Source organism: Rheinheimera sediminis, from assembly GCF_004005375.1.
Taxonomy (GTDB): Bacteria; Pseudomonadota; Gammaproteobacteria; order Enterobacterales; family Alteromonadaceae; genus Pararheinheimera.
The window spans coordinates 1-52861 of record NZ_RZUF01000025.1 but is presented as its reverse complement, the minus strand read 5'-3'; the positions used below and the strand labels follow the sequence as shown (position 1 = coordinate 52861).

Sequence of the window (52861 nt, the reverse complement as noted above, 5' to 3'; positions counted from 1 at the left end):
TAAGTAGTGACAACTATCCTGCCAGAGCGGGTAATGAAGCCATCATTTAACGATGTGATGTCACACCAGAGATTGCTTTTACTTTTGCTAGCAGCTCCCTCTGTATTGTTATATGCATTATCTGCGCAGGTTGTCCAAGCAAATGAATACATTTCTTTCTTTGCTGGTGTGGTTGGGTTTTTATTTGGTTTTTTGATAGGGGTTCGTGTTGAGAAGTTAGATTATATGAGGAAATGGTATGGTAAGCTGTGTTATTTTTTGCTTGGTTTATTTTTTCCATTAGTTTTTTTTGTAAGGATTCTATCTGCTGATACAGTCTTTCTATATATATTGTACGTATATGGCATATTTTTTCTTATTCTTCATTCATATATGGTAGAGAAAGGTTTAAGGGGCTGAGAAGCAACGGTGCTAAGTTTTAATTCTCGCCCATTGCCCGTTTTGTGGCTGATAGATTTGTTGGCTGTTTTCTATTTTTTTCTTTAAACGCAATGAATTTTAATCAATTATTTTTTTTTGGGTACATACCAAGGGCGTGCATCTGGCGGTGTTTTTTATTGCGCACTGAGGGAAATCTTCGGGGCAGGGATTTTAAAAACTGGCTTAAGAAGGAATAAATGTGCAGTATAAAAGTAATAGTTTCTCTTTGGTTGGTAAGACTGCCGTGACAACTGCGATTAAGAAAGTGATGTTTCTTCTTGTTGTGGCATTTATTTCATTTTTCTATTCATATTTTGTATTTAAGCTCGCTATATACTTTGATGTAGACATTGATACGCCAGTAAGAGCGTTGGATGGATACACTTGGATTTTTATTATTGGATTACAAATATTTTTTATTGTTCCTCTTTTATTTTTCATAGGCTTGAGGTTTTTACAGTATCTTTTCAATAAGTTTGATTTATAACCAATCAAATACCAAAGGTCGCGCTCGTAAAGGCTCCCTTAAAACCACTACTCCATCACCCAAGGCTGGGAATACCAGTAGAAATAGCCTTTTTTCGTTAATGAAGGTGCTGTGCAGTTATAGCGTTTATGGCTGGTTTTTAGCTTTTGGCCAGCCTGAGTGCTAAAGGTGTCTGGTTTTAACCAGCTGACTTTAATAGGCTCACCATTGCTAAAGCAGTTTAGCTGGCTGGTTTTAAAATCTGAACTGTCTATTTGCAGAGTTAAAGTAGGTGGATTCGGGCCTTTCACCGGATCGGCTGCTATATAGTTTTTGACTGGCAAAGCCAGAGTTTTTAACTTAGGTATAAAGTGTTTTAAGGCTGCATACTGACTGGAAGACGGATAACGCGGCAGGCGGGTCATCAGGCTGTTCAGGCCCACGGCGCCGGATTGTTGGCCTATGCCAATAAAGCCCAGCTCTTTGACCATCTGCTCCAGCTCAACACTAAATTCGCCATAAGGGTAAGCCAACCATTTATGCTTGATGCCTAATTGCTGCTCCAGCTGAGTTTGTGCCAGCAAAATATCGGTTTTCACCCTTTTCAGCCACTGCGCTTTGCTTTCGCCTTTATTCGGAGCTGCCAGATGGTCATGGTAGGAACTGTGGTTGGCAATAATAACACCGTCTTTTTGCAGCTGTTTGATTTGCTGCCAGCTCATCACTGGGCCTTCTTTGCGGTCTATTAAAGCCGGGCTTAAAAACACCGTATAAGGAAATTCAAATTCCTGCAAAATCGGGTGGGCCTGCAAATAGATATTATCAAAACCATCGTCAAAAGTGATCACTACGGCATTGTCGGCCGGCTCTTTGCCGTTTTGAAGCTGCTCTAACAAGGTATCCAGCCCAATCACCTGATAGTTGTGGTCTTTCAAATACTGCAAATGAGTGCGGAATTCTTGCGGTGTCACGCTGGTGGAGCGGGGAGTCTGAGTGCTGACATGGTGGTACTGCAAAATAATAGCTGCGTAGCTTGGGAAGCTCAGTAAAACCAACAAACAGGCCAGCAATTTCATTTGTGAACTCCTTTTGAATCAATACAATAAAGGCCACATCAAGTGGCCTCTGTATTTCATAGATAGCATAAATCAGTAATAAGAATGCTCACCGCGTTGGTGGTCAGTTACATCACGTACTGCAGTTAATTCACCGGCAAAACGTTGCAGCAGTTCTTTTTCGATACCTTCTTTTAAGGTTAAATCGACTTGAGAGCAACCATTACAACCACCGCCAAATTGCAGTACTGCAACACCATCGTCAGTCAGTTCTACCACTGAAACACGACCGCCATGGTTGGCTAATTGCGGGTTAATTTCCGCATCTATCACGTATTGCACTTTTTCCTTCAGCGAAGCGTCGTCGTTCACCTTACGCACCTTGGCGTTGGGCGCTTTTAATGTCAGCTGAGAACCCATCTGATCGGTAACAAAATCAATTTCAGCGTCGACTAAAAAAGGTTTGCTTTCGGCATCTACTATCGCCATAAAGCCTTCAAATGGCAGCTGTAAATCTGTGCTTTCTACCGCATCGGCAGGGCAGTAAGATACGCCACATTCCGCAGAAACAGTGCCCGGGTTGACCACAAAAACACGGATATGAGTACCGGCGGCCTGTTTGTCCAGCAGTTTACGAAAATGGCTCTGCGCCTGTTCAGAAATGGTAATCATCGGTAGTACCTGACTAAATTACTAGGTTAATGGCTATGATACTCTGACTTGCTGTGCCTTGCCAGCCCCCGCTTGTCGGGCCTGACTTTTTATTGTTAAGGTAGCGGCCAGAAAGGGAGACAAACAATGTACAAAATAACAACTATCATCAGTGCTTTAGTATTGGGATTGTGCAGCCAATTCTCAATGGCGGCCCCCCAAAGCCCGCAACAATTTTTTGGCTATCCTTTGGGCGAATGGCATTTGCGCCATGATCAAATTCAAATGTATTTCCAGCAACTGGCCACAGCGTCAGATAAAGCCCAACTGGAAGTTATAGGTTATACCCACGAACAGAAACCTGTATTGCAGCTTATTGTGTCGTCTGCTGAAAACTTAAAAAAGCTGGAACAAATCCGCCTACAGCATCTGGCTCAGTTATCTACAGGTACTGAACTGGCAAATGATTTGCCACTGATTGTCTGGCTGGGTTATGGCGTACATGGCAATGAATCCAGCGGCCCTAATGCTTCAGTGCAGCTTGCCCATCATTTACTGACAAGCACAGATGCCGAAGTACAAGACTGGCTGAAAAATACAGTGATCCTAATCCAGCCCAGCTTAAACCCGGATGGTTTAGATCGTTTTGCCCATTGGGCCAATATGCACAAAGGCAAAGCGCCTGTAGCCGATCCACAAAGCCGAGAGCATATAGAACCCTGGCCGAATGGCCGTCCTAATCATTATTGGTTTGATTTAAACCGGGATTGGTTGCCACTGGAGCACCCGGAAAGCCAGGCCCGCATCAGCCAGTTTTATAAATGGCGTCCGGCCGTGGTGGGCGATTTTCATGAGATGGGGCCTAACACCACCTTTTTCTTTCAACCCGGTATTCCGACCCGTACTTATCCTTTAACGCCAAAAGCCAATCAGCAATTGACCGCCAAAATTGCCGATTACCACGCCGCAGCTTTGGATAAAAAAGGCCGCTTGTACTACACCGAAGAAAGCTTTGATGATTTTTATGTAGGTAAAGGCTCTACGTACCCTGACGTCAATGCCAGTGTGGGGATTTTATTTGAACAGGCCAGTAGTCGTGGTCACCTGCAAGACAGTATCAATGGCCCTTTGGCTTTTAGTAAAACCATTGAAAATCAATATATTGTATCGCTATCGACCTTGCGCGGTGCAGTAGCACAAAAAAAGGCGCTGCAAAGCTATCAGAAAGCTTTCGTAGTAGAGTCAGAGCGCCTTGCTGCAGAAGAGTCTGTTGCGGGTTATGTGATTGCTGAGACTGACGACAAAACCAGATTAGCCAGTTTGTTAAACTTATTAAAACAGCACCAGATCAAAGCTTACCCCATCAATGAACGCTGGCAGCATAAAGGCCAGACCTACCAAAAAGGTCAGGCTTATTACATTCCGCTGCAACAGAGCCAGTATCTGTTATTAAAAGCGGCGTTTAGCACCCAAACTAACTTCCAGGACAATACTTTTTATGACGTTTCTGCCTGGACCTTACCTTATGCTTTTAATATTGAATTCAGTACCGTAGCGCGCAAACCTGCTGGTGTAGCAAATGAGCCATGGCTGCCTCAAGCTGAAATGGCGCTGATGCCATCCGCCGGTGCCTATGCTTACGCTTTTGACTGGAGCGATCAAAAGGCACCTCTGTTAACGCAAGCGCTGTTAGAGCAAGGCTTGGTTTTACGTGCAGCCAGTAAAGCCTTTTTCGCCAAAACTGCGGATGGTGAACAGGCTTTTAGTGCCGGAGCTATTGTCATTGCTGCTGGCTTGCAACAACACAACAACTGGTTTGAACGACTGGGTAAAGCCCAGCAGCGGGTGGGTTTAAGTATCACAGCTTTAACTTCTGGTTTAACGACTAAGGGGCAAGATTTAGGCAGCAATGGTTTTGTGCCTGTCACTAAGCCGAGTGTATTGTTGGTGGCCGGTCCTGATGTGAATTCTACCGAAGCCGGTGAAGTCTGGTTTAATCTGGAAAAACTGGCGGGCATTTCCCCTAGCCTGATTGAACCTCAGCGTTTAGGCCGGGTCGATTTATCCCGTTACACTCATATTATTTTGCCGGACGGCAGCTACAACAGCCTGCAGCAAAAAGAGCAACAACAGCTCAATCAGTGGGCGAAACAAGGTGGTGTATTGTGGGGACATAAAGGCGGAGCTGCTTTGTTGGTGCGCGCAGGTTTACTAAAAGCAAAAGCCTGGACGCCGGCTGATATGGCGATGCTGATTTCAGATCAACAATTAAGTTATGCCGATAAAGAGAGTCTGGCTGGTCAGCGCCGTATTGCCGGTGCTATTTACCAGACTGAACTGGATTTAACTCATCCTTTAACTTTTGGTATCAACCGCAAAGACTTAGCTGTGTTTAAAAATGGCACCTTTTTACTAGCTCCCAGTGAAGACCCATTTATCAATGTGGCTTTGTATACAGAGAAGCCTCAACTGGCTGGTTACACAGCGCCTGAATACGTTAGTCGTATTGCAGATGGTGCTGCATTAATGGCGCATAATCATGGCAATGGCCGGGTTATTGCGATGACAGATAATCCGGTGTTCCGTGGTTATTTTGTCGGCTCCAGCCGCTTATTAGTGAATGCTATGTATTTTGGCAAAATGTTCAGTGCTGAATCGTCCGATGGTGAAGGCGAAGAGGCCGACGAAGAAGCCCACTAAAGTACCCTGGTAATAGCTAGAGTCCAGACACTGACAGTCTGGACTCCTTTGGCTTTTAACAAAGCGCTCAGATAATCCAAAGTGGCTCCTGTGGTGATCACATCATCCACCAGTACGACGTGACTGGGTAATAGACCTTCCTTCAGTTGAATTTTTCCTTTTAAATTATCCAGTCGTTGTCTGCGGTTTAATCCTATTTGATGAGGCACTAAATCCGGACTTTGAAATAAGCTGACACAAGGCTTTTGCCAGGCTGTTGCCAATTGTTGCGCCAGTAATTTTGCCTGATTAAAGCCCCTTTCCCTTAACCGTTGAATTGAGACTGGTGTATAGCTGATGCAATCCGGCAAATCTCCACCTTGCTGTTGAAATAGCAGCGCATGTTGATAAAACAACTGACACAACAGTTCACCAGCGGCATGCTGTTGCTGAAACTTCCAACTGCTGATCCAGTGCCTGTAAGGCTGCTTGTACCAGCTCAGGCTATACAGTCTGTCAAACTTCACTCTGGGCAAACCTTTGGCAACATCAGGCAATAACAAAGCATTGTGATCCACCCAGCTTAAATCCAACTGGGGTAAATGGCTGTGGCAATAGTCACAAAGCTGAGTTTGTGGTTGCTGCACCTGCATCTGGCACCATAAACAACAATTAGGTGCCAAAAGATGCATCAGTTGCTGCATCAAAGTTGCTTGCATCTGCATCCCTGCTTTGCTAAAAGGCCAGACATAACAACAAGTATGGTCGGGCAGATGGGCGAGCAAATAAAATTTAATCAAAATCCAGTGGTGTTATTACATGGCTGGGGTTTAAACCACCAGGTGTGGTCTCAGCTGTTGCAGGCATTACCACAAGAGCTTGATATTTATACGCCAGATTTACCAGGCTTTGGTCTGTCACCTTGCCCTGCCTCTTATGATATCGACAGTGTTTTAGCTGTGTTGGCTGAGCAAATTCCGGATCAAAGTATGGTGATAGGTTGGTCTTTAGGCGGTTTACTGGCTATAGCCTTAGCCGGCAGATACCCGCATAAAGTGAGCGCACTGGGTTTAATTGCCAGTTCACCCTGTTTTATGGCCAAAGATAACTGGCCTGGTATGCAAAGCAAAGTGATGCAGCAGTTTGCCGGGCATTTACAGCAGGATCTGGCGTTGACAGTAGAGCGTTTTTTAGCCATTCAGGCGATGGGTAGCAGCACAGCCCGTCAGGATATTAAACTATTGAAGCAGGCTGTATTGAGCCTGCCCCTGCCTTCAGCTATGGCTTTACAAGGTGGCTTGGAATTATTAGCGAGTTTAGATTTGCGGCAGGAATTTGCCGCCTTAACTCAGTCTGTTTTTATTATTTTGGGCCGTTTAGACTCTTTGGTGCCTGTTGCTATAGCGCCTTTACTCCAAAGTTTGCGACCTGAACTGCGGGTAGAGATAGTGCAAAAAGCCTCGCACGCGCCTTTTATTTCTCACCAGGACGAGTTTATTTCCCTTTTATCTCGTTATTTATCCGTCTAATACCCCTTTAAATAAGCAAAAACTGTACTTTGGCGGCAAATATTTGCCGCCGAGCTTTCGTTTCTGCAAAAAATGGCTAATAATTACCCAGTTAAATAAGTCAGTTTAATTAGTCAATGAGGTCATGATGGAAATCAGTTCTGCCTTTGCGAGCGGTTTTCAGGGCTTTCAGCGTGCATCTAACGCTGTGACTGAAGCAACCGTTAACATAAACCAGCAAGCAGCTCAAAGCAGCAACCAACGGACACTAGAAACTCCGATTGAGCCAACTTTAGGCCCATCGATAGAGCAAAGTTTGGTGACCTTAGGTAATGAACAAATTAACGCTGAAGCCAATCTAAAGTCGGTAAAAACTGCTGACGAGATGTTGGGTTCCATTATTGATTTAAGGGTGTAAAAGGCTTCTATGTTACTCACTTCGAATTATCCAAATGTGCCATTGCACACTGGTAATCCGGCCATGGATATGGCGCGGCGAGATAACTTGCGCCGTGAAGTGATTGAACCTGTGGCCGCTATGGAGCGATCTGCAGCTGAAAAAGGCCTGATGGCTGATGAAAAAAGCCGCAACGGTAATAGTGTGGCGCCATCCACTTATGAAGATGTTAAAACTAAAGGTCTGGAATATCGCCAGGCTGTAGTAGAAAAAGATCCACAATCTGATTCGCAACAAGATCAACAAAGTGCCGCTGATCAGGAAAAAGACGACCCACAGCAGCAAAAAGACGATCAGGCTGAGCAAAAACGTATTGCTGAATTAAAAGCCCGAGATCGGGAAGTTAAAATTCATGAACAGGCGCATGCTGCTATTGGTGGGCAATTTGCCAGTGCGCCAAGTTACGAATACGAGACGGGGCCAGACGGCCAACAGTATGCAGTAGGGGGCGAGGTTCGGATCGATATCTCTGAAATTCCAAATGATCCACGGGCTACTATCCAAAAAATGCAGCAAGTGAAAGCTGCCGCTTTGGCACCTGCTGAACCTTCGGGTGCAGATCGCTCTGTTGCAGCACAAGCCAGCCGGACTTTAATGGAAGCTCAGGCTGAGTTGACCGCAGAGATTGCAGAAATGGTCAGAACCCGCTCAGAGCAGGGATCGCAAAGCTCAGTTCTATCAGATTCCGAATGGGAGCCGTTCGAAGCTTTGACGAACAATGAAGCCAATGATTTTGCTGTGCCTCAGTTTGAATCTTTGCAACGCGATGCGTTGATGACTTTAAGATCGGACGTGATTTCAGATTTTTATGCTAAAGCCACAAAGCCTGCTGAGCGGCCTTTATTGCAAATGGCCTAGTTTAAAGCTCAAACAAAAAAGGCCGGGAATTCCCGGCCTTATTTTTTTATTCAGAAAGGTAATTACTTTTTAAACTTGGCAAAAGCCTGAGCAAAAGCATCACCCATAGCTGCATTCGGCACTTCAGCTGTTTTAGCTGGCTTAGCAGCTTTAGATTGAGAAGAGCCAGAACGTGAGGCTTCTTTACCGGCACCACCAGCGCTTTTCACCGCAGGTTGTTCGTCCATTCGCATGGTTAGAGCTATACGTTTACGGTCCAGTTCTACTTCCAGTACTTTAACTTTGACAATATCACCTGCTTTAACCACTTGGTGCGGATCTGAAACAAACTTGTCGGTTAAAGAGGAAATATGCACTAAGCCATCCTGATGCACACCTATATCAACAAAAGCGCCAAAGTTAGTGACGTTGGTGACTACCCCTTCCAATAACATACCCGGCTTTAAATCCGCCATGGTTTCAACGCCTTCTTTAAACGCAGCTGTTTTAAACTCAGGGCGTGGGTCGCGGCCCGGCTTATCCAGTTCTTTAATGACGTCTTCTACTGTAGGTAAACCAAAGTGTTCATCGATAAATTCTGCCGGGTTCAGACCCTTTAAGAAAGCACTGTTGCCAAGCAATTGTTCGATCGGCTGGCCAAATTTCGCCAGAATTTTTTCTACCAAAGGATAAGCTTCAGGGTGAACAGAAGACGAATCCAGCGGGTCAGTCCCTTTATTAATACGCAGGAAACCTGCGGCCTGTTCATAGGCTTTAGGGCCTAACCTTGCTACTTTCAGCAAATCTTTGCGCTGCTGAAAACGACCGTGTGTATCACGGTAGACCACAATGTTTTGCGCCAGCGTTTTGTTTAAACCCGCCACACGAGCCAATAAAGGCACTGAAGCCATATTTAAATCCACACCTACGGCGTTTACACAGTCTTCGACTACGGCGTCTAATGACTTCGCCAGCAGGCTTTGGTTAACATCGTGCTGATACTGACCCACACCTATAGCTTTAGGCTCCACTTTTACCAGCTCGGCCAGCGGGTCTTGTAAACGACGGCCTATAGACACAGCGCCACGTAAGGACACATCCAGATCCGGGAATTCCTGAGAAGCCAGCTCAGAGGCTGAATACACCGAGGCGCCAGCTTCAGACACCATAATTTTGCTGATGTTTTGTTCTGGCAGCAGTTTGATCACATCGGCCGCTAATTTATCGGTTTCCCGCGACGCTGTACCGTTACCAATAGCAATCAGCTCAATCTTATGTTGTTTGGCTAAAGCGGCTAAAGTGCGGACTGATTTGTCCCAGTGATTTTGTGGCGCATGCGGGAATATAGTGGTTTGATCCACCAGCTTGCCGGTTTCATCAATAGCCGTCACTTTCACACCAGTGCGTAAACCAGGGTCCAGCGCCAATGTTGCGCGCATACCGGCAGGAGCCGCCATTAATAAATCTTTTAAGTTACGGGCAAACACTTTAATGGCTTCTTCTTCAGCCTGTTCACGTAGCTCGCCTAATAAATCGTTTTCTAAATGCAGGTGTAACTTTACTTTCCAGGTCCATTGCACTGCGGTGCGCAGGAAGTCGTCTGCAGCGCGGCCCTGCTGGCGCAGGTCAAAGTGATTGGCAATCATCTGCTCACACACCGCATGGGCCGAAGCATCGTCCGAATCGGGTTGTAATTGCAGATTTAAAATGCCTTCATTGCGACCACGGAACATCGCCAGAGCGCGGTGCGAAGGCACAGTTTTTAAGGCTTCTTTATGTTCAAAATAATCGCGGAATTTAGCGCCTTCCTGCTCTTTGCCTGCCACCATAGTACTTTTCAGTACAGCGTTCTGGCTTAAATGACGACGTAATTTCGCCAGCAAAGCAGCATCTTCAGCAAAACGTTCCATCAGAATGTATTTCACGCCATCCAGCACAGCTTTGCTGTCAGCGAAACCCGCTTCGGCATTGAAGTAGTTGGCGGCTTGTTGTTCAGGCACTAAAGTTGGGTCGTTGAATAACGCGTTTGCCAAAGGCTCTAAACCTGCTTCAATTGCAATCTGGCCTTTAGTGCGGCGTTTGGCTTTGTAAGGCAAATACAAGTCTTCTAAGCGGGTTTTGTTGTCCGCTGCCAATAATTCCTGCTTTAGTTCCGGAGTTAGCTTGCCTTGTTCGTCTATGGTTTTGATAATCACCTGACGCCTGTCTTCCAACTCACGCAAATAAGTTAAACGTACATCCAGGTTACGCAGCTGGGTGTCGTCCAGGCCTCCTGTCACTTCTTTACGGTAACGGGCGATAAAAGGCACTGTCGCACCTTCATCCATCAGTTGAATAGCAGCGGCAACCTGCTCAGGGCGAGCTGAGATTTCCAGAGCAATTTGTTTAATGATCATAGACATAACTTAAAGCTTCCTTAGCAGCTGGCGGCTTTACCTGAAGTAAAAGCCAGACTGGTTCTTATCAATTACGGCAATTGTCCACTGTTAGGGCCAAAAAATCCAATAGCAAAACGCCGAGCGCTTAACTTAGCCAGCCCAACACCTTACGTTTCCACTCTGCATAAGGGGCAAAACGCACTGGTGGTTCAGGCCAAAGTGGCCGTTTTAGTACAGACTTTAAATGACTGAACTGCTCAAAACCTGCTTTGCCTGAATATTGACCCATGCCACTTGGGCCTACACCACCAAAAGGCAGCTCCGACACCGCCATAAACATCAGTACATCATTAATGCACTGACTACCGCTGCTGATCTGTTCTACCCACTGCTGTTGTTGAGAGCTGTTATTGCTGAACAAATAAGCAGACAGCGGCTTGTCGCGTTTTTGTACAAAACGCACTGCAGCATCAAAGCCGCTGACGGATAGTACTGGCAATACAGGACCAAAAATTTCTTCTGTCATCAGGCGGCTGTCAAATGAAGGGTTCAACACCAATGTGGGGCTGAAATACAGCTGCTCTGCATCTACAGTGCCACCACAATAGACTTCAATACCATCAAGGTAACTCTGTATACGCTGCAAGTGACGTTGATTAATAATGCGGCCATAATCTGGGCTGAGTTTAGGATCGCTGCCATACATGTGTAGCAACTGAGAATGAATTTCTTGCAGCAGAGGCTCGGTGATGTCTTTGTGTGCCAGAATATAATCCGGTGCTATACAGGTTTGGCCTGCGTTCAGCCATTTACCCCAGGCAATGCGCTGGGCCGTCAGTTTTAAATCTGCACTGCTGTCGACATAAACCGGGCTTTTGCCTCCTAACTCTAAAGTCACTGGTGTTAAATGTTCAGCGGCGGCACGCAGCACAATTTTGCCGACCTGGCCGTTTCCAGTGTACATAATATGATCAAAAGGCAGTTTCAACAGTTCTGTAGTTTCAGGTACGCCACCTTCGATTACCACCACAGCTTCTTTGTCCAAATACAAAGGTAGCAAACGGGCCATAATGGCCGATGTCGCAGGCGCTAATTCAGAGGGTTTCAGCACAGCGCAATTGCCAGCTGATAGCACGGCTACTAAAGGGGCTAACGCCAGCTGCAGCGGGTAGTTCCAGGCACTTATAATAAGTACAGAGCCATAAGGCTCAGGTTGCACAAATGCTATTGAAGGAAAGGTACGTAAGCCCGTACTAACCCGGCGTGGTTTCGCCCAACTGTTTAGTTTTTTCAGGCAGTGTTTAATATCGCTATGCAGGTAGTTTATTTCACTTAACAATGCTTCAAAAGCTGGTTTGGCTAAGTCCTGTTGCAACGCCTGCAATAACTCAGCTTCGTGTGTTGTCAGTAACAACTGCAGTTGTTTTAACTGCTGCTTGCGCCAATAGAGGCTTTTAGTCACGCCGCTGGCAAAAAACTCTTGTTGTTGACTTAATAATTCTTGATACATAGCACACCTTAGCCTTTGGCTTGTGGATACCAGATGTTGTTAATCCACCATTCTTTGATGCCGGTGGGAGTGGGCACTTGCACTTCATCATCCACTTGTTTTTTGATCAAAGCGCGCGCCATAGGCGCATCGATAGAGATATAGTCATTGCGGCCATAAATTTCATCAGGGCCAACAATGCGAAAAGTAAGTAGCTCTCCTTCGCTATTTTCAATCTCAACCCAGGCGCCAAAAAAAACTCTACCCTTTTGTTCCGGTGAATAATCGACAACTTTAATCACCTCGAGCCTTTTACGTAAGTATCTGACTCTTCTATCTATTTCTCTTAATAGCTTTTTATTGTACTGGTAGTCCGCATTTTCGGATCTATCGCCCAGGCTTGCTGCCCAAGCCACTTTGGCTGTGGTATCCGGGCGTTTTTCCCGCCACAGATGGTTTAGTTCTTGTTGCAAGGTTTCATAACCTTCGCGGGTGATTAACTCTGTTTTACTCATGCTATCCGGTGTTGATCGTAAGAATAAGGATCTCTTTTCTGGTTCGACTTTATAACCATTTAACAGCGAGGAGGAAAGAGAAGCTGATGAATTATCAACAGATAAGCCTGAGACTTAAAAAGTTTAGTTTTTTAATGCAAGGATTGTAGTTAATTAAATCGTTTTTAATTAGAGACTTAATCTTTATTTGAAAAATATCTCTAAACATTTGCTATCTGTCATTTAGGTGTAACAAAAATATGCTAGGCAATTTTGATTGGGCCAACTATAGTAAAAACGTGCTTAACAAAGGAGGCCAACAATGAAAGCAAAATTAACAGGTCTGACAGTCCTTGCTATGGCTTTGGTGATGACAGGGTGCAGCTCAGCTCCTGATTACGCTTATGTGATTGATCAGCAGACCTTAGAAAAACAGGAAAACTCAACTCGTCTGGGTGCTCATACTGGTCATGTAGTGTGGATGAACCCACCACTGCGTAAAGTAGAAAAGGTGCAACCTGAATAAGTTGCCCACAGCAAATCAGACAAACTTTGTAACAACTGAACCCGGCGCATGCCCTCCATGCTCCGGGTTTTTCGTTTATAGTGCTGTTTACTATGCGGAGGGAATTGTATGCTCGGCCAAGAAACAACAAAAATTTTAGTAGTAGATGACGATATGAGATTACGTTCTTTATTAGAACGTTATCTGGTAGAGCAAGGTTATATTGTCCGTACCTCCGCCAACTTCGATCAAATGCAGCGTTTAATGGAACGCGAAAATTTCCATTTAGTGGTGCTGGACCTGATGTTGCCGGGTGAAGATGGCTTGTCTATTTGCCGTAAACTTCGCCAGCAGGAAAACGAAATCCCTATCATTATGCTGACGGCTAAGGGCGATGAAGTGGATCGTATTATTGGTCTGGAAATGGGCGCTGACGATTACCTGCCAAAGCCTTTTAACCCTCGTGAATTACTAGCCCGTATCCGCGCTGTGTTGCGTCGTAAATCCAAAGAGTTACCTGGCGCGCCGGCGGTTGAAGAAAGTCAGGTCAAATTTGGTCCTTTTGTGTTTAATCTGGCAACCCGCGAAATGCGTAAAGGCGATGAACTGATGCCTTTGACCAGTGGTGAGTTTGCTGTACTTAAAGTATTGGTCAGCCATGCCCGTGAACCTTTGTCGCGTGATAAGTTGATGAATATGGCCAGAGGCCGTGATTATTCCGCCATGGAGCGCAGCATAGATGTTCAGGTTTCGCGCTTGCGTCGCATGCTGGAAGACGACCCGACTAACCCTCGTTATATTCAAACTGTCTGGGGTTTGGGTTATGTGTTTGTGCCCGATGGTGCTGTCAGCTAAATGCGATTGTTTCCGCGCAGTGCTTTTGGCCAGACCGTATTTCTGATTGGTATTTTATTGCTGATCAATCAGCTGGTGTCTTATTTATCCGTGGTGTATTACGTGATTAAGCCTAGCTACCAGCAAATTAACCATCTGATCGCTAAGCAAATCAAAGTGGTATTTATCGACGTGGAGCAGAATGAAGTGCTGCTGTCGGAAGAGCTGACCAGAAGATTCCAGCAAGCGACTGGCATAGAAGTCTATACCGATGCGACTGCGCCTTTGCATGGTTTAAACGAAGCCAGTTTTTATCAGTATTTTTCTGAGGAAATGTCACTGGAACTGGGGGGGCCTGCAGAAGTACGTATTGCTCAGCAAAGCAGTTATGCCTTTTGGGTGAAGCCTCCACAAGCACCACAGTATTGGGTCAAAGTGCCTTTAAGTGGCCTGGACGAAACCGATTTCTCTCCGCTGAAGATCTATGTTTTTGTGATCGGTTTTTTAAGTGTGGCTGGCGGCTGGTTATTTGCGCGGCAACTGAACAGACCTTTGCAGGGGTTACAGCAGGCGGCTCTCAAAGTAGGGCGGGGCGAAATGCCAGAGCCTCTGCCTGAACACGGCTCCACCGAAATTATTGCAGTAACTCAGGCCTTTAACCGTATGGCCAAAGGCATAAGTCAACTGGAAAAAGATCGAGCTTTGTTAATGGCTGGGGTGTCGCATGATTTGCGTACACCCTTAACCCGTATTCGCTTGGCCAGCGAGATGGTCAGTGAAGAGGATAGCTGGATCAAAGAGGGTATTGTCAGTGATATCGAAGATATGAACGCTATTATCGACCAGTTCATTGACTACATTCGCCATCACAAAGAAGAAGCTTTATATGAAGAGGATTTAAACCTACTGGTGCAGGAGCAAATCAGCGCTGACCGACTGCAAAAACGCGAAATTATTGCCAACCTGAATGAGCAAATACCGCTGGTGCCGCTGCGCCGTATTGCGATCAAACGTGTGCTGAACAACCTGATAGAAAACGCACTGAAGTATTCTGATGGTGCTATAGAAGTCAGCACAGGTATAGAACGTGCCAGCCGTAAGGTCTATGTGCAGGTGCGGGATCATGGTCCTGGTATTCCTGAGCATGAAATGCAGCGTATGTTTGAGCCTTTTGCCCAAGGGGATATAGCCCGTGGCAGCGGAGGTTCAGGTTTAGGCTTAGCTATTATCAAAAAGATAGTGGATATGCACCATGGTCAAATAAGCATGCATAACCATGCTTATGGTGGCTTGGTAGTGACAGTGTATTTGCCGGTAAATCAAACTAAAACTGCATAAAAATGGCTCCAATGCAGCAATGCCCAGGCCGCCACGCCGTAAACTCATCCTTAGGGGGCAGCGAAGCCTGTTGGTCGGCTTACTCTCACAGANCTTAGGGGGCAGCGAAGCCTGTTGGTCGGCTTACTCTCACAGAGGCTGCTTAGTGCTTTGCCTTTCCTCGCTTTGGGTGGTCACTTTTTTCAGGCTCAGTCCAAAAAAGTCTATTCGTGCTGTTGAGGGGATAGCCATTCTTTTCCAAAAAAATAATGCCAGTCAGTTTAACTGACTGGCATTATTCTAATGCAGAGCCTTTTTAATCAAATCATTAAGCTACTTTTGGACCTGCGTTGCGAATTGCATCAGATACATCGTATTTCTTAAAGTTGTTGGCAAACTCAGTAGCCAGTTTAGTGGCATATTCATCATAAGCCGCTTTATCAGCCCAGGTGTCTCTTGGGTTCAGCAAGTTGCTGTCCACGCCTGTTACTTTCAACGGCACATTCAGATTTAACTCTGGCAAGTGTACAGTTTCAGCAGTGGCTAATTCGCCGGAAACGATGGCGTCGATAATGCCGCGGGTGGTTGGGATATCAAAACGTGTACCCACACCATGTGGACCACCAGTCCAGCCTGTGTTGACTAAATACACTTTGCTACCGAACTCACGGACACGTTTGATCAGCAGTTCTGCGTAGACACCAGCTGGGCGCGGGAAAAACGGCGCACCAAAACAAGTAGAGAAAGTGGATTCAATAGCAGACGTTGAACCAATCTCGGTCGAGCCTACTTTGGCGGTGTAACCACTTAAGAAGTGATAAGCAGCAGCTTCTTCTGACAGTATAGAGACAGGTGGTAAAACACCACTGACATCACAAGTCAGGAAAACAACAGCTTTAGGTTCACCGGCACGGTTTTCCAGTACACGTTTTTCCACATGGGCTAACGGATAAGCGGCGCGGCTGTTTTGAGTCAGGCTGGCGTCTTTGTAATCCGGAGTACGGTTGGCATCTAACACCACATTTTCCAGAATAGTACCGAAGCGGATCGCATCCCAAATCACAGGCTCGTTTTTCTGCGACAAGTCGATACATTTAGCGTAGCAACCGCCTTCAATATTAAACACTGAATTAGGCGCCCAGCCGTGCTCGTCATCACCAATCAGGAAACGTTTAGGGTCAGCAGACAAGGTCGTTTTGCCAGTGCCTGACAAACCAAAGAATAAGGAGGTGTCGCCTGCTTCGCCGACATTGGCCGAACAGTGCATTGGCAATACGCCTTTGGCTGGCAACAGGAAGTTTTGTACTGAGAACATAGCTTTTTTCATTTCACCGGCATAACGCATGCCCGCTAATAACACTTTGCGCTCGGCAAAGTTGATCATCACAGTACCGTCACTGTTGGTGCCGTCACGCTCTGGGTCGCATTCAAACGAAGGTACGTTCAGAATTTGCCAGGTTTCTTTGCCTGATGCGTTCCACTGCGCCGGAGTAATAAACATGTTTTTGGCAAAAATATGCTGCCATGCGGTCTCAGTGGTCACTGTCATCGGAATGTAGTGTTCCGGGTCTGCACCTACTTCAAGGTGCGAGACAAAATGTTCTTTAGTCGCAATAAAATCGCTGACACGAGCCCAAAGTGCAGAAAACTGCACAGGGTCAAAAGGACGGTTAACGTTGCCCCATTGAATATCCTGCTCTGTGCTGGATTCTTTGACGATAAAACGATCTGTAGGTGAGCGACCAGTTCTGTGACCGGTTTTAACCACCAAAGCGCCGTTATCCGCTAACACACCTTCGTTGCGACGAATAGCGTGTTCAACTAAATCGGCCACTGTTAAATCCATGTGACGGGTGATTGTAGAGGTCATTGTAGGGTGACTCCTTGAGGTACGTAGGTCAGTAAATTTATGGTTTTTAGTAGATTTCGGCTCGATTGTACTCCATTTAGATGGCTAAAACATCCAGCAATACGGGCTTTTGTCGGAAATTTCAATGAAAAATGAAAACTTACAGGCTGGGTTACAAAAATGTATTGGCAACATCCGGGTAGAGGTAGGCTCTGCTTGACAGCATTTTTACCTAAAACAATTGCAGTGAGTCGACAAGTGAGGCAAACCCCAGCCACATAGCTGATGCTATGTGACTGGGGCTAACTTTCTTCTGTCAGCGCAGGGAGCTAATAACGCTACAGCTTCAAGTGAGAAGGGTTGATCAGAACTTATTCAATAATAAGGATAAATCGGTACTATCGAACTGAAAGGTACTGTTGCAGTAGTCACAACTGATCTCTAGTTTACCTTCCGCTATATGCTCTTCAATGGCTGTTTTACCCAGGCTGATGATGGCTGATTCACATTTTTCGCGCGTGCAGCCACAAACAAAACGTATAGCCTGATGCGGAAATACTTCGACTTCTTCGTCATGGTACAAGCGGTGCAGCATTTGTTCTGTAGGCAAATTCAGTAATTCGTTGGCTGTGATGGTATCGGTCACTATCACTAAATCACTAAAATCCTGCTTGGCTTTTTCCGGATCAACAGGCAACACCTGCAACAACAAACCAGCAGCGCGGCTTTGATTTTCAGTCAGGTCGGTAAACAAATACAAACGGGTGGGTAGTTGCTCTGACTGCGCAAAATATGCTTCTAAGGTATCGGTCAGGCTGTCGCCGGTCAGAGGGATAATGCCCTGATAACGTTCGCCTTGCTTGGGTGTAATAGTCACCAGCATATAACCTTCACCAATCAAGTCACGAAAACCTGTGGCGCCAATTTCTGCCTGCAGTCTTGCTACGCCCCGGAATTCCTGCTCTGCAGTACCATTTACCGCTGCAAAGCGCACAGGGCCATCGCCTTGTAGTTGCACAGCTATATCACCATCCAGTTTTAAGGTGGCTGTTAATAAACTGGTCGCAACCACCAGTTCGGCTAATAACTGCTTCACCGGATAGGGGTAATCATGATTCTGCAGCATTTGCTGCAAGCTGTTGGAGACGTAGGCGATTTCGCCACGCGTATCGCGCTGATTAAATAAAAATCGTACTAAAACATCTTGATTCATAACATTACCTTAAGATTGCTGTGACTTTATCAGCAGCAGCTGCCGACGCATTTTTTTGTCGGGTTTGGTTTCCGGATGAGGCGCGAATAGCAAATTCATTTTTCGTAACTCAGCTCGTTCCTGCTTTAATTGCTGACTTTCTTCAGTTTCCTGATACAAAGCTTGAGCCAATGGCGCTGCGAGTCGTTTGTCGGACAGGGCCTGAACTATTACAGTTCTTTCATCCGTGCCTTGTGTCAGTTTGACAGTCGCCCCTATTTCCACAGTTCTGCTGGCTTTGCAGCGCTGACCATTATAATGAACTTTTCCGCCTTCGATCATGTCTTTCGCCAGAGCTCTGGTTTTGTAAAAGCGACAAGCCCACAGCCATTTATCTAAACGTAATATAAGTGTGTTAGGCTGGTTTACCGATTTATCCATGCCTGTTCTCCGCTACTGTTGCGTATTAAGTATAGTCTGAGACCCTTTGAACAGACTAAGGGTTCTGAATTCTGATATGTAGGCTTGTTGAGGACAAAACAACTGGGTAAGATGCAATGAGTGATGTAACAGAATTATTAAAGAATGAAATGGTCCGCTTCCACCCAACCTGCCATTGAATGGCTGAACCGTCTGCCGCAACAGCGTCTGAACTTCTGGCTGACCGGTTTTTGTATTGTGCTGTTGTGCTGGTTGTTGGCAAAGTTGAGCTGGTTGCTCCTGCCTGTTCCTCATGCTCAGCCGATCACTGCTGTCGTTGCTGTAACAGGACAAACTGCTCCGGATTTGAAAGCATTGTTAGACGCCAGCTTGTTTGGTAAAGCATCAGCACAAGCAGAGGCTGCCCCTATTGCTGTTCCCACTACCGCGCCTAAAACGACCTTGAATGTCAAGCTGACTGGTGTGGTGGCTATTTCCGGCCAACCTGACAAAGGCTCGGCCGTGATAGAAAGCCAGGGTTCAGAGCAAACCTATGGGGTAGATGAAAAAATTGAAGGCACCAGTGCCAGTTTAAGCCAGGTATTTGAGGACAGAGTGCTGCTGAAAGTCTCGTCCCGTTTTGAAACTCTGATGCTCGATGGTCTCGAATTCCAACAAATGGCAGCTGATAATGGTTCTTTGCAGGAAGTCGATTACCGGCCACAACCTGAGCCAATGATGGAAGGGCCTCAGCCACCTGTGGAACAACTTGCGGATGTGCGTCAGGAAATGATGTCGGAGCCGATGAAGTTTTTCGATTATATTCGAGCCTCACCGCAATACCGCAATGGTCAGCTTTATGGTTACCGTGTGATGCCTGGTAAAGACCCGGCACTGTTTGAACGCATGGGTTTGAAAGCCAATGATGTAGCCGTTGAAATTAACGGTACGCCGTTAAATGATATGCAGCAGGCCATGATGGTCATGAATGAATTACGTGAAGCGACTCAGGCTTCGATTAAAGTTGAACGTGACGGCCAGACCAGAGACATTGTCTTTAGTCTGTCACAATAATAATTAATTAAGATGGTTAAACTCTAATGAAGTCAGTGACATCTTCTCGTTTGCACATTTCCCGTTGGTTTGGCTTGGGCGCTCTAGCGCTGCTGAGCTTTTTTGCAACTGCAACTGAATACCAGCCAAACTTTAAAGGCACAGATATCAACGAATTTATTAATATTGTTGGTAAAAATCTGAACAAAACTATCATTGTTGACCCACAGGTCCGTGGTCGTATTAACGTGCGCAGCTATGAAATGCTGAACGAAAAACAGTATTACCAGTTTTTCTTAAACGTACTGGAAGTCTATGACTTCTCCGTCGTTGAAATGAAAAGTGGCGTGCTGAAAGTGGTTCGGCAAAAAGATGCTAAAACGTCCAACATTCCTGTGGTCAGTGACAATGCGGGTGCCGTTGGTGATGAAATGGTGACCCGGGTAGTGCAGGTAAAAAACGTATCAGTACGTGAATTAGCACCTTTGTTACGCCAGTTTGTTGATCAAAGTGGCGGCGGCAGTGTGGTCAACTACGATCCGTCCAACGTCATTATGATGACGGGCCAGGCTGAGACAGTGAACCGTCTGGTCGACATTATTTCCCGCGTCGACAAAGCCGGCGATCAGGATTTAGAAATCATCAAACTCAGTTACGCTTCGTCGGCTGAAGTAGTGAGAATTCTGGAAAATATTTATAAAAATCAGGGAAAAGCCGAACAACCTGAGTTTTTGATCCCAAAAATTGTCGCCGACGAGCGCACCAACAGCGTCATTGTTAGTGGTGAACGTCAGGCGCGTGAACGTGTTGTGGCTTTAGTGCAGCGCTTAGATGCTGAACTGGAAAGTCAGGGCAATACCAGGGTGTATTACTTGAAATATGCCAAAGCTGAAGATTTAGTTAAAGTTCTGCAAGGTGTTAGTGCCAGCATAGTGGCTGAAACTCAGGGCGCAGCCACTCAGGCTCAGGGTGCCCGTGCCGGAGGCAAAGGCCGTGATGTCAGTATTGAAGCTCATGCTGAAAGTAACTCCTTAGTTATTACCGCTCAGCCTGACGTCATGCGTTCACTGGAAGATGTGATTCGGCAGGTGGATATTCGTCGTGCTCAGGTATTGGTTGAAGCCATTATTGTCGAAGTGGCCGATAACGCCGGAGCTAATTTAGGGGTGCAATGGATTAGTGCGACAGGCGGTATGCAGCAGTTTAATAATGGTGTAGTGCCAGTCAGCGCTATAGCTGCAGGGGCTGCTGCAGCCCGGACTGTGCCGGGCAGTGTAACTAAAACAACAAATGCTGAAGGTACAACGACAGAGCAGACAACACCTGATCAAGATGGCAACTACCAATTGTTGGGCGATGCTCTGGGCGGTGTAACCGGCATGATGCTGGGGGTGGTGAAAAACGACTGGGGCGCTATTTTACAGGCCGTCAGCACCGACAGTAACTCCAATATTCTGGCCACGCCTTCATTAACCACTCTGGATAACCAGGAATCCTCTTTTATTGTCGGTGAAGAAGTGCCGGTGAAAACTACCACCAGCCCAGGCTCAGGTGGCACCAACCCTTTTACCACCTTAGACCGGATTGAAGTAGGTATTAAGTTAAAAGTGACGCCTCAGATTAACGAAGGCAATGCAGTTAAACTGACCATAGAGCAGGAAGTGTCTGGCCGTAACGGTGACATTGAAGGCAACCCTATTATCGCCAAAAGGGAAATTAAAACCACAGTACTGGCTGACAATGGCGCTACCGTGGTTTTGGGTGGTTTAATTGATGAAGATGTGCAACAAAGCGAGTCTAAAGTACCGCTTTTAGGCGATATTCCTGTCGTAGGTGCCTTATTCCGCTCTACCTCCTCCAGCAAACGTAAACGTAATCTGATGATCTTTATCCGAGCCACTATTATGCGTGACGATGGTTTGCTCAGCGAAGTCAGCCAGCGTAAATACAACTATGTTCGGGCGCAGCAACTGGCTCAGGGCGAAAAAGGCATCAGCCTGATGCCGGGCGCTGAAACACCAGCTATGCCGGAATTTGACGATACCTTAATTATTCCACCGACTTTTGATGAGTATCTGCAGAAAAAACAGGCTCAGGATAAAGAGGTTGTGAAACCTGCAGAGCAGGGGACTAACTAATGTCTGCTGTTGATCTGAACGAGATGCAGCCGGCTGCGGCTAAAGTGCGTTTGCCTTTTGGTTTCGCCAAACGTTTTGGTGTCTTGTTACAGGCTCAGGCGGATGGCTGGTTGTTGGTTGTTAATCCTCAGACACCACCTGCTGCTTTATTGGAAGTGCGGCGCTTATTGTCGGTTTCTTTTAAAGTGCAGAAACTGCAACAGACTGAATTTGATGCACTATTAGAAGCTTCTTATCAGCGTGATTCGTCCGAAGCTCAGCAAATTATGCAGGACATTGGCAATGAAGTGGATTTAGCCTCTTTAGCGGATGAAATTCCTGAAACTGAAGATTTGTTAGAAAACGAAGACGATGCGCCAATCATTAAACTGATCAACGCCATGCTCGGCGAGGCTATCAAGTTGGGCGCTTCGGATATTCACGTTGAGACCTTCGAAAAAAATCTGGTGGTGCGTTTTCGGGTCGATGGCGTATTACGTGAGGTATTAAAACCTAACCGTAAATTATCCAGTTTGTTGGTGTCCCGTATCAAAGTGATGGCCAAACTGGATATAGCAGAAAAACGCGTGCCACAAGATGGCCGTATCAGCCTGCGTATCGCTGGCCGTGCTGTGGATGTGCGGGTCTCGACTATGCCATCCAGCCATGGCGAGCGGGTGGTGTTGCGTTTACTCGACAAAAATAACTCGCATCTGGACTTAAATAAGCTGGGTATGACGCCTGCTGTGCAGACGATGTTTTCGCAACTTATTTTAAAACCGCACGGTATTATTCTGGTTACAGGCCCTACAGGTTCAGGTAAAAGTACCACCTTGTATGCAGGACTGACCGAAATCAACACCAAAGACCGCAATATTCTGACGGTAGAAGACCCCATCGAATATGAGCTGGAGGGCATAGGCCAGACGCAGGTCAACACTAAGGTTAATATGACCTTTGCCCGAGGTTTACGCGCCATTTTGCGTCAGGATCCTGATGTGGTGATGGTGGGCGAAATCCGTGACTTAGAAACAGCACAAATTGCAGTACAGGCCAGTTTAACAGGCCACTTGGTGTTAAGTACGTTGCACACTAATACCGCCGCCGGTGCTATTACCCGTCTGGAAGATATGGGGGTTGAACCCTTTTTATTATCCTCCAGTTTATTAGGAGTCTTAGCTCAGCGTCTGGTCCGAACTTTATGCGTGCACTGTAAACAAGCGCACGAGCCGGACAAAGAAGAGCGGGCTTTGCTTGGTGTGGCAAAAAAAGAAGGATCAGTTATTTACCGTGCTGTAGGTTGTGAGCATTGTAACCAGACGGGCTATCGTGGCCGAACCGGTATTCATGAATTACTGGTGGTGGATGAGCATACCCGCGAATTGATTCACAACGGCAAGGGCGAGCAGTCGATTGAAAAATATATCCGCACTCAAAGCCCCAGTATCCGCCAGGACGGTTTCAGTAAAGTGTTAACAGGTGAAACCACACTGGAAGAAGTGTTGCGCGTGACCCGAGAGGATCTGTAGTGCCAGCTTTTGAATATCAGGCTATGGACGCCAAAGGGCGTCGCAGTAAAGGGGTACTGGAAGCTGATAATGCCCGTCAGGCCAGACAATTATTGCGTGAGCAAAAACTGACGCCGCTCAGTTTAGAGTTGGCTTCGCGGCAGGAAAAACTACTGGCGTCTGGTAAAAAGTGGTTTCAATCCGGCATCAGTGCCAGTGAACTGGCCTTGATCACCCGCCAAATGTCGACCTTAATTGAAGCAGGTTTACCTATAGAAAGTGCTTTGCTGGCGGTGTCTGAGCAATGTGATAAAGCCCGTTTGCAAAGCATGATGATGTCTGTGCGCTCTAAAGTTGTAGAAGGTTATAGTCTGGCCGAAGGCCTGGCTGAATTTCCTTATGTGTTTGACCATCTGTTTACTTCTATGGTGGCCGCGGGCGAAAAATCCGGCCATTTAGATGCGGTATTAAACCGCTTGGCTGATTACACAGAACAGCGTCAGCATATGCGCAGCCAGATTATGCAGGCGCTGTTATACCCTGCCATTCTGACCTTTTTTGCTGTGGCTGTGATCAGTATTTTACTGGCCGCTGTGGTGCCACAAATAGTGGGCCAGTTTGAACATATGGGGCAAAGTTTACCCGGCTCTACCTTGTTTTTGATTGCCGCCAGTGAGTTTTTACGTTCCTACGGTTTGCTGGTGCTGCTGGCTATTATTATTGCGGTAGCCGCCTTCAAACGAGCGCTGAATAAGCCGGCCTTTAAACTAAAAATTGATACCAGACAATTAAAGCTGGGGTTGATAGGCAAAGTCAGTCGCGGCTTAAACACAGCGCGTTTTGCCCGCACTTTAAGTATTCTAAACGCCAGCGCCGTGCCCTTACTCGAAGCTATGCGCATTAGCGCTGATGTGCTGGATAACAGCTATATGCGCCAGTCCATTGCCGAAGCGACACTGAAAGTGCGCGAAGGTTCTTCATTAAAAAATGCGCTGGAGCAAACCAAATTATTCCCACCTATGATGCTGCATATGATTGCTTCGGGCGAAAAAAGTGGACAACTCGATGGCATGTTAGAGCGCGCTGCCAATACGCAGGACAGGGAATTCGAAACCCTGGTGACTGTCTCATTAAAAGTATTTGAACCTGTTTTAGTTGCCGTGATGGCTGGCATAGTTTTATTTATTGTAATGGCGATTCTGCAGCCTATTTTGGCATTAAACAATTTAGTCGGAGGTTAAAAAATGCAACAACAAAAAGGTTTTACCTTATTAGAAGTGATGGTGGTTATTGTTATTTTGGGCGTTATCGCCAGTATGGTTGTGCCTAACTTAATGGGCAATCAGGAAAAAGCGGCACGACAAAAAGTGGTAGTGGATATTCAGCAGCTGGAAAACGCGCTGGATTTATACAAGCTGGACAACGGCTTCTATCCAACCACAGAACAAGGTTTGCAGGCTTTAGTGACTCAGCCTACCTCTGAACCTATGCCACGTTCTTTTCCTGAAGGTGGCTTTATTAAACGCTTGCAAAGAGACCCATGGGATAACGAATATCAGTTAGTCAGTCCAGGTGAGATGGGCCGTATTGATGTGTATTCAATGGGACCAGACCGTGTTGCAGGGACAGACGACGACATCGGCAACTGGAACCTGGATGCGCCGGACGCGCAGCAAAACTAAAACATGAAACACCACCGCGGTTTTACCTTGCTTGAAATCATGTTAGTGATGCTGTTATTGGGTTTAATGGCATCTTACGTGGTGGTGAACTTTGTCAGCGAATCGCGCACTGCCCGGATTCAGAAAGAAACCAACCGCCTGCAGCAACTGGTGCAGGTGGTGTCCGAAACGGCCATTTTAAAGCAGCAGGATTTTGGTTTGGTGCTGAATGATAAAGGTTATCAGTTTCTGGTGCACAACGGATTGCAGTGGTTGGAAGTGGCGGAACCTAAATTTATGCAGTTCCACCCCTGGCCAGAAACAGTGCAGGCCGAACTGGAACTGGAAGGTTTAAGCTGGGCAGAGGACAGTATTTTAGGTCAGGAAGAATTCCGCAAACTGCAGGAAGAATTGCAGGAACAGCTGGCCGAAGCTGAAGCAGAAGACAGCAATGAGGACAAAGCCAAAGATCCGTCCAAGGCGCGTGAAAAACCATTGTTGCCCAATGTCTATATTTTATCCTCAGGTGACATCAGCCCTTTTCAGTTGGTGCTGGCGGATGAAACTGAGCGTCCTTTTTGGTATCAGACACTGATAGGCGAATACAGTATTCCGCTGACCAAGTCTGAAGTGGAAAACAGCAGACCATGAGAAGCAAAGGCTTTACTCTGATAGAGTTGTTGATTGCAATGGCGGTATTTGCCACAGCTGGCGCTGCTGTGATGAAAACAGCATCTGAGCATATGAATTCTATCTCTCACTTGGAAAATTTGACCTTTGCTTCTTACGTGGCAGAAAACCAGCTAAATGCTGTGTTTCTGGAGAAAACCTGGCCATTAAAAAACGAACAGAAAACGGTCGAGTTTGCTAACCGCAGCTGGTTATGGCAGCAGCAAATAAACAAAACACCTGACGCGAATTTTAGTGCTGTAGTGGTCAAGGTCAGTCTGGCTGATAATCCGGAAAAAGTGGTGTATCAGTTGCAAACCTTTGTGGGTAAACCTGATGCTGAACGCTAGCAGAAACCGTGGTTTTACCTTTATTGAAATGTTACTGGCTATGGCAATTTTTGCCTTAGTAGGTTTAGCTTCTGCCAGCGTATTATCCAGTGTGACTGAATCTGATGCAGCCTCACAAAAAGCCGCTGAACGGCTGGCACAGATACAGCGCTTTTTTCTGATTTTAGAGCGCGATTTAGCTCAAATCAGTGCACGGCAAATTCGTGTTGAAGGTGAAGACCCGGTACGCACTCCTTTAGTTGGTGAAAAACTGATGCTGGAAAGCGATGAAGGCGGTTTTGCTTTTGTGCACAGTGGCTGGCGTAACCCCGGTATGGTTCTGCCGCGCAGTGAAATTCAGGCGGTAGCTTATCGTTTACGTGAAGGCAAAATTGAGCGGCTTTTTAGCTTATTCCCTGATGCTGTAACGGGCAGTGAACCCAAAGTACAGCCTTTGCTGGACAGAGTGACTGGCTTTAAAGTTGAGTTTTTAAAAGATGAGCAGTGGCAGGAAAACTGGAACGAAGAAAGGTTACCTAAAGCCATTCGTTTAACCATCAGCCACGAGCAACTGGGTGAAATGCAGCGCTTTTATACATTGATGAATGGGTTGACCTGATGCGTCGTCAAGCAGGCGTAGCCTTAGTTGTTGTGATGATGATTGTCGCTTTTGTGGTGGTGATTGCTGTGGGCATGAGTGGTCGTTTGCAATTGCAATTGCAACGTCAACTGAATCTACAGCAACAACAACAAGCCTACTGGTATGGTATAGCGGCAGAACAAGCCAGTATTCAGTTACTCAAAAGTACAGTAGCGGGTAAAGAAACTGTCAATCTTTCACAGGATTGGGCGAAGTTGGGCGCAACCTTTCCGGTCGATAATGGCAGTATTACCGGTAAGCTGATTGATTTACAAAGTTGTTTTAACTTAAATAATTTACAACGACCTGTCGATCAACAGCAGGTAGGGACTGGTCAGACGACCAATCAAAAAGCCTTTCAGCGTTTGTTGGAGTTAAAAGCGACAGATTTATCGATGCCGGCTGAGTACTTAACTGCCCGGATCAGCGACTGGCTGGATGCAGACAGTTTATTGCAAACTGCAGGTGGCGCAGAACAGGATGACTATGCAGGTTTGCAAATGCCATTTTATACCGCCAATAGTTTAATGGGCTCGACTTCAGAATTGCGGGTGATGCTGGATTTAACTCCGGCTGATTATGAGCTGGTGCGGCCCTGGGTCTGTGTGATCCCAAAAAACAGTACCAGTAAGTTAAACCTTAATACTATTACGGTAGAGAATTCGGCTTTACTAGCAGCCTATATTCCTGAACTGGATGAAGGGGCGGCGTCAGATTTAATAGGTAGCAGACCAGAAGAAGGTTTTGTCACTCTGGATGAAGTATGGGCCAGTCCTCAATTGGCGAGTATCACAGTCACAGATGAGGTCAAAGCCATGATGACAATAAATTCGAATTATTTTGTGCTCGAAACCACTGTAACTTATATGGACACCATCTTTAATTTGGCTTCTGTATTGGTGATTGACGAGCAACAAAAAGTAAAAGTGATAGCGCGGCGGTTTGGAGGCCAGTGGTGAACGAACAATTAATAATAAGACTGGGCAGTCAGCCACAGCAGCCAATCAGTTGGTTGGTATGGTCCGCCATCAATAAAGAGATTATCGCCAGCGGCCAGTTGGCGTCTGCCGACGAGCTGGCTGCGCTATCAGAGCGTTTAGGCCGTCGCCCTGTTGTGGCTTTGGTGCCTGCTGCTGATGTGGTGTTAAGCGAAGTGTTGCTGCCTGCTAAACCCAACCGGCAAATTATACAGGCTTTGCCTTATATGCTCGAAGAAGAGCATGCAGAGGATATTGAGCAGTTGTATCTGGCTTTGGGTCTATGTCAGCAACGGGGTAAAGAATACTGGCAGCAAGTGGCTTTGTGTAAAAAAACTCAATTGGAACAATGGGTCGACTCATTGGTTGTCGCTGGTTTTCAACCAATGCAGTTATTGCCAGATGCCTTGTTATTACCAGAACATCAGGACGGTGCTTCAGCTATTGAGTTGTCTGGTCAGTGGTTATTGCGCCAAGGCCCATGGCAGGCGTCGAGTATTGAACCGAACTGGTGGCCGGATTTTTTAAGTCTGGCCAATATCGAATTGATCCACAGCTACAGCCCGTGGCCCACCGAGATACTGCAAAACGTTCAGGCGGCTGAACCAGAGCTGCCGCTGGCGTTGTTAGCGCAGCAACTACCTCTGCAACGTTTTACTCTGTTGCAAGGCCAATATGCACCAAAAAAAGCCAAGAATAAAGTTTGGTCCTTGTGGCAAAGCTCTGTAGTTCTGGGCGCTGGCTGTCTGGCTTTGTATCTGCTGGCTTTAGCAGTGCAAGTCTGGCAACAAGGGCAATTGCTGCAGCAACAAAGAGCAGAACTGGTGACTTTGTATAAAAGTCGCTTCCCCGCTGAATCAACCCGGGATATTTCCCGTCAGCTGGCCCGCAAGTTACAAGGCGCAGGCAGTGGTCAGGACGCCAGTTTATTCAGCTTATTGAATGAATTGCAGCAGGAATTGGCTGTGACTACCAATGTGCGTTTAGATAACTTACGCTACGATCAAAAAAACAGTGAATTACGTTTCCAGGCGGAAGCTGACAGCTTCCAACGCTTTGATTACTTAAAAACCCGACTGGAACAAAAAGGTTTTGAAGTGAAACAAGGAGCGCTAAGTAACGACGGTGGCAAAGTGCAGGGCACTGTGGCTATGAAGGTGAAAGTATGAACAATTGGCCGGATAGACAATTTTCACAGCCGCAGGCTGCCGCTCAGGGTGCAGATGGAGGTGCATTGTGAAGCAACTGCAAAGCTGGTGGCAATCGCTACAAAAACGTGAACAACAGTTGATGTTGGGGGCTGGTGTCACTCTGGCTGTCGCAGCTTTTTATTGGCTGCTATGGGCGCCGTTACATCTCAATTATCAGAGCCAACAACTGCAGTTGCAACAAGTCAGTCAGCAGTTGTTGCAAGTCAGTACTTTTCCTGTGGTGTCCACGCAAACCAAAGTGCAGGGCAGCCTGACCGATATAATCAGCTCCAGTGCCCGCACCCACAACATTCAGGTCAGTCGGATGCAACCACAAAATGATCAGATGCAGGTTATGCTGAACGATATTAGTTTTGATCAACTGCTGACCTGGCTGCATGCTTTGCAGTACCAGCATAACGTTAGCATAGTGCAACTGGATCTGGCTGTGGCCGATGCCCCTGGCATGGTTCGTGTCCGTCGTTTATTAGTTGAGTCGTAAATGAATTATAAAAAAATAATACCTGCTGCAATTGGTCTTTATCTGGTGTTTTTAGTAGTGCTGGCGCCTGCAGCCTGGTGGTTGAAGTTAGTACCTTTACCAGCACAAGTGCAATTGGGCCCTGTGACCGGCACTTTATGGCAAGGTCAGGTGCAGGCTGTGTCGCTGAATGGCTATGTGCTCCCGCAGGTCAATTGGCAGTTAAAGCCCTGGGCTTTCTTGATGGGAAAAGTGGCATTGGACCTGGATATAGGTCAAATCCGGCAAACCACTTCGCCTTATGCCAAAGCTCAGTTGTCTTATGGTTTTTCCGGTTTTGAGCTGGAATCAAGCCAGTTAAGGCTTCCTGTAGAACCTATAATCCCTTTACTAAAATTACCTTTGCCATTTCAGGTGGCGGCCAGTGGCAACATGCTGTTGAATATTCAGAAGTTCAGCATGGGTAAACCCTGGTGTGAGCAACTATCGGGCAAAGCCAGCTGGCTGGAAGCGAAGTTTCAGGCACCATCGGGCTGGATCGATTTAAAAGCCATAGATGTCAATTTAAGTTGTGAGCAAGGCCAGTTGCAATTGGTGACTGAACCCGGCAATCCGCTGGCGCTGAATGTCACAGCTTTAATAGGTGAACAGGGCAAGTACCAACTGAATGGTACTATGAAACCAGACGCCAGCTTGCCAAAAGAAGTGCATCAGGCGATGCAGTTCGTTGGCCAACCGGACGCAGAAGGGCGTTTTACTCTGAAATTACAGAGCCGTTAATAGTCCAGTCTTATTTGAAGGCGCAACTTTGTTGACAGTGTTCTCTCGCCCCAATCACATAGTCGCCTATGTTCATGGGGACTCATTCACTGGTCGTCTCGTTGCAACTTCAATTCATTCGGTGATGTCGCCTGAATCTCCGTCAGTAACACCGAATAATCTTCTACGGCCGGAAACTCAGTGATAGCTCTGCTGGGTTTTTGGCTGTCCGGGTTGGCGACTGCCAACAAATGAGCTATACCAAAGCGTTGCGCTGATTGCAAAATAGGCAGGCTGTCATCGACAAATAAAGTACGTTTGGGGTCAAAACCAAAACGTTGTTGCAACTGCTGCCAGAGTTCCTGCTGTTCTTTAGTCACACCAAATTCATGAGTCGACACCAGTGTATCTATATAGCTGGCAAGCTCAGTGCGCTCTATTTTAAGTGACAATGAATCCGGGTGGGCATTGGTCACCAATATGACTTTACGCCCCGAGTTTTTTAATGCGGTCAGGAAAGCCGGTGTATCAGCACGCATCTGAATTTTATCCATCACTTCACGCTTCAGCTCGGTGATGGGCAAGGATAATCTTTGGCTCCAGTAATCCAGACAATACCATTCAATCTTACCGTTCAGTTCCTGGTATTGGGCCTCTAGCTGCTTTTTCGCCTCAACCATACTAATGCCGCTAAGTTCCGCCCAGCGTTTTGGTAAATGCTCCAGCCAGAAGTGGTTATCAAAGTGTAAATCTAGCAAAGTACCGTCCATATCCAGTAACACGGTATCAATTTGTCTCCAGTTCAGCATAGGTTTTTCCAGCTAATCCATTTATAGTAAGGCGATAGCCCATTGTAGCAGAGGCAGTTTTATGGCGCAGCGCGACAGCGACAAAGAAAAACCACAGATTTTAGAGCAGAAACTGGTCGCACAAAGCCGGCTATTCAAAATTGAACAACTGGATTTGCAATTCAGTAACGGCGAACAGCGAACTTACGAGCGAATGAAAGGTAGTGGCCGTGGCGCTGTGATGGTCGTGGCTTGCCCAGAGCCTGGTAGTTTTTATTTGATCCGTGAGTATTGTGCCGGTACCCATGATTATCAGTTAGGTTTTCCTAAAGGTTTGATCGACTCAGGCGAAACGGCAATAGAAGCGGCCAATCGAGAGTTACAGGAAGAAATAGGTTTCAAGGCTGGACGTTTAATCCCTTTGAAAACCGTGGCCTTAGCTCCGGGTTACTTTAATGCTACAATGCATATCATATTGGCGTTAGATTTAACAGCCTCAAGCTTGCCAGGTGATGAGCCTGAACCTCTGGAACTGGTGAGCTGGCAGTGGCAACAACAGTTTGAACTGTTAGCGCAAAGTGATTTCACTGAAGCCCGCAGTGTAGCGGCTTTGTTTTTAGCCCGAGATTATCTGGATAAGCATCAGGATGTTTTTAAGTAGGTTACTGGAACCTGTCAAAGACGCTGCTCGTGCAGCTGGGGATACACTCTGGTCTATGTACCAGAGTGGCGATTTTGAGTCCAAACATAAAGCGGATGAGAGCCCGGTCACTAGCGCAGATTTAGCTGCCAATGCACTGATTTTGCATGCTTTAACCGAACTCGCTCCGGATATTCCAGTAGTCTCTGAAGAAATGCATTTACTGCCGCTGCGCCAGCGCCAGGATTGGCCACGCTATTGGCTGATTGACCCTATGGATGGCACTCAGGAGTTTATTGCACGCAGCGGAGATTTTGCCGTCAGCATAGCGCTGGTGGAACATGGCTGGCCTGTATTAGGGGTCATTTACTGGCCGAAAGAACAAATCTGGTATTACGCTACCCGTGGTAATGGCGCTTTTAAACAGCAGCACCATTTCATCAATCGAATTCAGGTCAATCAGCATCAACCTGGTGATGTGCTTAAAATAGCCGTCAGCCGTCGTCAACCCATTGAGCATATTCATCAGTTGCTTACTACTCCCGCCAGCTCAGAATTTATAGCGCTGGGCAGTTGCTCCTTAAAAAGCTGTCTAGTGGCTGAAGGGGGGGCAGACTGTTACCTGCGTTTAGGCCCAACAGGCGAATGGGATACTGCGGCAGTACATGTGATAGTCGAAGAAGCGGGTGGCAAAATTTTGGATAGCCAGTTTGCACCTTTAAGTTACAACCAGCGAGAAACCCTATCCAATCCCGATTTTATGGTGATAGGCCGCTCTGAGGTGCCATGGACCGAACTAATTCGGGCCCATAGCGCAACCCGTACTTTAGGCTGATCTCAGAAGGTGTCATTCTCCAGCTCGCCTTGCTTTACCAGTTGCCGCCACTGCTGTTTGGTGATGATATCTACACTTTCGTGTAATTCTGAATACAAGATCACGAGCTGGTCGGCTTCAAGCTGATGTTTCACCTGAGCCACTTTATCGCTCAGGCTAATGTCCTGTTCACCATACTCAGTGCCTTCGCGTAATACAAAAGCTTCGATCAGGCCTTCCAGCGTATCTGTAGACAATTGCTCATATGGAATAAGTAGCATCAGTGTTTTCCTAAAAATTGAGCAAGGTAAGGCGGTAGCTGTTGTTCCAGATAATACTCTGCTTTAAAAGGCGTATTGCCGGTAACAAAACCAACATGACCGCCATGTCGGGATAATAACAACTGCACATTAGGTGGCATTTCATCAGTTTTTGGTAATACAGCGGGTGATAAAAACGGATCATCTTTGGCATGTACCAGTAACAAAGGCACACGCACTTGTTTTAAAAAGGCTTTACCACTGGATTTATGGTAATAGTCATCGGCATTTTGAAAACCGTGCAAGGGGGCTGTTAGCAAGTCGTCAAAATCACGAATGGTTTTTAACGCCAGAATTTGCGCTTTGCTGACGGGCAAAGGAAAATCTTTGTGACGTTCCAGTTTGCGCAGCATAGTAGCTTTTAAACGGCCCAATAAATACTGCTGATAGACTTTGCTACCGCCTTGATTAATACGCTGTGCACTGGGAGCCAAGGCCAGAGGGGCGGATACAGCCACCGCAGCTTTCAGTACGCACTGTGATCCTTGTTCACCACAATACTTCACCAGCACATTACCGCCGAGAGAAAAACCAACAGCGGCCAGCTGACGGCCCGGATAACGCAGCTGGATCTGAGCTACTAGATAGGCAAGGTCAGCTGTGTCCCCTGAATGATAAGCGCGTGGCAAGCGGTTGGCGACACCGTTGCAGCCGCGAAAATGCATCAGCACTGCAGTAAAGCCCTGTTGTTGCAAAGCCCGTAACATACCCGCTGCATAGTGGCTATGGATATTACCTTCCAGACCATGCAACACCACCACTATTGGCTTAGCTGCAGCCAGCTCTGGGTTTTCTGTCCAGTTTAGCTGGATACGATCGCCATCCGGCAAAGCCAGCATCTCTGCTTCTGTTGGCAAAAATCTTCGAGTTGCCAGATATTTGGCCGCTATGGTTTGCAGATGGCAATTGCGTAACCACCAGGCTGGTTTAAAAGCTGGGGGAAGTTTTACAGTTTCGGGGGCTTGCAAAATCAACAATCCTACTTAACAATCAAGGTCACTTTCTCTGGCCGGACCACAACAACAATGAACAGACGCCAGTTTATTTTCCGCTCTCTTGCGCTGACAGTAGCCGCCAGCACTGGGTACGCAGTATATCAGTATCAAAGTCTGCAAGGCACTGACAATGCGGCTGTTCTGGTATTGGATGCGTTATTGCCTGCTGTATTGATGGGAGCCTTACCTGCCGATGCAAGATCGCAACAATTATCCCTGCAGCAGACGCGGGATGCTGTACTGGAGTTTTTGGCCTATTTACCTCAAAGTCAGCAACAACAATTGCACCAATTGTTTCAACTACTACAGCAGGATTTGGCCCGGCTGGCATTAACAGGGCAATGGTTGCAACTAGCAGATTTGCCGCTGACACAGCGCTTGAGTTTGTTACTAAGCTGGCGCGACAGTTACTTCTCATTATTACAGCAAGCCTTTAGCGGTTTGCGTGAACTGATCTATGGTGCCTTTTACGGTCAGCCGCAGCATTGGCAGGCGATGGGGTATAGTGCGCCGGAGTTTAACCCATGAAGAATCTGATTGCTGATGGTGTATCCTCTGGCTGGTCTTATCTGGATGCTTCTACTTTAACTACGGACCGGCATTTTGAAGCGGACATAGTAATTATAGGTTCTGGTGCTGGTGGAGCTATGGCAGCTGAGCAGTTAACTTTGGCTGGCTTCAAAGTGATCATCCTTGAAATGGGCGCTTTGTATGAAGGCAAAGACTTTCAGCAGCAAGAGCGCTGGGCTTACCCGGCTTTGTATCAGGATGGGGCAGGCCGTAAAACTTTGGATCAAAGTATAGGCATACTGCAAGGCCGCACTGTAGGTGGTTCTACCACTGTGAATTGGACTACATCAATTCGTACTCCCGACAAAGCCCTGGATTATTGGCGTGCTGAATTTGGTTGTGATTTTACCTCAGATAATTTAGCGCCTTATTTTCAACAGGCCGAACAGCGGCTGAATATTCATCCATGGCCAGTGCCACCTAATGCCAATAACGATAAACTGAAACAAGGTTGTGAGACTTTAGGCTGGCAGTACACAGTAATTAACCGCAACGTCAGCGGCTGCGCTAACCTGGGATACTGTGGTATGGGTTGTCCTATCAACGCCAAGCAATCTATGCTAGTCAGTACTATTCCATCGGCTATGCAGGCTGGTGCTATATTGATTAGCCGTGTTTCAGCCCGTGAACTCAAATGGCAGAATGATCAGGTGCAATCCTTAGTCGCAGTGCCTGTTGATCAGTACTACCAGCCCACTTCCAAAATAAAACTTAGCTTTAAAGCCAAGCATTACATAGTAGCAGCAGGCGCCATAGGGTCACCTGCTTTGTTGCTGCGTTCCAAATTGCCTGATCCCAGTGGGCGTTTGGGTAAGCATACCTACCTGCATCCCAGTGCGATTTCCGGTGCTTTGTTTGACGAGGTGATAGCTGGTCATAGCGGTGCCCCGCAGTCGATTTATTCAGACCAGTTTGTCTGGCCCGGCGATGGACAGATTGGTTTTAAGCTGGAAGTCCCGCCATTACACCCTGTGTTAATGGCCACTAAATTAACAGGCCTGGCGCAGTCCCATGCAGCCTTAATGCAGCAGTTTAATAAATTGCAGGTTATTATTGCTTTGCTAAGGGATGGCTTTCATCCGGATAGTCAGGGCGGCACAGTAGTGTTATCAGACCAAGGTGAGCCAATGCTGGATTACCCTCTATCTGATTATCTGTGGCAGGGTGTACAAAAGGCTTATCTGGCTATGGCCGAGTTGCAATTTGCAGCTGGTGCCAGGTCGGTATTGCCCATTCACCAGGATGCTCAGCTTTACTCCAGTTGGAAGCAGGCTCGTGAGGCGATTAAATCGCTGTCTTTACAAAAATACCGTGCGACCTTAGCATCAGCTCATGTGATGGGCGGCTGTAATATGAGTGCCAATGCGGGCCAAGGGGTAGTCAACCTGCAAGGTCGTCATCATCAGCTGGAAAACTTGTCTGTATTTGATGGTTCGGTATTGCCCTCAAGCTTAGGCGCTAATCCGCAGTTAACCATTTATGCTTTAACCTTGCGAAATACGGCAGCTTTAGTCAAGGCTTTAAAGTAAAGGCCCAAAGCGCAGTCTGCATGACTGCGCTTGTTACAATTGAGGCTATTCGGCATTTGACGTTTTATATAAGAAGTAGCCAGCGTAAAACAGGCATAAGCCAATCACTAAAGCCAGCCCGGTAAAGGAGATAAAGATCACCGGATCGTTCAGAAACTCTTGCCATACATTCATGATCATACCCTCGCTATTTACTGATGCTTTTAGTTTAGAAGTATCAGTAGAAGCAAAGCCTGATATAGATCAAAGTTGGACTTTAGATGCCTTCCAACTGCTGGCTTTGTTGATACAGATCAAGAATTTCAGCATCCAGCTGTTCAACAGGGGCTTGGATCAACACCAAATAGTGATCCAGCAGCTGACTGTAAGGCAACAGATCATCATTCAGACTTAACTGATTAAACTGCTGCACCAATAACTGCTGTTCCAGTTTTTCTGCAGCAAGCTCAGTGCTCAGTAATTGCTGGCGCAGAGGCTGCTGCATATCAGATTCTAGCCAGGGTGAAGGCAAGGTGCGGCGTAAGGTGCGGATAGACTGGGTGACTTCGGTGCTGAAGTGCTGCAGTAAATCTTCCAACTTTAGCAGTTGAGCTTCGCTTACACTTTGCTGCTGTTTGTCCAGATAAAGTAAAAACAGCAGCAGGTTAATATTCACACCATAGTTGTCCTGCCATTGTAGGCATAAATCTTTAATGACCGGATACAAGCTCAGGCTGTAGTGCCAGAACTGCTCAGAATTAAGAGTTTTTTTGCCAGAATTCTGCATTTTGTTGCTCCCAGGCTTCCTGAGCTTCGAACCATTGTTCTTCCACTTCAGATAATTCCTTTTGGACTTTTGTTTGATCGGCCAGTGTTTTGGTCAGCTCAGCTTTACGCACCGCATCATAGATGCCTGCATCTGCCAAAGTCGTTTCAATCTGCTGCTGTTGCTGGTGCAGCTTTTCTTGTTGCTGCTCCAGCTTCTCGATTTTTTGCTTTAACGGTCGCTGTAAAGTACGTAACTCAGCTTCCAAGCGCTTTTGATCTTTACGATTTTGGGCGCTATTGGCTACAGCTGTCTCGTCTGCGGCTGATGCTGCATTGGCTGCACGTTGATCCTGTTGTAACCACTGATAGTAGTCTGCCAAATCTCCGGCAAAAGGAGCAACTTTGCCGTGGGCAACCAGATAAAACTCATCTGTAGTGCTGCTGAGTAGATGCCGATCGTGCGAGACTAAAACTATAGCGCCTTCAAAGCTTTGTAAAGCCATGACGATGGCTTCACGCATATCCAGATCCAAATGGTTGGTTGGCTCATCCAACAGCAGCAGGTTAGGACGCTGATACACCAATAAAGCTAAGACTAAACGAGCTTTCTCGCCCCCTGAGAAGGGCGCGCAGGGAGATAAAGCTTTGTCACCGTGGAAACCAAAACCACCAATATAGTCCCGTAACTGCTGCTCTGTGGCGTCAGGTGCCAGACGTACCAAATGTTGTAACGGCGAGTCCTGCGGTCTTAGGGTTTCCAGCTGGTGCTGAGCAAAATAACCAATGCTGACACCATTGGCATACCAGATTTCACCGGCTTGTGGTTTCATCGACCCTGATAACATTTTAATCAATGTCGATTTACCAGCACCGTTACGCCCTAACAAACCGATACGGCTGCCAGGCAATAGCTGAAAGTTAATCTGCTGCAAAATAGGGGTATCGCCATAACCTGCTTTGACATTTTCCATCTTCAACAGTGGGTTTGGCAAAGAACGTGGGTCTAAAAACTCAAACTGAAAAGGCGAGTCGGCATGGGCCGGCGCCAGTAAGGTCATGCGCTCCAGCGCTTTGATCCGGCTTTGCGCTTGTTTGGCTTTGGTGGCCTGAGCACGGAATCGGTCAATATACTTTTGCAGATGCGCCACTTGACGTTGCTGTTTTTCAAACATCGATTGGTGTTGCGATAAATGCTCAGCGCGCTGCCGTTCAAACTGACTGTAATTGCCTTTGTATAAAGTTAAAGTCTGATTATCGATGTGCACCGTATTATCAATCACAGCATCAAGAAAATCGCGGTCGTGGCTGATCAATAGCAAAGTGCCAGTAAAAGAAGCCAGGTATCTTTCTAGCCATAGCACAGCGTCTAAATCTAAGTGGTTGGTAGGTTCATCCAGCAGCAACAGTTCTGCTGGTTGCATCAGAGCTTTGGCAAGGTTTAAACGCATACGCCAGCCACCCGAAAATGATTTTACACTTTGTTGCTGTGCTGTACCGCTAAAGCCCAAGCCATCCAATAAAATACCCGCTTTGGCTTCGGCTCTGTAGCCGTCTAAAGCATCAATCTGGTGATGCACTGCAGCTAAATCGACACTGCCATCGGTAATTTTTAGCTGTTGTAGCAATGGGTAAAGTTTTTCATCGCCTTGCAGCACATAATCCATGGCTGACATATCCAGCGCTGGCGTTTCCTGCGCTACAGTGGAGATAGTCCAGCTGGCAGGAATAGAGACAGAACCAGCGTCAGGTTGCAGCTTTTGTTGCAACAAAGCAAAAAGACTGGATTTACCACAGCCGTTGGCGCCTATTATTCCGACCTTTTGGCCTGGAAATACGGTAAGATCGGCTTGTTGCAGTAAGCAGTTAATACCGCGTCGCAGTTCGACGTTTTGTAGTTGGATCATGGTGTTTAAGCCCAGACGAAAATTGGTTGCTACTCTAATCGCAAAGTGGCGACAAACCAAGAGTGCAAGCGGTATTGATGCGATAAAAGCCCGGTTTGGAGAGTAAAAATATGACAGAAAGAAAGAAAAAACGTTTTATCGCTGGTGCAACTTGCCCTCAGTGCAAAGCCATGGATACCTTGATGTTGTTTGTTGAGAACAATGTTGAAAAAGTCGAATGTGTTGAGTGTGGCCATCATATGGCGCAACCTGAACAGCAGGTGGCAAAAGCGTCGCGTGCTGCTGAACAGGTGATAGGTGTGTTTAAACCCGAATAACACTAATAATGGGGCGGTGGCGGTTCTTCGTCTAAGCGCAAAATGCCACTGTCATTGCCCTTACTGATTTTTTCAGCAAGCAGCATGACCTGCCGTTGCAGTTTTTCGATGCTTTTCTGATGTTCGTGTAACTCGTCATTCAGCGTGTTCACCACATCTTCCTGAAAAGCAAGCTTGCTCTCCAGATCAATCAGTTGTCTTTGTAATTCAACAACTTGTTCTGTCATTTCTTAATCTCCCATACTTCGGCTACGCCACTGGAACTTTCACTAATAATAGTGCTGTCATTCAAAAATGCTACTGCATGGATCACAGCACTGGCTGGCCTGCTATTGGGAATAGCCCTGACTTGCCACTGTTGTATTTTTTTCCCTGTCGCTACATCCCATAAAATTAATGCTCTGGATGGAGAGCCGGTCACCAGCCATTTGCCGTTTCGGCTAAAGCGTGCGGCGGTAATAATTTGTGCTCTGGATAGTTGCAGTTGGCTGATTTGTTTACCTGTTTTTAGATCCCAGATAAAACCTTGTAATTCACTGCCTGCACTAAAGGCAAAGCGACCTTGTTGATCCAGCGTTACCTTAGTCACCCGGTTTGGATGCGGAAAGCTATGGATAATCTGTGCCGTTTCTGTATCCCATAAGTAGGCATAATGATCGTTAGAGCCTGTCAAAGCAAAGCGACCATTGGCTGACATATCGACTGAGTTTACATTTTCGGTGTGGCCTAAAAACTCAATACGGCGCCCTGAACTTAGGGTGATATGCTGCACTTTGCCGTCACTTTGGCCAACCAATAGATGACGGCCAAAATCAGACACAGCTAAATCGCGGATAGTAGCGTCTTTGACTGACCAAAAACCAATGTTACGGCCATCACTCATTTGCCATAAGGCAAAGTCTGTGCTGTCACCTGTTAATAAATGATTACCATCCGGGCTCAGCGATAAAGATAGAATCTGATTATTGGCTTTTTCCTGATGACCCAACGAATACAAGGCTGTATCTTTTTGCAGGTCCCAGACAGTGACGCCTGCATCTAAAGCTGATATCGCAACCAAGGTCGTATTGTCATTAATAGCGGCAGCATAAGAGGGGGTTTCACTGTGTTGGATGTGACGCACAGATTTTGGTTGAACTTCTGAGCAGGCAATGAGACAAAGTGCCAGAAAAAATATCAGATATTTACCACTATGGGTTAACGTCATTCGCACAAACCGTTAGTATAGGGACGTTGCATAAAACCTTTACACTTATTAAAACACAATTTTGCAGCCAAACCTGCTTATTTATTGGAGAAATACATGCGTTTATTCACTAAGGTGTCGCTGATTGCGGCTACCGTTTTAACTTTGTCTGCTTGTAATAAAGAAGCTGAGCAGCCAAAACCTCTGGTTTTAGACACTGATACTGCAAAACAGTCTTATAGCTTAGGTGTATCTGCTGGTCGTTTTATCGACACTACTATTCAAGAACATGAGAAGTTAGGCTTGCCTCTAGTTTCAGAAACTATAGTACGTGGTATTCAGGATCAGTTAGCTGGTAAAGCTCAATTGACTGAAGAAGAAGTTCAGAAAGTGATGATGGCGCTGGAACAAACAGCCCGTGAAAAACAAATTGAAGTTGCCAAAGCTCAGGCTGAACAAAACGTGGCTGCTGGTAAAGCATTTTTAGAAACTAACGCTAAAAAAGAAGGCGTGAAAGTGACTGAGTCAGGTTTGCAGTATGAAGTTGTTCAGGCTGCTGATGGTCCAAAACCAGCTGCAACCGACGTAGTTCGCGTACATTACACTGGTACTTTGGTTGACGGTACTGAATTCGACAGTTCAAAAGAACGTGGTCCTGCTCAATTCCCATTAAATCAGGTGATCAAAGGCTGGACTGAAGGTGTGCAGTTGATGAGCGTGGGTTCTAAATTCAAATTTACTATCCCTAGCGATTTGGCCTACGGTGAGCGTGATATGGGTACCATTCCTGCAAACAGCGTTTTAGTATTTGATGTCGAATTATTAGGCATTGGCGAAGAAGCCCCTGCAGCAGAAGAAGCTCCTGCTGAAACTAAGTAATTCTTAGCCAGCAGCAAAAGCAAAAAGCGACCTGATGGTCGCTTTTTTTAGGCAAAAAATAAATTCATTCAGGCAGAAACAGCGCTGGAATGCTTGTTATGTAAGGTCTGAATCAGCTCATCTTCAAAATCAAAACGCTCAACCAAAGCTTGGCCTAAAATAGACAAATCACGATCGAAGTTCTTTGATAAAGTTTGTCCATCGGCTTCGGCGTACTTGTCGTTAAACTCGAGAGCCATATCGGTAGATTTGGCTATTTTTGGATACAAGCTATCTGCCAGTTTACGACTATCATGGCCATTTACTGCACATTGCGACACAATTTGCTCATATACCTCAAAATGACCAGCAGATAAATAATCCATCAGCAACTGGCAAAAGTGCTGAGTATCGGCCAAATCAGGCAGAGAATTACCACTCTTTTTGTCAAAGGGAGGCAATGCGGCCAGCTCACAATACCGGACAATAAGGCGCTGCCTTTCATCCAGCCAGTTGTCTATAGCTGTCAGGCTGCCACCCCATTTCTGCTGTGCTGACTCTAAACGGGTGTACATATACTTCCCCTTACTCAAGTGACTTACTGCTCTGAACCTCTAATTAAAAGAATTCTCGGATAAAGATCAACTACTTTTTTATTGGTCGGTTCAGTCTTTCACTCTATCATACGCCTGTTTATACGAATAAGTGGTGGAGTAAAACAAAAAATGATCAAGCACAATGTGCCTGCTACAGCTGACTTGTATGGTCACTGGTTTATTGTCAGTCAGGGTAAAATCTGGCTACCGTCTGTCGATGCGCCGCCACCTCTGTGTCGTTATGACCAGTTGCCTGATTTTTTAGATGGCAGTGAACCTCTGTGTTTGCTTGGTGCCATTGATGGAGTGAACTGTTATCTGCTGAATTACACCGACAGGCCAGAAGCAGAAGAACAGTGGCATTCAGCCCGAGCTTTGCTTGAGCAATCGGCAGCTATTTTTGAACATGCCGCCAGAGCCTGTCAGGTCGCGTTGTTTTTGCAAACCCATAGATACTGCGGTCAATGCGGAAGCTCTATGCATCTGGTGAACTGGGAGCTGGCAGCGCTATGCCACAAATGTGGTCATCGTTGTTATCCCCGAATTAATCCTTGTGTACTGATTGCCGTCGTCAATGACAAAAACCAATTATTACTGGCTCGCTCTGCCCGGCATAAAACAGGTTTTTTCTCCATTTTAGCGGGTTTTGTTGAGTCTGCAGAAACCCTGGAACAAGCCGCGGTACGGGAAGTAAAAGAAGAAGTTGGTATTGATATCAACAATTTACGATACATGGGCAGTCAACCCTGGCCTTTTCCTCATTCTCTGATGACAGCTTTTATTGCTGACTATAAGTCTGGCGAGTTGCAGTGTCAGCCTGATGAGATAGAAGAAGCACATTGGTTTGATATGGATCAGCTTCCAGAAGTACCAATGGTGGCAACCTTATCAGGTCAGGTGATTCAGTATATTGCTAAGGGTGGAAGATAAATGAAGCATTGCGCCATGGATGGCAGGCAAATAAAAAATCTTCTGGAAAGATTTTTAACAGCTTTAGCTGGCTCTTTAGGGTTTGCGCCATGGATGGCAGGCAAATAAAAAATCTTCTGGAAAGATTTTTAACAGCTTTAGCTGGCCCTTTAGGGTTTGCGCCATGGATGGCAGGCAAATAAAAAATCTTCTGGAAAGATTTTTAACAGCTTTAGCTGGCCCTTTAGGGTTTGCGCCATGGATGGCAGGCAAATAAAAAATCTTCTGGAAAGATTTTTAACAGCTTTAGCTGGCCCTTTAGGGTTTGCGCCATGGATGGCAGGCAAATAAAAAATCTTCTGGAAAGATTTTTAACAGCTTTAGCTGGCCCTTTAGGGTTTGCGCCATGGATGGCAGGCAAATAAAAAATCTTCTGGAAAGATTTTTAACAGCTTTAGCTGGCCCTTTAGGGTTTGCGCCATGGATGGCAGGCAAATAAAAAATCTTCTGGAAAGATTTTTAACAGCTTTAGCTGGCCCTTTAGGGTTTGCGCCATGGATGGCAGGCAAATAAAAAATCTTCTGGAAAGATTTTTAACAGCTTTAGCTGGCCCTTTAGGGTTTGCGCCATGGATGGCAGGCAAATAAAAAATCTTCTGGAAAGATTTTTAACAGCTTTAGCTGGCCCTTTAGGGTTTGCGCCATGGATGGCAGGCAAATAAAAAGCCACTGACGTGGCTTAAATAAGGTGTAACGAAAGTTACCAGGACTCGTTTTAACGAGCTTCTTTATTCTTGTTCTTTACTAGCGCATGTAGTTTATAACAGATGTATTTTTACAGAGCAATAGCTTTTTTCTATACATAATAAATAGCTTTTGGTAAAAAATAGTGACGGATCAAACATCAGTGATAAACTAATGATAAATCAAAAGATGGCAGATGATAGATGCAACTAAAAAATGATCGTTACTTAAGGGCCCTAATGAAGCAACCAGTCGATCGCACTCCAATATGGATGATGCGACAGGCAGGACGTTATCTTCCTGAGTACAGAGCAACGCGGGCTATTGCTGGCGATTTTATGTCGTTATGCAAGAATCCTGAGCTGGCTTGTGAAGTCACTTTGCAACCGTTAAAACGTTATCCTTTGGATGCTGCCATCTTATTCAGTGATATTTTGACCATACCAGATGCGATGGGAATGGGCTTGTATTTTGGCGAGGGTGAAGGTCCGCGTTTTACCAAACAACTAACCGACTTCATGGATGTAATGCAGCTGCCAGTGCCAGATCCTGAAGTTGAATTGCGTTATGTTATGGATGCCGTGCGTACTATTCGCCGCGAATTGAATGGTGATGTGCCTTTAATCGGCTTCGCAGGTAGTCCTTGGACTTTAGCTACATACATGTTTGAAGGTGGTAGCAGCAAAACCTTCTCAAAGATCAAAAAGCTGATGTACACAGAATCAGAGGTGGTGCACATTCTGCTGGACAAGCTAGCACAAAGTGTCATTTTGTATCTGAACGCGCAAATTGCGGCTGGCGCTCAGTCGGTGATGATTTTTGACACTTGGGGCGGTGTATTAACACCACACGATTACCGTGAATATTCACTGAGCTATATGCAACAGATAGTGGCAGGTTTGACCCGTCATGCAGATGGCCGACCTGTCCCAGTCACTCTATTTACCAAAAACGGTGGTTTATGGCTGGAAGAAATTGCTGCCACAGGTTGTGATGGTGTGGGTTTAGACTGGACCATTGATATTCGTCACGCCCGCGCCCGTATCGGAGATAAAGTAGCCTTACAGGGCAATATGGACCCTTCTATCCTGCTAGGTACGCCTGAGCGTATACGTCAGGAAGTACAAGCCATTTTAGATGGTTACGGTATGGGCTCAGGCCATGTCTTTAACCTGGGCCATGGTATTACCCCTGATGTGGATCCGGAAAAGGCAGGCGTGTTTATTGATGCAGTGCATTCATTCAGTCGCACTTATCACATGAATACAGAACTTGATCTGAGTGATGACGATTGAGTTTTTATTCAATCTGTTGCTCATAAAATCTCAGCTCACTTCATCTTTTTCACTGAAGTGAGCTTGCTTTACTATAGAGTTTTTCTCTTTATTGCCACTGCTTGTTCTGAGTGGCGAAAACAAATTGCGTCTCCAGCTTTTCTCTCAAAGCCGCTCACTCTTCTTCGCTTTTGGTCAACACATAACCTGGATACTGGCGTGAAATAATACAGCGTCTGTCTGATCCTGATATAACCAGTGCTGCTGAATAAACATCTTTTTGCACCTGTCGGTGTGCCCCTGATAGCCATAGCTTGCTATGGCGTATGATGAAGAGCCTTGAGATCTACAAAATCAGTGTCTCCAGTCAACTTAGGCCGTGGTGATTAAAATAAAAAATTGCTTCGTTGGTTTTATTCATAAATGGCCTAAGATCGACACCTGTTATCCTGAGCTCAGGCTGGTCAATGTACTGGTAAGTACCGATTCAAAAACTGCTCCATGGCAGCGAAAGCTTGTTTTCTGTCGGCTTCTTCGTCGAAGAAATGTGTGCCATTTTCCAGTTCTAAGTATTCGACTACTTTATCGTTTGATTTTAATTTGTTGTACAGTTCAAGAGATTGTTTAAAAGACACCCTTGTATCCTTAACTCCATGAACCAGTAAAATAGGCTGTTGAATTTTATCTATTTGATATAGCGCGGATACAGCGTTTAGCTTGTCGGATTCGGTGTTGTAATCCCCTACAGCTGTTTTCATATAAAGCCCAAGTTGTTCACTATATTCGGTATCGCGTTTTACCATCGCAGCTAGATCAGATATTCCTGAAATACTGATAAAGCAGTTAAACTGCTGGGGACGCTGAAAGCTCGCAACTAAGGCGCTGTAGCCACCGTAGCTTGCTCCAACTACACAGCTTTTGTTCTTGTCTATGGCTGGATTCTTACGAACTTGATCTACTGCATCCATAAGGTCATCTTGCATTTTTAGACCCCACTGTTTGTAACCTTGCTGCAGAAAGTCATTACCATAGCCTGAAGACCCTCTAAAATTAACTTGCAACACAGCGTAGCCTTGAGCAGCAAAGAATTGAACAAAAGGGTCGAACCCCATAGCGTCGCGCGCATGTGGACCACCGTGCGGAAAGACAATCAGAGGCGCAGGCTTATTCTTTGGTAGCGTGAGGTAGCCTCGCATTGGTTGGCCATCTTTGCTTATTACATCTATAGGCTGCACAGGGGCTAGTTGTTGTTGTTCCAAAAGAGGATATTGACTGAGCCAGAAGTCGGCTTTTTTGGTGGCGAAATCAATCGTATAGTATCTGCCTGGATTGTGATCTGTCTCGCTATATACAACCACTCTTTGCCCATCTTTACTGCTGCTGGTGATATAGCTATGCCTATTTTTAAACAAAGCCTTAACCTTGTTGTTGTATTCGATTTGTTGGGGGGAAATAAAAGTACGCTCATAAAAGTCTTTGGTATAACCGTAACCAACAAGCTGCCCATTTTTGATAATCACATTGTCAATGTCATGACCGTCGACGGAAAATAGTTTGTCTCCAATTCTTTTTTCTGCGATATCAAATTTAGCGATGTAGTCAAAATTACTATCAAAATCAGTTTTTACTAAAATTGATTTACCGTCGTCAGAAACTGATACAGGCTGAAAAGTAATGTCGCCAGTGATATCCAAAGTTTTTAAATCGACCCATTGCTCCGAGCCAATTGCTTTGTAATAAATAGTAGTGAGGTTCTTTTTCGTAATTGTAGAAAACAGAATATTTCCGTTTATATCACTTATGAAATCAGTCCTGTCTCCAGCGCCGCTAGCAATTTTTTCGAAGGAATTAGTGTAAACATTTACTTTAAAAACTGAATAGCCTAAGTCCCGCGGATCATAAGCCAAAACCTGAACGTGTTGATCATCATGGATGAGATCGTTGAGTAAGCCGATACTCTGATTATTGCGCACAAAAGCAGACTCTTGTTTTTTATATGCAGCTTTATTTTCAATCACAACCAGATCGGAACCATCGGCATTTACAGCATAGGCTGTATTCAAGCGTACGTAAAAACCATTAATAAACTCTGGTCTGCTCGCTGTGATAAAGAGCCTGTTTTTGTTTACCCAATCAATACTTTCTATCCTGTCTGCGGGATCTTTAAGTTTTGCAGCAAATGCAATTTCTGTGCTGCCAAAAGGAGCCGTAACCACAGTAGGCATGCCCTCATATATCATTTTAGCAGCTATAGAAGAACCATCCGGAGACACAGAAACATCGCTGACCATGGCTAAATTGCCAAACAGCTGAGCATTATTCTGCGCAAAACAGCTGTGTGCATACAATAGAAAGAAGATAATTGTTATTAATACGTGGTTTTTCATCGCACATCCTTGATGCCGCTGTAAGGTTTAACTGTCCTGATATAAATTTAATCGTAACAACAAAGGGGAGAAGAAAACAAATGGTATATTTATTATTTTTTATTGTTAACTAAAGGCTAGATTTGAGCGCTAGCCTCTAGTTATTGACTACGATGTATTAAAACAAGCGGTTTAAGCCATTCATAGCCGCTACCCTGTAGGCTTCGGCCATAGTAGGGTAATTAAAGGTCGTATGAACAAAGTACTCTATGTTATTACCGCCATTCTTTTGCATCATAATAGCTTGGCCTATGTGGACTATCTCTGCAGCTCTTTCACCAAAACAATGGATCCCTAAAATCTCTTTGGTATCACGGTGAAACAACAACTTCAGGCTGCCTACACTGGTGTTGGCGATCTGAGCCCTGGCTAAATGTTTAAACTGGGCCCGACCCACTTCATAGGGAATACGAGCTGCAGTTAACTCCTGCTCGTTTTTACCGACTGAACTCATTTCTGGTATGGTGTAAATACCCACTGGGATATCATCGATCAGATAAGTACTGCAGTTACCATGAATAATAGAGTTTGCGGCAATGCGGCCTTGATCATAAGCTGCGCTGGCTAGGCTTGGATAGCCAATCACATCCCCTACTGCATAGATGTTGGGGATTTCAGTCTGATAATTATCATTCACTTTTAATTGACCGCGGCTGTCCGCTTTTAAGCCAATAGCATTCAGCTCTAGTTTGTCGGTATTGCCTGTGCGTCCGTTGGCAAATAGGATGCAGTCTGCTTTCATTTTTTTGCCGGATTGCAGATGTAAAATAACACCGTCGTCACAACCTTCGATTCGATCAAACTCTTCGCCATGGCGAATAGTTACCCCTGAATTCCAGAAGTGATAGCTCAAAGCATCTGATATTTCAGTATCCATAAAGGATAACAGACGATCTCTGGTGTTGACCAAATCAACACGTACCCCCAAGCCACGGAAAATCGAGGCATATTCACAGCCAATTACACCTGCACCGAAGATGATGATGTGGCGCGGATCGTCTTTTAACGACAAAATAGTATCACTGTCGAAAATACGACTATGAGTAAAGTCGACATTTTGCGGCCGGTAAGGGCGTGAGCCTGTTGCCAGAATAATATGCTCGGCGGAAATAATCTGATCTGGTGAACCAATTTGCGCAATACGAATATGATGAGCGTCGACAAAAGAAGCGTCGCCTTGCAGTACCTTTACTCTATTGCGATCATAAAAACTACTGCGAAGCTGTACCTGTTTACGAATTACACCGGCAGCGTGTTTTAATATTTGTGGGAAGGTTAGGTTGGAGGACTGGTCTTCCATCTGGAACAACGGGTTTTCTTTGTATTCGATATAACGACTGACCGAGTGACGCAAGGCTTTTGAAGGGATAGTACCCCAGTGGGTACAGCCGCCGCCAACTTGCTGGTGACGTTCGATAACTGCTACAGTCTTACCGCTTTTCGCCAGATTCATAGCTGCGCCTTCGCCGCCAGGACCTGTGCCTATAATAATAGCATCAAAATCATATGCTTTGCTTTGAGTTGCTTTGACCACAGGATTTTTCCTTCGTTGAATGCTCTCACTCTATTTAATCAGAAATCCTGAATGAAAGGCGATAAAAAAGGCGGCTTAAGCCACCTTTTTTATCGCCTCCACAAAGACCTGTGCGTTGTATCAGGAGGGGAACCTTATTACAACGACTTCAAGCTATCAGGCAAATTGTGCAGTTAGCTGTTGCCAGCGTCTTTGCTGCAGCTGCAGATTACGTCTTACTTCCGCCATTTGCTGTTTTAAATCAAATTCATTGTACTGTTGCATCAACTGTTGTTTTTTCTGTTGCAGCAGGACTTTCTTCACATCGTAGTATGCATGCATTTTTTCGATCAGTAACTCGTATTCATGTTCCAGCCGTTGCATCACCAGCTCAGCATCAGGCAGGTGCGAGACTTTAGCCTGCGCACGTTTCAGCTGCATCTGCACCTTAGCTTTTTCGATCCGATCCTGTGGGCAAACTCGTAAATTCCGGGTTAAACCTAGCCATGAACAGCTTTTAATCAGCCATTTGGTTGGGTCAAATTGCCACCATTTAATGCCATTGCGGTAATCATATTCAAAAATATGGTGGAAGTTATGGTAACCCTCACCATAGGTTAAGAAAGCCAGTATGCCGTTATCCCGTGCACTGTTCTGATCGGTGTAAGGCTGGTCACCCCAGATGTGAGCTAAAGAGTTAATAAAAAACGTAAAATGGTGACTGAGCACTAAGCGTAACACCCCAACGCTTAATAACATGCCGATATAGCTGTCAGTCAACCAACCTAAAAACAGTGGGATACCAAAGTTGGTTGCTACTGTCAGTGCCAGATAGTTTTTGTGTTGCCACATCACTATTTTATTGTTCTGTAAGTCGCGGGCATTGCTGTAATCCGCATAGGTATTGCTTTGGTATTCACGTAGCATCCAGCCAATATGACTGAACCAAAAACCACGTTGAGCTGAGTAGGGATCTTTGTCATTTTGATCGACAAACTTATGATGCACACGGTGATCAGAAGACCAGTGCAGTGCGCTGTTTTGTAGAGCAAAAGCGCCGCCTATGGCGTAAATCCACTGCAGTACAGGGTGAGCATCATAAGTTTTATGTGCCCAAAGGCGATGGTAACCGGCGGTGATCGACATACCGCAATAACCCAAGCATAAAATAGTGGCAATAATCTCTGTCCAGGTAAAACCAACAGCTATGGCGTACCATGGCACCAGAATGGCAGCAGCGAGAAAAGTGGACGCAAACAAAATCACATTGGTCCAGATAATGGGTGGTTTATTCATTTTGGGAACTTTAAGCTTACAACTGTAAGCTAATTTAGCCGTGCAAAGTTGCAGGGTCAAGCGTTAAAATGGGGAAGTAGCAAAAAGGAGTGAGCCGTGACCCGCGCCCAACAAAAAGAAAAAACCAGACGCGCTATTATAGATGCAGCTTTTCAGCAGCTTAGTGCTGATAAAGGCTACTCAAGTTTAAGTTTGCGTGAAGTAGCGCGCGAAGCTGGTATAGCTCCAACTTCGTTTTATCGCCATTTTACTGATATGGATGAACTTGGGCTAACTCTGGTCGATGAAGCCGGTCTGATGCTTCGTCAGTTATTACGCCAAGCCAGACATCGTATTGAAAGCGATGGTAGTGTGATCCGTACCTCCATTGAAACCTTTATGGAATTTGTCACGGGTCACAGCAATGTATTTCGTTTACTGCTGCGCGAACGTTCGGGTACTTCTGCGGCTTTTCGTAGCGCTGTAGCTCGTGAAATTTATCATTTTGGTGCTGAGTTGGCGGATTATCTGCGTAAAGAAACAGATTGCCCGGCCGAGAGAGCGCAAATACAAGCTGAAGCTATGGTGATTTTAGTCTTTCATGCTGGTGCTGATGCGCTGGATGCCACGGCAGAGCAACGTAAACAAATCACCCAGCGCACTATTATGCAGTTGCGCTGGATGGCTCATGGAGCAGCTAGTTATGGCCGCAAAACCCTGTTGTCGCAAAGCTAAGCAGTAAGTTTGCGTAACCAGACACCAGATTCAATATGGTGGGTGTATGGGAATTGATCAAATAAAGCAAAAGCTTTGATTTCGTGGGTTTTACTCAGCTGTTGTAAGTTCTGTTCCAAAGTGACAGGATTACAGGAGATATAAATAATATCGTTAAACTGACTGACAAAAGCCTCTGTGGCTGGATCTAAGCCTGCCCGTGGTGGGTCAACCAGAATAGTATCCAGCTGTAACTCTGATAAATCCAATGTCTTTAACTGTTTACCTGTGGCCATGGCCGCGCTGACATCCTCAGCTGACATTTGCAGTACCTGCAAATTCGTCACCTGGTTCATTTCAATATTCAGCTGTGCAGATTTAATCGAGCTACGAGCAATTTCTGTAGCGACCACCTGACGGAAATAAGGCGTCAGGGCCAGTGAGAAATTGCCATTACCACAATAGAGTTCCAGCAAGTCGCCTTTGAGTTGACTTGATATGTCACAAGCCCACTCCAGCATTTGCTGATTCACTTTAGCATTTGGCTGGGTAAAGCTATTTTCAATTTGCTGGTAACTTAAAGTGCGATCTTTCACCTTTAGCTTTTCAATAATATGGTCGCGATGCACCAAGACTTTTTGCTTACGCGAACGGCCAATAAAATCCAGTGGCCATTGTTCCGCTAAGTCGGCTTTTAACAAAGCCGCTTGTTCGGCCCAATCGTCACTTAAAGGCTTCTTATAAACAAGAGAAACCAACAACTCGCCACTTAAACCACTCAGGTAATCAATTTGGTATAACTTGTTTCGTAGTGCCGGACGCTTCTTCAGCTCTTCCAGCAGTACAGGCATAAAGTCAGCTATTTGTTTGCAGGCAACAGGGAAGTAGTCGATGCGCTGTTTTTGTTTGGTTTCAGAGTCAAACATAATGTGGAACAAATCGTCCCCTTCATGCCAGATCCTAAATTCAGCGCGCTGGCGGTAATGGCTGGGCTCGGAGCGGAATAACTCTAGATCTGGCAAGGCATAGGATGCAAACAGCTGCTGCACGCCAGCTTGCTTTTCTGCCAGTTGAGTTTCATATAAATCCGGAAATACTTGCCCTAAAGCCATTGCTTGTCACCTATTGTCGAAAAAGCGGCCTATTCTAAGGGCTTTTGCCTGAATGTCTATCAGCAAAAGCAAGCTGCAGATAAAAGTAGCAGAGCAACTGCCTTAGCGGGCGAATGTCTGGCAAAATAGCGTCTGAATTTTTACAAGATACTTTTCAGAAGACAGTGGCATGCGTATAGGTTTTATCGACAGTGGGGTGGGTGGACTTTCTATATTGGAGGCCGTGCGTGCTTTGGTGCCTGCAAACTACTTCTATCTGATGGACAACAGATACCTGCCTTATGGCACTAAGTCGGAGTTATTTATCCGCCAGCGTTTAAAGCAACTGACAGAACATTTGCTGACTCATCAGGTCGATCTAATTGTCATCGCTTGCAATACAGCAACCACACAGGCGGTTGAATGGTTACGTCAGCAGTTTGATTTACCTTTTGTTGGCGTAGTACCAGCGATAAAACCTGCTGCTTTCTATTGTGCTGGCGAAAAAATGGCGTTGCTGGCCACACCAGCTACAGTCAAAGGCCACTATATACAGAAGCTGGTCTCAAACTATGCGGGTGAGAGTCAGGTGCAATTAGTCGGGAGTAGTGAGCTGGTGATGCTGGCTGAGCAAAAAGTCTGGACAGATGCTGAAGTGACAGCAGAAGTAGCCACAGTGATCAAAGATAGCGGCTTAAATGAGTTTGCACCTAAAGCTATTATTCTGGGCTGCACTCATTTTCCTTTTTTAGCTCAAGAGATCTGTTTGGCTTTTGAGGATGCGCCAAAATTGTTTGATACCGCCGATGCGATAGCCAGAAGAGTGCAGCATTTAGCTGCAGGGATCGTTCCTCTATATAAACAGAAGAGTCAGGATTGTTTTATTGCGACACAGGAGCTGACAGATCAGCAAAAGTTAAGAGTCAAACAGATGGGATTTGGCCAGCAGAGTTGCTGGCCAGATTTATATCAGGACTAATACAGTTATTCGTCGTTATCGTCACCGTCCTGACGTTCCTTGGCTTCACGTACCTTCAAAGTACGTTCTTGGAACGCAAAGTCGTTTAACTTCTGAATCATCTTATTGGCATCTTTCGCTGCCACTTCAACAAAACCAAAGCCACGGCGACGACCTGTTTGGCGATCTTTCATCAAACGCACATTGACGACTACACCAAACTTCTGGAATAGCTCGCGTACTGCATCTTCATTTGCACGGTAAGGTAAGTTACCTACATATAAAGTAGCTGTTTCACCTTCGTAATTTGTTTTAGCCGTTACAGCAGTGCCTGTGCTATCCAGAGACGCTCCCTTCACTTCTATAAGAAGAGGCACCAATACTCCACCCAGTACCACACCAACGGTGACTAAGACAGAAGCGCTTAAAGCAATATCGGGGGTAAACATTAGAACCAGATAAACAATAATGGCTAACGCCAGAGTAAAAGGTAAGGATCGTTGTAAATTAGCTAACATAAAGATTTCCTAAGTAATAAAGATGAAAGAGTCAGAGTAAATACATATAAATACTTAAAGCTCTTTCATATTAGCGACTAGTTCTTAAGCAGCCAACTATTAAATGCATACCTACTGATATTGTTTTTGGAGCTATTTTGCCCATATTGACGGTTTAACCAGCAAACGATCGCCAAAGCCTCAAAAAACTAAGATTTGGTATTGCGCGCCGCCAAAAACTCCCTATAATGCGCGCCATGCC

Annotated in this window: 53 protein-coding genes; 30 read left to right on the top strand and 23 right to left on the bottom strand. The window is 45.8% G+C overall.

Annotated elements, in window-relative coordinates:
• The first annotated feature begins 619 nt into the window (after positions 1-619).
• Positions 620-907 carry a hypothetical protein gene (locus tag EMM73_RS16465; RefSeq protein WP_127687900.1) on the top strand — a complete coding sequence of 96 codons (288 nt, stop codon included), beginning with the start codon at positions 620-622 and terminating at the stop codon, positions 905-907.
• Between the two features lie 47 nt (positions 908-954).
• Here EMM73_RS16465 and EMM73_RS16460 read toward each other — a convergent pair whose 3' ends face one another.
• Together EMM73_RS16460 and nfuA are read right to left on the bottom strand one after the other, a co-directional pair.
• A complete protein-coding gene (locus EMM73_RS16460; protein ID WP_127687899.1) occupies positions 955-1962 on the bottom strand; it encodes a polysaccharide deacetylase family protein in 1008 nt (335 codons plus the stop codon).
• A 72-nt stretch (positions 1963-2034) separates the two neighbouring features.
• Entirely contained in the window at positions 2035-2613 is a 579-nt protein-coding gene (nfuA, locus tag EMM73_RS16455) for a Fe-S biogenesis protein NfuA (RefSeq protein WP_127687898.1), read from the bottom strand.
• Positions 2614-2739: 126 nt separating this feature from the next.
• Between nfuA and EMM73_RS16450 the strand changes: the two genes are divergently transcribed.
• Positions 2740-5292: a M14 family zinc carboxypeptidase gene (locus EMM73_RS16450; protein WP_127687897.1), complete on the top strand. Its 2553-nt coding sequence runs from the start codon at positions 2740-2742 to the stop codon at positions 5290-5292.
• On the opposite strand, the gene EMM73_RS16445 is transcribed toward EMM73_RS16450, so the two are convergent.
• Positions 5289-5990, bottom strand: a complete 702-nt coding sequence (locus tag EMM73_RS16445; RefSeq protein ID WP_186435265.1) for a ComF family protein — start codon at positions 5988-5990, stop codon at positions 5289-5291. The two genes, EMM73_RS16450 and EMM73_RS16445, sit on opposite strands and share 4 nt — an antisense overlap.
• A 54-nt stretch (positions 5991-6044) precedes the next feature.
• Between EMM73_RS16445 and bioH the strand changes: the two genes are divergently transcribed.
• From bioH to EMM73_RS16430, 3 genes are all read left to right on the top strand, one after another.
• Positions 6045-6800, top strand: coding sequence for a pimeloyl-ACP methyl ester esterase BioH (bioH, locus tag EMM73_RS16440; RefSeq protein WP_127687895.1), 756 nt, complete (start codon positions 6045-6047; stop codon positions 6798-6800).
• Between the two features lie 127 nt (positions 6801-6927).
• Positions 6928-7197 (top strand): excinuclease ATPase subunit, encoded by a 270-nt coding sequence (locus tag EMM73_RS16435; RefSeq protein ID WP_127687894.1) that lies wholly within the window; start codon positions 6928-6930, stop codon positions 7195-7197.
• 9 nt (positions 7198-7206) lie between these two features.
• Entirely contained in the window at positions 7207-8094 is an 888-nt protein-coding gene (locus tag EMM73_RS16430) for a putative metalloprotease CJM1_0395 family protein (protein ID WP_127687893.1), read from the top strand.
• Positions 8095-8156: 62 nt separating this feature from the next.
• Here EMM73_RS16430 and EMM73_RS16425 read toward each other — a convergent pair whose 3' ends face one another.
• The 3 genes from EMM73_RS16425 to greB all read right to left on the bottom strand — a co-directional run bounded on the left by EMM73_RS16425 (position 8157) and on the right by greB (position 12455).
• Positions 8157-10475: a Tex family protein gene (locus tag EMM73_RS16425; protein ID WP_127687892.1), complete on the bottom strand. Its 2319-nt coding sequence runs from the start codon at positions 10473-10475 to the stop codon at positions 8157-8159.
• Positions 10476-10596: 121 nt separating this feature from the next.
• Complete coding sequence (locus EMM73_RS16420) at positions 10597-11961, bottom strand: aldehyde dehydrogenase family protein (RefSeq protein WP_127687891.1); 1365 nt, start codon at positions 11959-11961, stop codon at positions 10597-10599.
• Between the two features lie 8 nt (positions 11962-11969).
• Positions 11970-12455 carry a transcription elongation factor GreB gene (greB, locus tag EMM73_RS16415; RefSeq protein WP_127687890.1) on the bottom strand — a complete coding sequence of 162 codons (486 nt, stop codon included), beginning with the start codon at positions 12453-12455 and terminating at the stop codon, positions 11970-11972.
• Between the two features lie 301 nt (positions 12456-12756).
• Here greB and EMM73_RS16410 point away from each other — a divergent pair, with 301 nt between their 5' ends.
• The 3 genes from EMM73_RS16410 to envZ all read left to right on the top strand — a co-directional run bounded on the left by EMM73_RS16410 (position 12757) and on the right by envZ (position 15111).
• Entirely contained in the window at positions 12757-12960 is a 204-nt protein-coding gene (locus EMM73_RS16410; protein WP_127687889.1) for a hypothetical protein, read from the top strand.
• 108 nt (positions 12961-13068) lie between these two features.
• Entirely contained in the window at positions 13069-13794 is a 726-nt protein-coding gene (gene ompR / locus EMM73_RS16405; RefSeq protein ID WP_127687888.1) for an osmolarity response regulator transcription factor OmpR, read from the top strand.
• Positions 13795-15111, top strand: coding sequence for a two-component system sensor histidine kinase EnvZ (gene envZ / locus EMM73_RS16400; RefSeq protein ID WP_127687887.1), 1317 nt, complete (start codon positions 13795-13797; stop codon positions 15109-15111).
• A 307-nt stretch (positions 15112-15418) separates the two neighbouring features.
• Here the strand turns inward: envZ and EMM73_RS16395 are convergent, their stop codons facing one another.
• From EMM73_RS16395 to hslR, 3 genes are all read right to left on the bottom strand, one after another.
• On the bottom strand, positions 15419-16960 hold the full coding sequence (locus EMM73_RS16395) for a phosphoenolpyruvate carboxykinase (RefSeq protein WP_127687886.1): 1542 nt from the start codon (positions 16958-16960) through the stop codon (positions 15419-15421).
• Positions 16961-17303: 343 nt separating this feature from the next.
• Positions 17304-18152, bottom strand: coding sequence for an Hsp33 family molecular chaperone HslO (hslO, locus tag EMM73_RS16390; RefSeq protein WP_127687885.1), 849 nt, complete (start codon positions 18150-18152; stop codon positions 17304-17306).
• A gap of 9 nt (positions 18153-18161) precedes the next feature.
• Positions 18162-18572, bottom strand: coding sequence for a ribosome-associated heat shock protein Hsp15 (gene hslR / locus EMM73_RS16385; protein WP_127687884.1), 411 nt, complete (start codon positions 18570-18572; stop codon positions 18162-18164).
• A 144-nt stretch (positions 18573-18716) separates the two neighbouring features.
• Between hslR and gspC the strand changes: the two genes are divergently transcribed.
• From gspC to EMM73_RS16325, 12 genes are all read left to right on the top strand, one after another.
• Complete coding sequence (gene gspC / locus EMM73_RS16380) at positions 18717-19625, top strand: type II secretion system protein GspC (RefSeq protein ID WP_127687883.1); 909 nt, start codon at positions 18717-18719, stop codon at positions 19623-19625.
• A 26-nt stretch (positions 19626-19651) separates the two neighbouring features.
• Complete coding sequence (gene gspD, locus EMM73_RS16375) at positions 19652-21742, top strand: type II secretion system secretin GspD (protein ID WP_127687882.1); 2091 nt, start codon at positions 19652-19654, stop codon at positions 21740-21742.
• Positions 21742-23250 carry a type II secretion system ATPase GspE gene (gene gspE / locus EMM73_RS16370; protein WP_127687881.1) on the top strand — a complete coding sequence of 503 codons (1509 nt, stop codon included), beginning with the start codon at positions 21742-21744 and terminating at the stop codon, positions 23248-23250. Before gspD ends, gspE begins: the two co-directional genes overlap by 1 nt.
• Complete coding sequence (gene gspF / locus EMM73_RS16365) at positions 23250-24470, top strand: type II secretion system inner membrane protein GspF (RefSeq protein WP_127687880.1); 1221 nt, start codon at positions 23250-23252, stop codon at positions 24468-24470. Before gspE ends, gspF begins: the two co-directional genes overlap by 1 nt.
• 3 nt (positions 24471-24473) lie before the next feature.
• Positions 24474-24911, top strand: a complete 438-nt coding sequence (gene gspG / locus EMM73_RS16360; protein ID WP_008899651.1) for a type II secretion system major pseudopilin GspG — start codon at positions 24474-24476, stop codon at positions 24909-24911.
• A gap of 3 nt (positions 24912-24914) precedes the next feature.
• A complete protein-coding gene (gene gspH, locus EMM73_RS16355) occupies positions 24915-25541 on the top strand; it encodes a type II secretion system minor pseudopilin GspH (RefSeq protein ID WP_127687879.1) in 627 nt (208 codons plus the stop codon).
• On the top strand, positions 25538-25909 hold the full coding sequence (gene gspI / locus EMM73_RS16350; RefSeq protein ID WP_127687878.1) for a type II secretion system minor pseudopilin GspI: 372 nt from the start codon (positions 25538-25540) through the stop codon (positions 25907-25909). The genes gspH and gspI overlap by 4 nt, the downstream gene beginning before the upstream one ends.
• Entirely contained in the window at positions 25896-26507 is a 612-nt protein-coding gene (gene gspJ / locus EMM73_RS16345) for a type II secretion system minor pseudopilin GspJ (RefSeq protein ID WP_127687877.1), read from the top strand. Before gspI ends, gspJ begins: the two co-directional genes overlap by 14 nt.
• A complete protein-coding gene (gspK, locus tag EMM73_RS16340; RefSeq protein ID WP_127687876.1) occupies positions 26507-27487 on the top strand; it encodes a type II secretion system minor pseudopilin GspK in 981 nt (326 codons plus the stop codon). Before gspJ ends, gspK begins: the two co-directional genes overlap by 1 nt.
• Complete coding sequence (gene gspL / locus EMM73_RS16335; RefSeq protein WP_127687875.1) at positions 27484-28674, top strand: type II secretion system protein GspL; 1191 nt, start codon at positions 27484-27486, stop codon at positions 28672-28674. The genes gspK and gspL overlap by 4 nt, the downstream gene beginning before the upstream one ends.
• A 67-nt stretch (positions 28675-28741) precedes the next feature.
• A complete protein-coding gene (locus EMM73_RS16330) occupies positions 28742-29197 on the top strand; it encodes a type II secretion system protein M (RefSeq protein WP_261373471.1) in 456 nt (151 codons plus the stop codon).
• Complete coding sequence (locus tag EMM73_RS16325) at positions 29198-29956, top strand: type II secretion system protein N (protein WP_127687873.1); 759 nt, start codon at positions 29198-29200, stop codon at positions 29954-29956.
• A gap of 86 nt (positions 29957-30042) precedes the next feature.
• Here the strand turns inward: EMM73_RS16325 and yrfG are convergent, their stop codons facing one another.
• On the bottom strand, positions 30043-30744 hold the full coding sequence (yrfG, locus tag EMM73_RS16320) for a GMP/IMP nucleotidase (protein WP_127687872.1): 702 nt from the start codon (positions 30742-30744) through the stop codon (positions 30043-30045).
• A gap of 61 nt (positions 30745-30805) precedes the next feature.
• On the opposite strand from yrfG, the gene nudE reads away from it, so the two are divergent.
• Entirely contained in the window at positions 30806-31384 is a 579-nt protein-coding gene (gene nudE, locus EMM73_RS16315; RefSeq protein WP_127687871.1) for an ADP compounds hydrolase NudE, read from the top strand.
• Positions 31371-32198, top strand: coding sequence for a 3'(2'),5'-bisphosphate nucleotidase CysQ (cysQ, locus tag EMM73_RS16310; RefSeq protein ID WP_127687870.1), 828 nt, complete (start codon positions 31371-31373; stop codon positions 32196-32198). Before nudE ends, cysQ begins: the two co-directional genes overlap by 14 nt.
• Before the next feature lie 2 nt (positions 32199-32200).
• Here the strand turns inward: cysQ and EMM73_RS16305 are convergent, their stop codons facing one another.
• Positions 32201-32458, bottom strand: a complete 258-nt coding sequence (locus EMM73_RS16305) for a YheU family protein (protein WP_127687869.1) — start codon at positions 32456-32458, stop codon at positions 32201-32203.
• A complete protein-coding gene (locus tag EMM73_RS16300) occupies positions 32458-33465 on the bottom strand; it encodes a hydrolase (protein WP_127687868.1) in 1008 nt (335 codons plus the stop codon). The genes EMM73_RS16305 and EMM73_RS16300 overlap by 1 nt, the downstream gene beginning before the upstream one ends.
• 57 nt (positions 33466-33522) lie before the next feature.
• On the opposite strand from EMM73_RS16300, the gene EMM73_RS16295 reads away from it, so the two are divergent.
• On the top strand, positions 33523-34020 hold the full coding sequence (locus EMM73_RS16295; RefSeq protein WP_127687867.1) for a hypothetical protein: 498 nt from the start codon (positions 33523-33525) through the stop codon (positions 34018-34020).
• Positions 34017-35591 (top strand): GMC family oxidoreductase, encoded by a 1575-nt coding sequence (locus tag EMM73_RS16290; protein WP_127687866.1) that lies wholly within the window; start codon positions 34017-34019, stop codon positions 35589-35591. The genes EMM73_RS16295 and EMM73_RS16290 overlap by 4 nt, the downstream gene beginning before the upstream one ends.
• A 45-nt stretch (positions 35592-35636) precedes the next feature.
• Here EMM73_RS16290 and EMM73_RS16285 read toward each other — a convergent pair whose 3' ends face one another.
• From EMM73_RS16285 to EMM73_RS16275, 3 genes are all read right to left on the bottom strand, one after another.
• Positions 35637-35765: a DUF3149 domain-containing protein gene (locus EMM73_RS16285; protein WP_127687865.1), complete on the bottom strand. Its 129-nt coding sequence runs from the start codon at positions 35763-35765 to the stop codon at positions 35637-35639.
• Positions 35766-35847: 82 nt separating this feature from the next.
• Complete coding sequence (locus EMM73_RS16280) at positions 35848-36357, bottom strand: TIGR02444 family protein (RefSeq protein WP_127687864.1); 510 nt, start codon at positions 36355-36357, stop codon at positions 35848-35850.
• On the bottom strand, positions 36329-38242 hold the full coding sequence (locus EMM73_RS16275; protein ID WP_127687863.1) for an ABC transporter ATP-binding protein: 1914 nt from the start codon (positions 38240-38242) through the stop codon (positions 36329-36331). The genes EMM73_RS16280 and EMM73_RS16275 overlap by 29 nt, the downstream gene beginning before the upstream one ends.
• Positions 38243-38352: 110 nt before the next feature.
• Here EMM73_RS16275 and EMM73_RS16270 point away from each other — a divergent pair, with 110 nt between their 5' ends.
• Positions 38353-38559, top strand: coding sequence for a YheV family putative zinc ribbon protein (locus EMM73_RS16270; RefSeq protein ID WP_127687862.1), 207 nt, complete (start codon positions 38353-38355; stop codon positions 38557-38559).
• Positions 38560-38561: 2 nt separating this feature from the next.
• On the opposite strand, the gene EMM73_RS16265 is transcribed toward EMM73_RS16270, so the two are convergent.
• Both EMM73_RS16265 and EMM73_RS16260 read right to left on the bottom strand, forming a co-directional pair.
• Positions 38562-38786, bottom strand: coding sequence for a SlyX family protein (locus tag EMM73_RS16265; protein ID WP_127687861.1), 225 nt, complete (start codon positions 38784-38786; stop codon positions 38562-38564).
• Entirely contained in the window at positions 38783-39766 is a 984-nt protein-coding gene (locus EMM73_RS16260) for a WD40 repeat domain-containing protein (protein ID WP_127687860.1), read from the bottom strand. Before EMM73_RS16260 ends, EMM73_RS16265 begins: the two co-directional genes overlap by 4 nt.
• Before the next feature lie 96 nt (positions 39767-39862).
• Between EMM73_RS16260 and EMM73_RS16255 the strand changes: the two genes are divergently transcribed.
• Positions 39863-40624 (top strand): FKBP-type peptidyl-prolyl cis-trans isomerase, encoded by a 762-nt coding sequence (locus EMM73_RS16255; protein ID WP_127687859.1) that lies wholly within the window; start codon positions 39863-39865, stop codon positions 40622-40624.
• Positions 40625-40692: 68 nt separating this feature from the next.
• Here EMM73_RS16255 and rsd read toward each other — a convergent pair whose 3' ends face one another.
• Positions 40693-41178: a sigma D regulator gene (gene rsd / locus EMM73_RS16250; protein ID WP_127687858.1), complete on the bottom strand. Its 486-nt coding sequence runs from the start codon at positions 41176-41178 to the stop codon at positions 40693-40695.
• 150 nt (positions 41179-41328) lie between these two features.
• On the opposite strand from rsd, the gene nudC reads away from it, so the two are divergent.
• Positions 41329-42129, top strand: a complete 801-nt coding sequence (nudC, locus tag EMM73_RS16245) for an NAD(+) diphosphatase (RefSeq protein ID WP_127687857.1) — start codon at positions 41329-41331, stop codon at positions 42127-42129.
• A 925-nt stretch (positions 42130-43054) separates the two neighbouring features.
• Positions 43055-44146, top strand: coding sequence for a uroporphyrinogen decarboxylase (hemE, locus tag EMM73_RS16240; RefSeq protein WP_127687856.1), 1092 nt, complete (start codon positions 43055-43057; stop codon positions 44144-44146).
• A gap of 443 nt (positions 44147-44589) precedes the next feature.
• Here hemE and EMM73_RS16235 read toward each other — a convergent pair whose 3' ends face one another.
• From EMM73_RS16235 to EMM73_RS16225, 3 genes are all read right to left on the bottom strand, one after another.
• Positions 44590-46512 carry an alpha/beta hydrolase family protein gene (locus tag EMM73_RS16235; protein WP_127687855.1) on the bottom strand — a complete coding sequence of 641 codons (1923 nt, stop codon included), beginning with the start codon at positions 46510-46512 and terminating at the stop codon, positions 44590-44592.
• Between the two features lie 157 nt (positions 46513-46669).
• Entirely contained in the window at positions 46670-48085 is a 1416-nt protein-coding gene (sthA, locus tag EMM73_RS16230) for a Si-specific NAD(P)(+) transhydrogenase (protein ID WP_127687854.1), read from the bottom strand.
• Positions 48086-48241: 156 nt separating this feature from the next.
• Entirely contained in the window at positions 48242-49360 is a 1119-nt protein-coding gene (locus tag EMM73_RS16225) for an acyl-CoA desaturase (RefSeq protein WP_127687853.1), read from the bottom strand.
• A 96-nt stretch (positions 49361-49456) separates the two neighbouring features.
• Between EMM73_RS16225 and fabR the strand changes: the two genes are divergently transcribed.
• On the top strand, positions 49457-50074 hold the full coding sequence (gene fabR, locus EMM73_RS16220; protein ID WP_127687852.1) for an HTH-type transcriptional repressor FabR: 618 nt from the start codon (positions 49457-49459) through the stop codon (positions 50072-50074).
• Here the strand turns inward: fabR and trmA are convergent.
• The gene (trmA, locus tag EMM73_RS16215; RefSeq protein WP_127687851.1) at positions 50071-51165 is read right to left on the bottom strand and encodes a tRNA (uridine(54)-C5)-methyltransferase TrmA; all 1095 of its coding nucleotides are present in this window, start codon (positions 51163-51165) and stop codon (positions 50071-50073) included. The genes fabR and trmA overlap by 4 nt on opposite strands.
• Before the next feature lie 169 nt (positions 51166-51334).
• Between trmA and murI the strand changes: the two genes are divergently transcribed.
• On the top strand, positions 51335-52123 hold the full coding sequence (murI, locus tag EMM73_RS16210; RefSeq protein WP_127687850.1) for a glutamate racemase: 789 nt from the start codon (positions 51335-51337) through the stop codon (positions 52121-52123).
• Positions 52124-52128: 5 nt separating this feature from the next.
• On the opposite strand, the gene EMM73_RS16205 is transcribed toward murI, so the two are convergent.
• Positions 52129-52620: an RNA recognition motif domain-containing protein gene (locus tag EMM73_RS16205; RefSeq protein WP_127687849.1), complete on the bottom strand. Its 492-nt coding sequence runs from the start codon at positions 52618-52620 to the stop codon at positions 52129-52131.
• Positions 52621-52861 lie beyond the last annotated feature (241 nt).

Bases quoted from the DNA above. Each gene is read 5' to 3' on its own strand.
- EMM73_RS16460 (WP_127687899.1), bottom strand. From the start codon at position 1,962: ATGAAATTGCTGGCCTGTTTGTTGGTTTTACTGAGCTTCCCAAGCTAC.
- nfuA (WP_127687898.1), bottom strand. From the start codon at position 2,613: ATGATTACCATTTCTGAACAGGCGCAGAGCCATTTTCGTAAACTGCTG.
- EMM73_RS16450 (WP_127687897.1), top strand. From the start codon at position 2,740: ATGTACAAAATAACAACTATCATCAGTGCTTTAGTATTGGGATTGTGC.
- EMM73_RS16445 (WP_186435265.1), bottom strand. From the start codon at position 5,990: ATGCAAGCAACTTTGATGCAGCAACTGATGCATCTTTTGGCACCTAAT.
- bioH (WP_127687895.1), top strand. From the start codon at position 6,045: ATGGGCGAGCAAATAAAATTTAATCAAAATCCAGTGGTGTTATTACAT.
- EMM73_RS16435 (WP_127687894.1), top strand. From the start codon at position 6,928: ATGGAAATCAGTTCTGCCTTTGCGAGCGGTTTTCAGGGCTTTCAGCGT.
- EMM73_RS16430 (WP_127687893.1), top strand. From the start codon at position 7,207: ATGTTACTCACTTCGAATTATCCAAATGTGCCATTGCACACTGGTAAT.
- EMM73_RS16425 (WP_127687892.1), bottom strand. From the start codon at position 10,475: ATGTCTATGATCATTAAACAAATTGCTCTGGAAATCTCAGCTCGCCCT.
- EMM73_RS16420 (WP_127687891.1), bottom strand. From the start codon at position 11,961: ATGTATCAAGAATTATTAAGTCAACAACAAGAGTTTTTTGCCAGCGGC.
- greB (WP_127687890.1), bottom strand. From the start codon at position 12,455: ATGAGTAAAACAGAGTTAATCACCCGCGAAGGTTATGAAACCTTGCAA.
- EMM73_RS16410 (WP_127687889.1), top strand. From the start codon at position 12,757: ATGAAAGCAAAATTAACAGGTCTGACAGTCCTTGCTATGGCTTTGGTG.
- ompR (WP_127687888.1), top strand. From the start codon at position 13,069: ATGCTCGGCCAAGAAACAACAAAAATTTTAGTAGTAGATGACGATATG.
- envZ (WP_127687887.1), top strand. From the start codon at position 13,795: ATGCGATTGTTTCCGCGCAGTGCTTTTGGCCAGACCGTATTTCTGATT.
- EMM73_RS16395 (WP_127687886.1), bottom strand. From the start codon at position 16,960: ATGACCTCTACAATCACCCGTCACATGGATTTAACAGTGGCCGATTTA.
- hslO (WP_127687885.1), bottom strand. From the start codon at position 18,152: ATGAATCAAGATGTTTTAGTACGATTTTTATTTAATCAGCGCGATACG.
- hslR (WP_127687884.1), bottom strand. From the start codon at position 18,572: ATGGATAAATCGGTAAACCAGCCTAACACACTTATATTACGTTTAGAT.
- gspC (WP_127687883.1), top strand. From the start codon at position 18,717: ATGAAATGGTCCGCTTCCACCCAACCTGCCATTGAATGGCTGAACCGT.
- gspD (WP_127687882.1), top strand. From the start codon at position 19,652: ATGAAGTCAGTGACATCTTCTCGTTTGCACATTTCCCGTTGGTTTGGC.
- gspE (WP_127687881.1), top strand. From the start codon at position 21,742: ATGTCTGCTGTTGATCTGAACGAGATGCAGCCGGCTGCGGCTAAAGTG.
- gspG (WP_008899651.1), top strand. From the start codon at position 24,474: ATGCAACAACAAAAAGGTTTTACCTTATTAGAAGTGATGGTGGTTATT.
- gspH (WP_127687879.1), top strand. From the start codon at position 24,915: ATGAAACACCACCGCGGTTTTACCTTGCTTGAAATCATGTTAGTGATG.
- gspI (WP_127687878.1), top strand. From the start codon at position 25,538: ATGAGAAGCAAAGGCTTTACTCTGATAGAGTTGTTGATTGCAATGGCG.
- gspJ (WP_127687877.1), top strand. From the start codon at position 25,896: ATGCTGAACGCTAGCAGAAACCGTGGTTTTACCTTTATTGAAATGTTA.
- gspK (WP_127687876.1), top strand. From the start codon at position 26,507: ATGCGTCGTCAAGCAGGCGTAGCCTTAGTTGTTGTGATGATGATTGTC.
- EMM73_RS16325 (WP_127687873.1), top strand. From the start codon at position 29,198: ATGAATTATAAAAAAATAATACCTGCTGCAATTGGTCTTTATCTGGTG.
- yrfG (WP_127687872.1), bottom strand. From the start codon at position 30,744: ATGCTGAACTGGAGACAAATTGATACCGTGTTACTGGATATGGACGGT.
- nudE (WP_127687871.1), top strand. From the start codon at position 30,806: ATGGCGCAGCGCGACAGCGACAAAGAAAAACCACAGATTTTAGAGCAG.
- cysQ (WP_127687870.1), top strand. From the start codon at position 31,371: ATGTTTTTAAGTAGGTTACTGGAACCTGTCAAAGACGCTGCTCGTGCA.
- EMM73_RS16305 (WP_127687869.1), bottom strand. From the start codon at position 32,458: ATGCTACTTATTCCATATGAGCAATTGTCTACAGATACGCTGGAAGGC.
- EMM73_RS16295 (WP_127687867.1), top strand. From the start codon at position 33,523: ATGAACAGACGCCAGTTTATTTTCCGCTCTCTTGCGCTGACAGTAGCC.
- EMM73_RS16290 (WP_127687866.1), top strand. From the start codon at position 34,017: ATGAAGAATCTGATTGCTGATGGTGTATCCTCTGGCTGGTCTTATCTG.
- EMM73_RS16285 (WP_127687865.1), bottom strand. From the start codon at position 35,765: ATGAATGTATGGCAAGAGTTTCTGAACGATCCGGTGATCTTTATCTCC.
- EMM73_RS16280 (WP_127687864.1), bottom strand. From the start codon at position 36,357: ATGCAGAATTCTGGCAAAAAAACTCTTAATTCTGAGCAGTTCTGGCAC.
- EMM73_RS16275 (WP_127687863.1), bottom strand. From the start codon at position 38,242: ATGATCCAACTACAAAACGTCGAACTGCGACGCGGTATTAACTGCTTA.
- EMM73_RS16270 (WP_127687862.1), top strand. From the start codon at position 38,353: ATGACAGAAAGAAAGAAAAAACGTTTTATCGCTGGTGCAACTTGCCCT.
- EMM73_RS16265 (WP_127687861.1), bottom strand. From the start codon at position 38,786: ATGACAGAACAAGTTGTTGAATTACAAAGACAACTGATTGATCTGGAG.
- EMM73_RS16260 (WP_127687860.1), bottom strand. From the start codon at position 39,766: ATGACGTTAACCCATAGTGGTAAATATCTGATATTTTTTCTGGCACTT.
- EMM73_RS16255 (WP_127687859.1), top strand. From the start codon at position 39,863: ATGCGTTTATTCACTAAGGTGTCGCTGATTGCGGCTACCGTTTTAACT.
- rsd (WP_127687858.1), bottom strand. From the start codon at position 41,178: ATGTACACCCGTTTAGAGTCAGCACAGCAGAAATGGGGTGGCAGCCTG.
- nudC (WP_127687857.1), top strand. From the start codon at position 41,329: ATGATCAAGCACAATGTGCCTGCTACAGCTGACTTGTATGGTCACTGG.
- hemE (WP_127687856.1), top strand. From the start codon at position 43,055: ATGCAACTAAAAAATGATCGTTACTTAAGGGCCCTAATGAAGCAACCA.
- EMM73_RS16235 (WP_127687855.1), bottom strand. From the start codon at position 46,512: ATGAAAAACCACGTATTAATAACAATTATCTTCTTTCTATTGTATGCA.
- EMM73_RS16225 (WP_127687853.1), bottom strand. From the start codon at position 49,360: ATGAATAAACCACCCATTATCTGGACCAATGTGATTTTGTTTGCGTCC.
- trmA (WP_127687851.1), bottom strand. From the start codon at position 51,165: ATGGCTTTAGGGCAAGTATTTCCGGATTTATATGAAACTCAACTGGCA.
- murI (WP_127687850.1), top strand. From the start codon at position 51,335: ATGCGTATAGGTTTTATCGACAGTGGGGTGGGTGGACTTTCTATATTG.
- EMM73_RS16205 (WP_127687849.1), bottom strand. From the start codon at position 52,620: ATGTTAGCTAATTTACAACGATCCTTACCTTTTACTCTGGCGTTAGCC.